The sequence below is a fragment of the Pseudomonas sp. PKS genome (assembly GCF_051913525.1).
Taxonomy (GTDB): domain Bacteria; phylum Pseudomonadota; class Gammaproteobacteria; order Pseudomonadales; family Pseudomonadaceae; genus Aquipseudomonas; species Aquipseudomonas guariconensis_D.
Genome location: NZ_JBEGDO010000011.1, coordinates 115344 through 156671 on the forward strand (window position 1 = coordinate 115344; position 41328 = coordinate 156671).

The 41328-nt window shown below is 64.0% G+C and carries 42 protein-coding genes (1 of these 42 cut by a window edge); 24 read left to right on the top strand and 18 right to left on the bottom strand.

The genetic code is table 11. The features are described 5' to 3' along the window. The 4 genes from ABOA88_RS13670 to ABOA88_RS13685 all read right to left on the bottom strand — a co-directional run. Window positions 1–1665: the 5' portion of a methyl-accepting chemotaxis protein gene (locus ABOA88_RS13670; RefSeq protein WP_328327413.1), read on the bottom strand. Its footprint begins 339 nt before the window's first position; only the first 1665 of its 2004 coding nucleotides appear in the window; it begins with the start codon at window positions 1663–1665; the stop codon falls past the left edge of the window. A gap of 71 nt (window positions 1666–1736) precedes the next feature. Then, window positions 1737–2291, bottom strand: coding sequence for a chemotaxis protein CheW (locus ABOA88_RS13675; RefSeq protein WP_196169348.1), 555 nt, complete (start codon window positions 2289–2291; stop codon window positions 1737–1739). Then, window positions 2288–2653: a twitching motility response regulator PilH gene (gene pilH / locus ABOA88_RS13680; RefSeq protein ID WP_196169349.1), complete on the bottom strand. Its 366-nt coding sequence runs from the start codon at window positions 2651–2653 to the stop codon at window positions 2288–2290. The genes ABOA88_RS13675 and pilH overlap by 4 nt, the downstream gene beginning before the upstream one ends. A 49-nt stretch (window positions 2654–2702) precedes the next feature. Next, the gene (locus tag ABOA88_RS13685; RefSeq protein WP_043207200.1) at window positions 2703–3104 is read right to left on the bottom strand and encodes a response regulator; all 402 of its coding nucleotides are present in this window, start codon (window positions 3102–3104) and stop codon (window positions 2703–2705) included. A 240-nt stretch (window positions 3105–3344) separates the two neighbouring features. On the opposite strand from ABOA88_RS13685, the gene gshB reads away from it, so the two are divergent. The 14 genes from gshB (at window position 3345) to ABOA88_RS13755 (ending at window position 17309) form a co-directional block, all read left to right on the top strand. Further along, window positions 3345–4298, top strand: coding sequence for a glutathione synthase (gshB, locus tag ABOA88_RS13690; RefSeq protein WP_196169350.1), 954 nt, complete (start codon window positions 3345–3347; stop codon window positions 4296–4298). 140 nt (window positions 4299–4438) lie between these two features. Further along, window positions 4439–5338: an energy transducer TonB gene (locus tag ABOA88_RS13695; RefSeq protein ID WP_196169351.1), complete on the top strand. Its 900-nt coding sequence runs from the start codon at window positions 4439–4441 to the stop codon at window positions 5336–5338. 119 nt (window positions 5339–5457) lie between these two features. Beyond that, window positions 5458–6027 carry a YqgE/AlgH family protein gene (locus ABOA88_RS13700; RefSeq protein ID WP_070571079.1) on the top strand — a complete coding sequence of 190 codons (570 nt, stop codon included), beginning with the start codon at window positions 5458–5460 and terminating at the stop codon, window positions 6025–6027. Continuing rightward, window positions 6027–6452: a Holliday junction resolvase RuvX gene (gene ruvX / locus ABOA88_RS13705; RefSeq protein WP_196169352.1), complete on the top strand. Its 426-nt coding sequence runs from the start codon at window positions 6027–6029 to the stop codon at window positions 6450–6452. Before ABOA88_RS13700 ends, ruvX begins: the two co-directional genes overlap by 1 nt. Window positions 6453–6503: 51 nt before the next feature. Next, window positions 6504–7022 (top strand): bifunctional pyr operon transcriptional regulator/uracil phosphoribosyltransferase PyrR, encoded by a 519-nt coding sequence (gene pyrR / locus ABOA88_RS13710; protein ID WP_043207188.1) that lies wholly within the window; start codon window positions 6504–6506, stop codon window positions 7020–7022. A 12-nt stretch (window positions 7023–7034) separates the two neighbouring features. Beyond that, window positions 7035–8039, top strand: a complete 1005-nt coding sequence (locus ABOA88_RS13715) for an aspartate carbamoyltransferase catalytic subunit (RefSeq protein WP_043207186.1) — start codon at window positions 7035–7037, stop codon at window positions 8037–8039. Further along, entirely contained in the window at window positions 8036–9307 is a 1272-nt protein-coding gene (locus ABOA88_RS13720; protein WP_367851603.1) for a dihydroorotase, read from the top strand. Before ABOA88_RS13715 ends, ABOA88_RS13720 begins: the two co-directional genes overlap by 4 nt. Window positions 9308–9500: 193 nt before the next feature. Continuing rightward, complete coding sequence (hslV, locus tag ABOA88_RS13725) at window positions 9501–10031, top strand: ATP-dependent protease subunit HslV (protein WP_196169354.1); 531 nt, start codon at window positions 9501–9503, stop codon at window positions 10029–10031. A gap of 76 nt (window positions 10032–10107) precedes the next feature. Further along, complete coding sequence (hslU, locus tag ABOA88_RS13730) at window positions 10108–11451, top strand: ATP-dependent protease ATPase subunit HslU (RefSeq protein WP_196169355.1); 1344 nt, start codon at window positions 10108–10110, stop codon at window positions 11449–11451. Window positions 11452–11612: 161 nt separating this feature from the next. Further along, window positions 11613–11990 (top strand): gamma-butyrobetaine hydroxylase-like domain-containing protein, encoded by a 378-nt coding sequence (locus ABOA88_RS13735; RefSeq protein ID WP_070571077.1) that lies wholly within the window; start codon window positions 11613–11615, stop codon window positions 11988–11990. 351 nt (window positions 11991–12341) lie between these two features. Then, window positions 12342–14021 (top strand): class II poly(R)-hydroxyalkanoic acid synthase, encoded by a 1680-nt coding sequence (gene phaC, locus ABOA88_RS13740; RefSeq protein WP_196169356.1) that lies wholly within the window; start codon window positions 12342–12344, stop codon window positions 14019–14021. A gap of 60 nt (window positions 14022–14081) precedes the next feature. Then, a complete protein-coding gene (phaZ, locus tag ABOA88_RS13745; RefSeq protein ID WP_043207169.1) occupies window positions 14082–14939 on the top strand; it encodes a poly(3-hydroxyalkanoate) depolymerase in 858 nt (285 codons plus the stop codon). 68 nt (window positions 14940–15007) lie between these two features. Further along, the gene (gene phaC, locus ABOA88_RS13750; RefSeq protein WP_196169357.1) at window positions 15008–16690 is read left to right on the top strand and encodes a class II poly(R)-hydroxyalkanoic acid synthase; all 1683 of its coding nucleotides are present in this window, start codon (window positions 15008–15010) and stop codon (window positions 16688–16690) included. A gap of 4 nt (window positions 16691–16694) precedes the next feature. Beyond that, window positions 16695–17309 (top strand): TetR/AcrR family transcriptional regulator, encoded by a 615-nt coding sequence (locus ABOA88_RS13755; protein ID WP_196169358.1) that lies wholly within the window; start codon window positions 16695–16697, stop codon window positions 17307–17309. Between the two features lie 84 nt (window positions 17310–17393). On the opposite strand, the gene ABOA88_RS13760 is transcribed toward ABOA88_RS13755, so the two are convergent. From ABOA88_RS13760 to ABOA88_RS13770, 3 genes are all read right to left on the bottom strand, one after another. After that, window positions 17394–18182 (bottom strand): phasin family protein, encoded by a 789-nt coding sequence (locus tag ABOA88_RS13760; RefSeq protein ID WP_196169359.1) that lies wholly within the window; start codon window positions 18180–18182, stop codon window positions 17394–17396. Window positions 18183–18192: 10 nt separating this feature from the next. Next, a complete protein-coding gene (locus ABOA88_RS13765; RefSeq protein ID WP_196169360.1) occupies window positions 18193–18615 on the bottom strand; it encodes a phasin family protein in 423 nt (140 codons plus the stop codon). A 181-nt stretch (window positions 18616–18796) separates the two neighbouring features. Next, on the bottom strand, window positions 18797–19072 hold the full coding sequence (locus tag ABOA88_RS13770; protein ID WP_196169361.1) for a polyhydroxyalkanoic acid system family protein: 276 nt from the start codon (window positions 19070–19072) through the stop codon (window positions 18797–18799). Between the two features lie 124 nt (window positions 19073–19196). Here ABOA88_RS13770 and ubiE point away from each other — a divergent pair, with 124 nt between their 5' ends. The 10 genes from ubiE (at window position 19197) to ABOA88_RS13820 (ending at window position 27011) form a co-directional block, all read left to right on the top strand. After that, the gene (gene ubiE / locus ABOA88_RS13775) at window positions 19197–19967 is read left to right on the top strand and encodes a bifunctional demethylmenaquinone methyltransferase/2-methoxy-6-polyprenyl-1,4-benzoquinol methylase UbiE (RefSeq protein ID WP_043207154.1); all 771 of its coding nucleotides are present in this window, start codon (window positions 19197–19199) and stop codon (window positions 19965–19967) included. Next, window positions 19967–20590 carry a ubiquinone biosynthesis accessory factor UbiJ gene (locus ABOA88_RS13780; protein ID WP_196169362.1) on the top strand — a complete coding sequence of 208 codons (624 nt, stop codon included), beginning with the start codon at window positions 19967–19969 and terminating at the stop codon, window positions 20588–20590. The genes ubiE and ABOA88_RS13780 overlap by 1 nt, the downstream gene beginning before the upstream one ends. After that, complete coding sequence (gene ubiB / locus ABOA88_RS13785) at window positions 20587–22197, top strand: ubiquinone biosynthesis regulatory protein kinase UbiB (RefSeq protein WP_196169363.1); 1611 nt, start codon at window positions 20587–20589, stop codon at window positions 22195–22197. The genes ABOA88_RS13780 and ubiB overlap by 4 nt, the downstream gene beginning before the upstream one ends. 73 nt (window positions 22198–22270) lie before the next feature. After that, window positions 22271–22663, top strand: coding sequence for a phosphoribosyl-AMP cyclohydrolase (gene hisI, locus ABOA88_RS13790; protein ID WP_196169364.1), 393 nt, complete (start codon window positions 22271–22273; stop codon window positions 22661–22663). Window position 22664: 1 nt separating this feature from the next. Continuing rightward, window positions 22665–23000, top strand: a complete 336-nt coding sequence (locus ABOA88_RS13795) for a phosphoribosyl-ATP diphosphatase (protein WP_043207145.1) — start codon at window positions 22665–22667, stop codon at window positions 22998–23000. Window positions 23001–23163: 163 nt separating this feature from the next. Continuing rightward, on the top strand, window positions 23164–23436 hold the full coding sequence (locus ABOA88_RS13800; protein ID WP_196162478.1) for a twin-arginine translocase TatA/TatE family subunit: 273 nt from the start codon (window positions 23164–23166) through the stop codon (window positions 23434–23436). A 3-nt stretch (window positions 23437–23439) separates the two neighbouring features. Continuing rightward, on the top strand, window positions 23440–23817 hold the full coding sequence (gene tatB / locus ABOA88_RS13805) for a Sec-independent protein translocase protein TatB (RefSeq protein WP_334280869.1): 378 nt from the start codon (window positions 23440–23442) through the stop codon (window positions 23815–23817). Continuing rightward, window positions 23814–24605 carry a twin-arginine translocase subunit TatC gene (gene tatC, locus ABOA88_RS13810; RefSeq protein ID WP_043207138.1) on the top strand — a complete coding sequence of 264 codons (792 nt, stop codon included), beginning with the start codon at window positions 23814–23816 and terminating at the stop codon, window positions 24603–24605. Before tatB ends, tatC begins: the two co-directional genes overlap by 4 nt. Continuing rightward, the gene (locus ABOA88_RS13815) at window positions 24602–25309 is read left to right on the top strand and encodes a 16S rRNA (uracil(1498)-N(3))-methyltransferase (protein WP_367851602.1); all 708 of its coding nucleotides are present in this window, start codon (window positions 24602–24604) and stop codon (window positions 25307–25309) included. The genes tatC and ABOA88_RS13815 overlap by 4 nt, the downstream gene beginning before the upstream one ends. A gap of 97 nt (window positions 25310–25406) precedes the next feature. Continuing rightward, window positions 25407–27011 carry a methyl-accepting chemotaxis protein gene (locus ABOA88_RS13820; RefSeq protein ID WP_196169368.1) on the top strand — a complete coding sequence of 535 codons (1605 nt, stop codon included), beginning with the start codon at window positions 25407–25409 and terminating at the stop codon, window positions 27009–27011. An 81-nt stretch (window positions 27012–27092) separates the two neighbouring features. Here the strand turns inward: ABOA88_RS13820 and ABOA88_RS13825 are convergent, their stop codons facing one another. The 11 genes from ABOA88_RS13825 to hutH form a co-directional block, all read right to left on the bottom strand. Further along, the gene (locus ABOA88_RS13825; RefSeq protein ID WP_196169381.1) at window positions 27093–27827 is read right to left on the bottom strand and encodes an amino acid ABC transporter ATP-binding protein; all 735 of its coding nucleotides are present in this window, start codon (window positions 27825–27827) and stop codon (window positions 27093–27095) included. Beyond that, entirely contained in the window at window positions 27820–28782 is a 963-nt protein-coding gene (locus tag ABOA88_RS13830; RefSeq protein ID WP_070571066.1) for an amino acid ABC transporter permease, read from the bottom strand. The genes ABOA88_RS13825 and ABOA88_RS13830 overlap by 8 nt, the downstream gene beginning before the upstream one ends. Before the next feature lie 109 nt (window positions 28783–28891). Further along, window positions 28892–29689 carry a transporter substrate-binding domain-containing protein gene (locus ABOA88_RS13835; RefSeq protein WP_196169382.1) on the bottom strand — a complete coding sequence of 266 codons (798 nt, stop codon included), beginning with the start codon at window positions 29687–29689 and terminating at the stop codon, window positions 28892–28894. Between the two features lie 248 nt (window positions 29690–29937). After that, a complete protein-coding gene (mdoH, locus tag ABOA88_RS13840; protein ID WP_196169369.1) occupies window positions 29938–32511 on the bottom strand; it encodes a glucans biosynthesis glucosyltransferase MdoH in 2574 nt (857 codons plus the stop codon). Continuing rightward, window positions 32504–34225 carry a glucan biosynthesis protein G gene (locus tag ABOA88_RS13845; RefSeq protein WP_274093532.1) on the bottom strand — a complete coding sequence of 574 codons (1722 nt, stop codon included), beginning with the start codon at window positions 34223–34225 and terminating at the stop codon, window positions 32504–32506. The genes mdoH and ABOA88_RS13845 overlap by 8 nt, the downstream gene beginning before the upstream one ends. A gap of 263 nt (window positions 34226–34488) precedes the next feature. After that, complete coding sequence (gene dtd / locus ABOA88_RS13850) at window positions 34489–34926, bottom strand: D-aminoacyl-tRNA deacylase (protein WP_367851601.1); 438 nt, start codon at window positions 34924–34926, stop codon at window positions 34489–34491. Beyond that, window positions 34923–35894, bottom strand: a complete 972-nt coding sequence (pip, locus tag ABOA88_RS13855) for a prolyl aminopeptidase (protein ID WP_196169371.1) — start codon at window positions 35892–35894, stop codon at window positions 34923–34925. Before pip ends, dtd begins: the two co-directional genes overlap by 4 nt. 179 nt (window positions 35895–36073) lie before the next feature. Next, complete coding sequence (gene hutG / locus ABOA88_RS13860; protein WP_196169372.1) at window positions 36074–36877, bottom strand: N-formylglutamate deformylase; 804 nt, start codon at window positions 36875–36877, stop codon at window positions 36074–36076. A gap of 10 nt (window positions 36878–36887) precedes the next feature. Further along, a complete protein-coding gene (gene hutI / locus ABOA88_RS13865) occupies window positions 36888–38093 on the bottom strand; it encodes an imidazolonepropionase (protein WP_196169373.1) in 1206 nt (401 codons plus the stop codon). A 15-nt stretch (window positions 38094–38108) separates the two neighbouring features. Further along, window positions 38109–39506 carry an amino acid permease gene (locus ABOA88_RS13870; RefSeq protein WP_196169374.1) on the bottom strand — a complete coding sequence of 466 codons (1398 nt, stop codon included), beginning with the start codon at window positions 39504–39506 and terminating at the stop codon, window positions 38109–38111. Window positions 39507–39650: 144 nt separating this feature from the next. Further along, window positions 39651–41183: a histidine ammonia-lyase gene (hutH, locus tag ABOA88_RS13875; RefSeq protein WP_070571060.1), complete on the bottom strand. Its 1533-nt coding sequence runs from the start codon at window positions 41181–41183 to the stop codon at window positions 39651–39653. Window positions 41184–41328 lie beyond the last annotated feature (145 nt).

Genomic DNA, 41328 nt, shown 5'->3' on the forward strand with positions numbered 1-41328 from the left:
GACCTGGATGGTCCGCACCAGCGCCTCGATCTGCCGGGTGGCCGACGAGGAGCGCTCGGCCAGGCGCTGTACCTCGTCGGCGACCACGGCAAAACCGCGCCCGGCCTCACCAGCGAGGGAGGCCTGGATCGCGGCATTGAGCGCAAGGATGTTGGTCTGGTCGGCAATGTCGTCGATCAGGCTGACGATATCGCCGATCTCCTGGGAAGACTCGCCAAGGCGTTTGATCCGCTTGGCGGTGTCCTGGATCTGCTCGCGGATGTTGTCCATGCCGTGGATGGTGTTGTGCACCACCTCGTTGCCCTTGTTGGCAATGGCCACCGAACGCTCGGCCACCTTGGCCGATTCGTAGGCGTGGGAGGACACCCGGTCGATCGACTCGACCATGTCGCCCACCGCCAGGGACGCCTCGCTGATTTGCTCGGCCTGGTGTTCGGAGGCCTTGGCCAGCTGGCGCGCGGTGTTCTGGGTGTCCTGCACGGCGGCGGCGACCTGCTCGGCACTGTGGTTGATGGTGGCCACCAGGTCGCGCAACTGGTCGACCGAATAGTTGATCGAATCGGCAATGGCGCCGGTGAAGTCCTCAGTGACCGACACCGTGACGGTGAGGTCGCCATCGGCCAGTTCCTCGATCTCGTCCAGCAGGCGCATGATCGCTTGCTGGTTGCGCTCGTTCTTCTCGGCAGTCTCGCGCAACTGGCGGTGGGTGGCGCGCACCATCACCAGGCCGATGAGGATGATCGAAGCCAGTGCCACCAATCCCAGCAGGTAACCGCCGATAGTGGCCAGGGTGCGGCCGCTGGCCAGGTTCTCGAAGCTGTTGGCCAGGTGCGAGGCTTCATCGAGCAAGGTTTGCGAAAGGCTGAAGATATTGCCGGCCGCCTCGCGCACACGCAGCAGTTCAGGCGACGTTTCGAGGATCTCATCCACGGAACCGGAGACGAACTGGAACAGTTCGGCGATCTCCGCGAGGCGGGCGCGGGCGTCGGCGTCCTCGACCTTGGTCACTTGAATCGCCGGGTTACCACCGAGCATGCCTTCGAGCACCTGGCCGAAACGGCTGGCGTCGCGGCCAAAGGCGTCGGCTGCCTGTACCGAGGAGTCATCGCCGGCCAGCACGGTATTGACCGAACCCAGAATGCGCTCGGCCAACAGCAACTGACGTTGTGCCACCGCCACCTGACTCGCCGGTGCCCCGCTCTGCAGGAGGATTTCCACCACTTTTTCGTATTCGACCTGCAACTGAGGCACGGTCTCGGCCAGCGTCGCCGCCACTTGGTGCAGCGACAGCACGGTCTGCTCGCTGGCCAGGATGGTGTCGGTATTCTTGCGCAGGTTGTCCCAGTCCTGGCGGACCGCGTCCATCTCGTCACGCACGGTCAGGGGCGCAGGCGGCAGCCCTGTGGCCTTGTCGCCCTCGCGCAGATAGCGCCAGCGCCGCTCGAAGTCATTGCGTGCATCGGACAGCAGCTTGAACGCCAGGGCCTTGCCGGCCGCCGCTTCGGTGGCGTTCTTGGCGATGCGCTGGGACAGCACGCGCAACTCGCCGGCATGGCCGATGTACTGTTTGTCGTAGTTGGACTGGGTATTGAGGTATGCGAAATTGGCGAACAGCAGGATGATCGCCAGGATGAGCACCAAAAACAGTGCGGTGATCTGCGCAATACTGCGGCTGCGCTGACTTTCGGCAACCGGAGCGACGGGAGTGGCGGGTTTGTTCACGGTCGAAGCATCCTCTACAACGCCACGTCGAGAAAGCCTGGCGCCTGGGCCAGGGCGAACGGGCTGAAGATCGCCCAGTTGCGTTCACGGGGGAAATGCCCCTGGACGAAGGGCGCCGCGGCACGCAGCAAGGGCTGCGGCGGCGACAGCTCCAGACTGCTCAGGGCAAAATGCTGAAGGCCCAGGACTTCGTCCACCAACAGGCCTGCGAACAGTTCTTCGTGGTCCAGCACCAGCACGCGGCGCTGCTTGCCCGCCACCGCAGGGCCTAGGCCGAAGAAGGCGCTCAGGTCCATTACCGGCAGCAGCCGGCCACGCAGGTTGGCCACACCGCAGACCCAGGGCTGCACGCCCGGGACCCGGCTGGCGCGCGGCTCGTGCAGGACCTCGGCGACTTCGCCCATGGGGGCCACGAACCACTGCCCGGCAATGCGAAACCCAATGCCGCTCCACTGCTGCAGGCGGGTGTCCTGCAGGGGCTGGTCGGCCACCAACAGGCGACAGCGCCGGTCGATGTCCAGCAACAGCTCGAAGGCGGTCAGCGACGCGCCATGGGGGCGGGTGGTCAAATCCCGAGCACTTCTTTGAGTTTGCTGATCAGGGCCGCCTCTTCCACAGGCTTGGTCAGAAAGTCGCGCGCGCCCTGGCGTGTGGCCCAGACCCGGTCGGTTTCCTGGTCCTTGGTGGTGACCACGATCACCGGAATGGCACGGGTCTCAGGGTCCTTGCTCAACTGACGGGTAGCCTGAAAACCATTCATGCCGGGCATGACGATGTCCATCAACACCGCGTCGGGTTTTTCCTGACGGGCCAGGGCCACGCCATCGGCGCCGTTGTCGGCCTTGAGCACCTGGTGGCCATGCTTCTCCAGCCAGGCAGTCAGTCTGTACATCTCTGTCGGCGAATCGTCGACGATCAAAACTCGGGCCATGCTGTTTCCCCATTTAAAGGAAAAGAAGACGCCGCCAGGCGCGGCGGTGTCAGGGTGCGTGTTGTTCTTGCACGACGAAACCGGGCACATGGGCCCTGATCGCATCGAGCAGTTCTTCCTTGCTGAATGGCTTGGTCAGGAACTGGTCGGAGCCGACCACCCGGCCGCGGGCCTTGTCGAACAGGCCGTCGCGCGAAGACAGCAGGATGACCGGGGTGTCCTTGAAGGTGCTGTTCTGCTTGATCACCGCGCAGGTCTGGTAGCCATCCAGGCGAGGCATCAGCACATCGACAAAGATGACCTGGGGCTTGTGGTCGACGATCTTGGCCAGGGCATCGAAACCATCACTGGCGGTGATCACCTCGCAGCCGGCCTCGCCGAGCAACATCTGTGCGGTGCGGCGGATCGTGCGCGAATCGTCGATCACCATCACCTTCAGGGGTTGTTCCATAGTTGCCTACCAGTGGGAATTAGCTGCAAGTTGCAAGCATCAAGCTGCAAGAAAAAGCGGGCCGACGCATGGCCGGCTTTTCTCAAGGCTTGTAGTTCAAGGCTTGCAGCTGCACTTTTAGCACACTCCGGATAGCCATTCCATCCGCCGAACCCCTTGACCATCGGCGCTCCCGGCGCCACCCTGAGCCACTTTTCTTTCGAATCACCGCGGCCCCGCGCCGCCAAGAGGAACCACCCCATGAGCGTTCGCCTCGGGATTGTCATGGACCCTATCGCGTCCATCTCCTACAAAAAGGACAGCTCGCTGGCCATGCTGCTGGCGGCCCAGGAACGTGGCTGGAGCCTGTTCTACATGGAGCAGCGCGACCTCTACCTGGGCGCTGGCCAGGCCCGGGCCCAGATGCGCCCTCTCAAGGTGTTCGCCGATCCGGCCCGCTGGTTCGAACTGGGCGAGGAGCAGGACAGCGCCCTGAGCGAGCTGGATGTGGTCCTGATGCGCAAGGATCCGCCCTTCGACATGGAGTTCGTCTACAGCACCTACCTGCTGGAGCAGGCCGAGCGCGAAGGCGTGCTGGTGGTCAACCGCCCGCAGAGCCTGCGTGACTGCAACGAGAAGCTGTTCGCTACCCAGTTCCCGCAGTGCATGGCGCCCACGCTGGTGAGCCGCCGCGTGGACATCCTGCGTGAGTTCGCCGACAGCCGTGGCGACGTGATCCTCAAGCCGCTGGACGGCATGGGCGGTGCCTCGGTGTTCCGTCACCGCAAGGACGACCCCAACCTATCGGTGATCCTCGAGACCCTCACCCAGCATGGCACCCAGCAGATCATGGCCCAGGAATACCTGCCGCAGATCAAGGACGGCGACAAGCGCATCCTTATGATCGACGGCGAGCCGGTGCCCTACTGCCTGGCGCGCATCCCGGCCAGCGGCGAGACCCGTGGCAACCTGGCCGCTGGCGGCCGTGGCGAAGCCCGCCCGCTGACCGAGCGCGATCGCTGGATCGCCGCCCAGGTTGGCCCGACCCTGCGCGAGAAGGGCCTGCTGTTCGTCGGCCTGGACGTGATCGGCGACTACCTGACCGAGATCAACGTCACCAGCCCGACCTGCATTCGCGAAATCGATGCCGCCTACGACACCCACATCGGTGCCCAACTGATGGACGCCATTGATCGCACGCTCAAGGCGCGCTGACCGAGGACACGTGGCAATGCCACGCAGTGGGGTATGATGCGCAGCTTCAAGCTGCAAGCTGCACGTACGGGCAGGCCTGCACCGGGCCGCTTTTACTTGAAGCTTGCAGCTTGTGATTCGAAGCTGCCCTTGGATTCCTGATGACGCTGCCCGCCGACATCCCCGCCGACCTGCTCCCACCCCGCGTCCGCCCGGTGGACCGGCTTGGCTTCACCCTGTTCCTGGCTGCCCTGGTGCACCTGGCGCTGATCCTCGGCGTGGGCTTCACCATCAGCAAGCCCAGCGAAATCCGCCACACCATGGACATCACCCTGGCCACCTTCAAGAGCGAGAAGCCGCCCGAGAAAGCCGATTTCCAGGCCCAGGACAACCAGCAAGGCAGCGGCACCCTGGAAAAGAAAGCCGTGCCCAAGACCACCGAGGTCGCACCCTTCCAGGACAGCAAGATCAACAAGATCACCCCACCGCCAGCCGCTCGCCAGCAAACCCCGCCCCCGCCGCAGAAGTCCGCGGTGGCCACCAAGGCGCCCAAGGTGCAGAAGGTCGAGCCCAAGCCCAAGGAGAGCAAGGCGCAGCCCAAGCCCCAGGCGGCGGTGCCGGACTTCGACAGTTCGCAGCTCTCCAGCCAGATCGCCAGCCTCGAGGCGGAGCTGTCCAACGAACAGCAACTGTATGCCAAACGCCCGCGCATCCATCGCCTCAACGCGGCCTCGACCATGCGCGACAAAGGCGCCTGGTACAAGGAAGAGTGGCGCAAGAAGGTGGAGCGCGTGGGTAACCTCAACTATCCCGAAGAGGCACGCCGCCAGCAGATCTACGGCAACTTGCGGATGATGGTCTCGATCAACCGCGACGGCTCGCTGTATGAAGTGTTGGTGCTCGAATCCTCTGGCCAGCCGGTGCTCGACCAGGCAGCCCAGCGCATCGTCCGTCTGGCCGCGCCGTTCGCGCCGTTCACAGGCGACCTGGCAGAGTTCGACCGTCTGGAGATCATCCGCACCTGGCGCTTCGCCCGCGGGGACCGGTTGTCCAGTAACTAGCCGCACGCCACACACCTCAAGCGGCAAGAAAACAGCGCGGGCACGCACGGTTCTGCTTTTTCTTGCCGCTTGAAGCTTGCAGCTTGAAGCCGAGCCCAGCTGACGCCACACTATCACTCATGAAAACCCTCAGCCCGAGCTACCTCAAGCATCAGTTCCTGATCGCCATGCCGCACATGGTCGATCCGAACTTTGCCCAGACCCTCACCTACATCGTCGAGCACAACGCCAACGGCGCCATGGGGCTAGTGATCAACCGCCCGCAGGAGCTGAACCTGGCCGACATCCTGGAGCAGCTGCGCCCGGATGAGGAGCCACCGGCCAGCACCCTGCAAGTGCCGATCTACCAGGGTGGCCCGGTGCAGACCGACCGCGGCTTCGTGTTGCACAGCAGCGACTGCAGCTATCAGGCCACGGTGGAGCTGCAGGGGCTGTCGCTCTCGACCTCCCAGGACGTGCTGTTCGCCATCGCCGAAGGCGTAGGGCCCAAGCAGAGCCTGATCACCCTCGGCTATGCCGGTTGGGAAGCCGGCCAATTGGAAGCGGAGCTTGCCGACAACGCCTGGCTCAACTGCCCCTTCGACCCCGAGATCATCTTCGGTCTGGCCAGCGAACAGCGCCTTGAGGCAGCCGCCGCCAGCCTGGGGATCAACCTCAGCCTGCTGACCAGCCAGGCGGGCCACGCCTGATGGCCGAGCTGCGCCTGCTGCTGGGCTTCGACTACGGCAGCAAACAGATCGGCGTGGCCGTCGGCCAAGTGGTCACCGGCCAGGCCCGCGAATTGTGCACGCTTAAAGCCCAGAACGGCGTCCCGGACTGGGCCCAGGTGGAAAAGCTCATCGCCGAATGGAAGCCCGACGCCATCGTCGTCGGCCTGCCGCTGAACATGGACGGCACGCCCAGCGAAATGAGCGCCCGGGCCGAGAAGTTCGCCCGCCGCCTGCATGGCCGCTACAACCTGCCCGTGCACACCCATGACGAGCGCCTGACCACCTTCGAAGCCAAGGGCGAGCAGATGGCCCGAGGCATGCGCCATGGCAGCTACCGCGACAACCCGGTCGATGCCATTGCCGCCGCCCTGCTCCTGCAAGGCTGGCTGGAGGCCAACACTTAAATCCGCTTTGCCGCCGGCCCAGCCCGGCGCCCCCCTTCCGAGGAGCACGCAATGAGCCTACCCAATCCCGCCGACCTGATCCGGCAGATGGCCGTCGACCTTCGCGCCCACCTGGCCCGTCGCACTATCACCGAGCCGCGTTTCATCGGCATCCGCACCGGCGGCGTATGGGTAGCCCAGGCCCTGCAACAGGAACTGGGCGACAGCAGCCCGCTGGGCACCCTGGACGTGTCCTTCTACCGCGACGACTTCAGCCAGAACGGCCTGCACCCGCAAGTGCGTCCGTCCGAGCTACCCTTCGAAATCGAAGGCCAGCACCTGGTTCTGGTGGACGACGTGCTGATGAGCGGTCGCACCATCCGCGCCGCGCTCAACGAACTGTTCGATTATGGCCGCCCGGCCAGCGTCACCCTGGTCTGCCTACTGGACCTGGACGCCGGCGAATTGCCGATCCGCCCGAACGTGCTGGGCGCCACCTTGCAACTGGCGCCCACTGAACGGGTAAAATTGACCGGACCCGCACCGCTCGTCCTCGAGCGCCAGGACCTCGCCACCGCTTCCGCCCTTTAAGAGTCCCTCGCGATGACGCCATTCGACGCCAAGCGCCCGCTGCAGCTCAATGACCAGGGCCAGCTGCGCCACTTTCTCTCGCTCGACGGTTTGCCCCGCGAACTGCTGACCGAGATCCTCGACACCGCCGACTCCTTCCTGGAAGTCGGCGCCCGGGCCGTGAAGAAAGTCCCGTTGCTGCGCGGCAAGACCGTCTGCAACGTGTTCTTCGAAAACTCCACCCGCACCCGCACCACCTTCGAACTGGCCGCCCAGCGCCTGTCGGCGGACGTGATCAGCCTGAACGTGTCGACCTCCTCGACCAGCAAGGGCGAAACCCTGTTCGACACCCTGCGCAACCTCGAAGCCATGGCCGCCGACATGTTCGTCGTGCGTCACTCTGACTCGGGCGCCGCACACTTCATCGCCGAGCATGTCTGCCCGGAAGTCGCCGTGATCAACGGCGGTGACGGCCGCCATGCGCACCCGACCCAGGGCATGCTCGACATGCTGACCATCCGTCGCCACAAAGGCAGCTTCGAGAACCTCTCGGTGGCCATCGTCGGCGACATCCTGCACTCGCGCGTGGCCCGCTCCGACATGCTTGCGCTCAAGGCCCTCGGTTGTCCCGACATCCGCGTGGTCGGCCCCAAGACCCTGATCCCAGTGGGCATCGAGCAGTACGGGGTGAAGGTCTACACCGACCTGGCCCAGGGCCTGAAAGACGTCGACGTGGTGATCATGCTACGCCTGCAGCGCGAACGCATGGCCGGCGGCCTGCTGCCCAGCGAGGGCGAGTTCTACCGCCTGTTCGGGCTGACCACCGCGCGCCTGGCCGGCGCCAAGCCCGATGCCATCGTCATGCACCCCGGTCCGATCAACCGCGGGGTGGAGATCGAATCGGCCGTGGCTGACGGCCAGCACTCGGTGATCCTCAACCAGGTCACCTACGGCATCGCCGTGCGCATGGCCGTGCTGTCCATGGCCATGAGCGGCCAGACCGCGCAACGTCAATTCGACCAGGAGAACGCCCAGTGACCATCAGCATTATCGGCGCCCGGGTCATCGATCCTGACAGCGGCCTGGACACCATCACTGACCTGCACCTCGATGGCGGTCGCATCGCGGCCATCGGTGCAGCGCCCGCCGGCTTCACTGCCAACCGCACGATCCAGGCCGACGGCCTGGTGGCAGCCCCGGGCCTGGTCGACCTCGGCGTCTCCCTGCGCGAGCCGGGATACAGCCGCAAGGGCAACATCGCCAGCGAGACCCGCGCTGCGGTCGCCGGTGGTGTCACCAGCCTGTGCTGCCCGCCGCAGACCAAACCGGTGCTGGACACCTCGGCAGTGGCCGAACTGATCCTCGACCGCGCCCGCGAAGCGGCCAACAGCAAGGTCTACCCGATCGGCGCCCTGACCAAGGGCCTGGAAGGCGAGCAACTGGCCGAGCTGGTCGCCTTGCGCGACACCGGCTGCGTGGCCTTCGGCAACGGCCTGAAGGAAATCCCCAACAACCGCACCCTGGCCCGCGCGCTGGAATATGCGGCCACCTTCGACCTGACCGTGGTTTTCCACTCCCAGGACCGTGACCTAGCCCAGGGCGGCCTGGCCCACGAAGGCCCGATGGCCAGCTTCCTCGGCCTGCCGGGCATCCCCGAGACCGCCGAGACCGTGGCCCTGGCGCGAAACCTGCTGCTGGTCGAACAGACCGGCGTGCGCGCACACTTCAGCCAGATCACCAGCGCCCGCGGTGCACGGCTGATCGCCCAGGCCCAGCAGCTTGGCCTGCCGGTCACCGCCGATGTGGCGCTGTACCAGCTGATCCTCACCGACGAGGCTCTGCGCGACTTCTCCAGCCTCTATCACGTGCAACCGCCGCTACGCACCGCCGCCGACCGCGATGGGCTGCGCGAGGCGGTCAAATCGGGAGTGATCCAGGCGATCTCCAGCCACCACCAGCCCCACGAGCGTGACGCCAAGCTGGCGCCGTTCGGTGCCACGGAGCCTGGGATCAGCAGCGTCGAGCTGCTGCTGCCCTTGGCCATGACCTTGGTCGAAGACGGCCTGCTCGACCTGCCGACCTTGCTGGCCCGCCTGAGCAGCGGTCCGGCGGCGGCGATGCGCCTGCCGGCCGGAGAACTCAAGGTCGGCGCAGCGGCGGACCTGGTGCTGTTCGACCCGAACGCCTCCACGGTCGCGGGCGAGCAATGGTACTCGCGCGGCGAGAACTGCCCGTTCATCGGCCACTGCCTGCCAGGCGCGGTGCGTTATACCTTGGTCGACGGGCACGTCTGCCACGAGGCCTGAGCGAACCCATTTCGCGGGTAAGCCCGCCCCCACAGGGATCCTAGCGCCTGTGGGAGCGGGTTTACCCGCGAATGGGGCAACACCGATGGCCCTGCCCGGCACGACCATTCATCCCCCCCGGTTGAAATCCTTCCCCCCACCCCCATATGAGTCTGCAACAGGCATTTTCGCCCCGCTGCGTGGAGACTCTCCCTTGACTACCATCGTTTCAGTCCGCCGCCACGGCAAAGTCGTCATGGGCGGCGACGGCCAGGTTTCCCTCGGCAACACCGTGATGAAGGGCAACGCGAAGAAAGTCCGTCGCCTGTACCACGGCCAGGTCATCGCCGGCTTCGCCGGTGCCACCGCCGATGCCTTCACCCTGTTCGAGCGCTTCGAAGGCCAGCTGGAAAAACACCAGGGCCATCTGGTTCGCGCCGCCGTCGAGCTGGCCAAGGAGTGGCGCACCGACCGTTCCCTGAGCCGCCTGGAAGCCATGCTCGCCGTGGCCAACAAGGATGCCTCCCTGATCATCACCGGCAACGGTGACGTGGTCGAGCCTGAAGACGGCTTGATCGCCATGGGTTCCGGTGGAGCCTACGCCCAGGCCGCCGCCCGCGCCCTGCTGAACAAGACCGACCTCTCGGCCCGCGAGATCGCCGAGGCCGCCCTGAACATCGCCGGTGACATCTGCGTGTTCACCAACCATAACCTGACCATCGAGGAGCAGGACCTGGCCGAGTGATCAGCTGTTTTGGCGCCCTGTCCCGGTGACAGGGCTTTTCCACGCTGACCCACTCTGATCAAGGACCATTTTCATCATGTCCATGACCCCCCGCGAGATCGTTCACGAACTCAACCGCCACATCATCGGCCAGGACGACGCCAAGCGCGCCGTGGCCATTGCCCTGCGCAACCGCTGGCGCCGCATGCAGCTGCCTGCCGAGCTGCGCGCCGAAGTCACCCCCAAGAACATCCTGATGATCGGCCCCACCGGCGTGGGCAAGACCGAAATCGCCCGTCGCCTGGCCAAGCTGGCCAACGCGCCATTCCTCAAGGTCGAAGCCACCAAGTTCACCGAAGTGGGCTATGTCGGCCGTGACGTTGAGTCGATCATCCGCGACCTGGCCGATGCCGCGCTGAAGATGCTCCGCGAGCAGGAGATCATTCGCGTGCGTCACCGCGCCGAGGACGCTGCCGAGGACCGGATCCTCGACGCCCTGCTACCCCAGGCGCGGGTCAGCAGCTTCGCCGAGGAAGCCTCGCAGTCGAGCAGCGACTCCAACACCCGCCAGCTGTTCCGCAAGCGCCTGCGCGAAGGCCAGCTGGACGACAAGGAAATCGAGATCGAAGTGGCCGAGTCCATGGGTGTCGAGATTGCCGCGCCGCCCGGCATGGAAGAAATGACCAACCAACTGCAAAGCCTGTTCGCCAACATGGGCAAGGGCAAGCGCAAGGCGCGCAAGCTCAAGGTCAAGGAAGCGCTGAAGATGGTCCGTGACGAGGAAGCCAGCCGCCTGGTCAACGAGGAAGAACTCAAGGCCAAGGCCCTGGAAGCGGTCGAGCAGCACGGCATCGTGTTCATCGACGAGATCGACAAAGTGGCCAAGCGTGGCAACGTCGGCGGCGCCGATGTCTCCCGCGAAGGCGTGCAGCGTGATCTGCTGCCGCTGATCGAAGGCTGCACCGTCAATACCAAGCTGGGCATGGTCAAGACCGACCACATCCTGTTCATCGCCTCCGGCGCGTTCCACCTGAGCAAGCCGAGCGACCTGGTACCTGAACTGCAAGGCCGACTGCCGATCCGTGTCGAGCTCAAGGCACTGACCCCGGAAGACTTCGAGCGCATCCTGCAAGAGCCGCACGCCTCGCTCACTGAGCAATACCGCGAGCTGCTCAAGACCGAAGGCCTGAACATCGAGTTCGCCGCCGACGGCATCAAGCGCTTGGCCGAGATTGCCTACCAGGTCAACGAAAAGACCGAGAACATCGGTGCCCGACGCCTGCACACCCTGCTCGAGCGCCTGCTCGAAGAGGTGTCGTTCAGTGCTGGCGACCTGGCCAGTACCCATGACGAGACGCCGATCAACATCGACGCGGACTACGTGAACAGCCACCTGGGTGAGCTGGCACAGAACGAAGACCTGTCGCGCTACATCCTGTAAGCGGCAAGCCGTAAGCTGCAAGCGACAAGCTGTATTGCGTCGCTTGCAGCACCGCGTTCCAATGATGTTTCCACGAAGGTTTGAATATCACTTCTTGCAGCTTGAAGCTTGAAGCTTGAAGCTTGAAGCTTGAAGCTTGTCGCCCAGAAGAGATTCAGCCCATGGCCCGCCTGCCCACCGCCATCAACCTGCACAAAGCCTCCAAGACCCTCAGCCTCACGTACGCCCCCGGCGAGGTCTATCACCTGCCCGCCGAATTCCTGCGGGTGCACTCCCCCTCCGCCGAGGTCCAGGGCCACGGCAATCCGATCCTGCAGTTCGGCAAGATCAACGTCGGCCTTACGGGCCTGGAACCTGCCGGGCAATACGCCCTGAAACTGATCTTCGATGACGGCCACGACAGCGGCCTGTTCACCTGGGAGTACCTTGAGCAGTTGTGCCTGCGCCAGGAGCAGCTGTGGGCCGAGTACCTCGATGAATTGCACAAAGCCGGGAAATCCCGCGACCCGGCCGAATCCGTCGTCAAACTCATGCTCTAGTGCAAGACTTCCACGCTTTAGAGCGCGTTTTCTAATCTCATCTGTTTGAATGCCCTACAGACTGCTCATGTACGAGCTGTCTTGCGCATTACATGAAAGTCGGGTAACCAATGGAGCTGGCAAGTTCCCTGCATCGCCGAAGGCGCGGTCAGGGTCGGGCCGGTATGTAGAGGTCGCGAGCGAAAGCAGGCTGTCTTCACACGCAGAAAACCCCGCAGCTCATCGCCTGACGCATCCGGTCGCAGCACCGCTGTTTCTTATCACTGGTCACCCGAGCAGTAGTACCGGGCAATCGTCTGTGTACCCGCCACAGCCAACCGGTACTCGTCTCAGGACAACGGAGCGTCGTAGATGAGTAACAAGAACAACGATGAGTTGCAGCGGCAGGCCTCGGAGAACACCCTGGGCCTGAACCCGGTCATCGGCATTCGTCGCAAGGATCTGCTGACATCGGCGCGCACCGTCTTGCGTCAGGCCGTTCGCCAGCCGCTGCACAGCGCCAAGCACGTGGCGCACTTTGGCCTCGAACTCAAGAACGTGCTGCTGGGCAAGTCCAGCCTGCAGCCCAGTGGCGATGACCGCCGTTTCAACGACCCGGCCTGGAGTCAGAACCCACTGTATCGCCGCTATCTGCAGACCTACCTGGCCTGGCGCAAGGAGCTGCAGGACTGGATCGGCAACAGCGACCTCTCGCCTCAGGATGTCAGCCGCGGGCAGTTCGTCATCAACCTCATGACCGAGGCCATGGCACCGACCAACACCCTGGCCAACCCGGCGGCGGTCAAGCGCTTCTTCGAGACCGGCGGCAAGAGCCTGCTCGATGGCCTGTCCAACCTGGCGAAGGATCTGGTCAACAACGGCGGCATGCCCAGCCAGGTGAACATGGATGCCTTCGAAGTGGGCAAGAACCTGGGCACCAGCGAAGGGGCCGTTGTGTATCGCAACGACGTGCTGGAGCTGATCCAGTACAGCCCCATCACCGAGCAGGTGCATGCCCGTCCGCTGCTGATCGTGCCGCCACAGATCAACAAGTTCTACGTCTTCGACCTGAGCCCGGAAAAAAGCCTGGCCCGTTATTGCCTGCGCTCGAACCAGCAGACCTTCATCATCAGTTGGCGCAACCCCACCAAGGCCCAGCGCGAATGGGGCCTGTCGACCTACATCGATGCACTCAAGGAAGCCGTGGACGCGGTGCTGTCCATCACCGGCAGCAAGGACCTGAACATGCTCGGCGCCTGCTCCGGCGGCATTACCTGCACCGCACTGGTCGGCCACTACGCGGCGCTGGGCGAAAACAAGGTCAACGCCCTGACCCTGCTGGTCAGCGTGCTGGACACCACCATGGACACCCAGGTCGCGCTGTTCGTCGACGAGCAGACCCTCGAAGCCGCCAAGCGCCACTCCTACCAGGCCGGCGTGCTCGAAGGCAGCGACATGGCCAAGGTGTTCGCCTGGATGCGCCCGAACGACCTGATCTGGAACTACTGGGTCAACAACTACCTGCTCGGCAACGAGCCGCCGATCTTCGACATCCTGTTCTGGAACAACGACACCACGCGCCTGCCCGCCGCCTTCCACGGCGACCTGATCGAGATGTTCAAGAACAACCCACTGACCCGCGCCGACGCCCTGGAAGTGTCCGGCACCGCCATCGACCTGAAGAAGGTCCACTGTGACATCTACAGCGTCGCTGGCACCGCCGACCACATCACCCCGTGGCAATCCTGCTACCGCTCGGCGCACCTGTTCGGCGGCAAGATCGAGTTCGTGCTGTCCAACAGCGGGCATATCCAGAGCATCCTCAACCCGCCCGGCAATCCCAAGGCGCGCTTCATGACCGGTGAAGACCGCCCGGACGATCCCGTGGCCTGGCAGGAAAACGCGATCAAGCACGCCGACTCCTGGTGGCTACACTGGCAAGCCTGGCTGGGTGAACGCGCAGGTGAGCTGAAAAAAGCACCGACCCGCCTGGGCAACCGCGCCTACACCGCAGGCGAAGCCGCACCGGGGACCTACGTCCACGAACGATAAGACCCGTCGCCATGGCCGCTCGACCGCACCATGGCGTCTTTTTGACCTAGAGTTCCGCGCATGCCGCAACCCTACATATTCAGGACAGTCGAGCTGGACAACCAGTCCATCCGCACCGCGGTCCGCCCCGGCAAGCCGCATCTGACGCCCTTGCTGATCTTCAATGGCATTGGCGCCAACCTGGAGCTGGTGTTTCCGTTCATCGAGGCGCTGGACCCGGACATCGAGGTCATCGCCTTCGATGTGCCGGGTGTCGGCGGCTCGTCCACGCCAAGCCGGCCCTACCGCTTCCCAGGCCTGGCCAAGCTGACTGCGCGCATGCTCGACTACCTCGACTATGGCCAGGTCAATGTCATCGGCGTGTCCTGGGGCGGTGCCCTGGCCCAGCAGTTCGCCCACGATTACCCCGAGCGCTGCAAGAAGCTGATCCTGGCCGCGACCGCCGCCGGGGCCTTCATGGTGCCGGGCAAGCCCAAGGTGCTGATGATGATGGCCAGCCCCCGGCGCTATGTGCAGCCCTCCCATGTGATCCGCATCGCGCCGCTGATCTATGGCGGTGGTTTTCGCCGCGACCCCGACCTGGCCCTGCACCACGCGGCCAAAGTGCGCTCCGGCGGCAAGACCGGTTACTACTGGCAACTGTTCGCCGGCCTAGGCTGGACCAGCATCCACTGGCTGCACAAGCTCCAGCAGCCGACCCTGGTACTGGCCGGCGACGATGACCCGTTGATTCCGCTGATCAACATGCGTCTGCTGGCCTGGCGTATTCCCAACGCACAGCTGCACATCATCGACGATGGGCATTTGTTCCTGATAACCCGGGCCGAAGCCGTGGCGCCGATCATCATGAAATTCCTTCAGCAAGAGCGCCAGCGCGCGGTCATGCATCCGCGCCCGGCCCCGGGCCCTGGCGGCTGACCCCGGCCCCACCGGTGGTGATGGTTACGCGAGACGAACGTGGATGAGGCCTTACGACGGAGTGTGGGATGAAAGACAAACCGGTAAAAGGGACGACACCGGTCCCCGCCACGAGCATCAATGTACAAAACGCGATCACCGGCCTGCGCGGGCGTGATCTGTTCTCCACACTGCGCAATGTCGGCCGTCTTGGCCTGCGCAACCCCTTGCACACCGCCCATCATCTGCTTGCCCTGGGCGGGCAACTGACCCGGGTGATGCTCGGCGACAGCCCGCACCAGCCCCACCCGCGCGACAACCGCTTCAGCGACCCGACCTGGAGCCAGAACCCCTTCTACCGTCGCGGGCTGCAAGCCTACCTGGCCTGGCAGAAACAGACTCGCCAATGGATCGAGGAAAGTGCGCTGGACGACGATGAGCGCGCCCGGGTGCACTTTCTGTTCAACCTGCTCAACGATGCTTTGGCACCGAGCAACTCGCTGCTCAACCCCCTGGCGGTCAAGGAAATCTTCAATACCGGCGGCCTGAGCCTGGTCCGCGGCGTGGCGCACCTGCTCGACGACCTGCGTCATAACGACGGCCTGCCGCGCCAGGTGGACGAACGCGCTTTCGAGGTAGGCGTGAATCTCGCCGCCACCCCTGGCGCCGTGGTGTTTCGCAATGAGCTGCTGGAGCTGATCCAGTACAAGCCGATGAGCGAAAAACAGTACGCCCGGCCGCTGATGATCATTCCGCCGCAGATCAACAAGTACTACATCTTCGACCTTGGGCCGACCAACAGCTTCGTGCAGTACATGCTTAAGAACGGCCTGCAGGTGTTCATGGTCAGTTGGCGCAACCCCGACCCACGCCATCGCGAATGGGGGTTGTCCAGCTATGTGGAGGCGCTGGAAGAAGCCCTCGTCGCCTGCCGCAGCATCAGCGGCAGCCGCGACCCCAACCTGATGGGCGCCTGCGCCGGTGGCCTGACGATGGCCGCCCTGCAGGGCCACTTGCAGGCCAAGGGCCAATTGCGCCGGGTACGCAGCGCCACCTACCTGGTCAGTCTGCTGGACAGCCAATTCGACAGCCCGGCGAGCCTGTTCGCCGACGAGCAGACCATCGAGGCGTCCAAGCGCCGCTCGTACCAGCGCGGTGTGCTCGATGGCGGCGAGGTGGCGCGGATCTTCGCCTGGATGCGGCCCAACGACCTGATCTGGAACTACTGGATCAACAATTACCTGCTGGGCAGGACACCACCGGCTTTCGACATCCTTTACTGGAACGCCGACAACACGCGCCTGCCCGCGGCGTTTCATGGCGAACTGCTGGACTTCTTCAAACTCAACCCGTTGACCTACCCGAACGGCATGCAGGTGTGCGGGACACCAATCGACCTGAGCCAGGTCACCCTGGACAGCTTCACCGTTGCCGGCAACAACGATCACATCACCCCGTGGGACGCGGTGTACCGCTCGGCCTTGCTGCTCGGTGGCAAACGCCGCTTCGTACTGGCCAACAGCGGCCACATCCAGAGCATCATCAACCCGCCTGGCAACCCCAAGGCGCATTTCTTGGAGAACCCCACGCTGTCGAGCGATCCACGAGCCTGGGTGCATGACGCCACACGCCACGAAGGCAGCTGGTGGCCCCAATGGCTGGAGTGGATTGGCCAACGCTCCGGGCGCCTGAAAGTACCCAAGACCGACCTGGGCAACGCCAGCTACCCACCGCTAGGCCCGGCACCGGGCAGCTATGTCAGGGCGCGCTGACACGATGAAGACCCGCGACCGTATCCTCGAATGCGCCTTGCACTTGTTCAACCGCCAAGGCGAACCCAACGTCTCGACCTTGGAGATCGCCAACGAACTGGGCATCAGCCCGGGCAACCTCTATTACCACTTTCATGGCAAGGAGCCGTTGGTGCTGGGGCTGTTCGAGCGCTTCGAGGAAGCGCTCATGCCGCTGCTGGACCCACCTCTGGGCGTGCGCCTGGATGCCGAGGATTATTGGTTGTTCCTGCACCTGATCGTCGAGCACATGGCCCAGTACCGGTTTCTGTTCCAGGACTTGTCGAACCTGACCGGACGCCTGCCGAAGCTGGCCCGCGGCATGCGCAGCCTGATCAATGCGCTCAAGCGTACCCTCGCGGCCCTGCTCGCGAGTCTAAAGAGCCAAGGCCTTGTGAGCAGCGAGACGCAGGCGCTGGGGCAACTGGTGGAGCAGATCACCCTGACCCTGATGTTTTCGCTCGATTACCAGCGGGTGCTCGGGCGCGAGGGGGACGTGGGCATCGTGGTGTATCAGGTGATGATGCTGGTGGCGCCGCATCTGGTAGGCCCTGCGCGGGGGGCTGCCGAACAGCTGGCGGGGAGATACCTGGAGGCCTGACGCATTCGCGGGTAAACCCGCTCCCACAGGGCTCTACGTTGAACCTGTGGGAGCGGGCTTACCCGCGAAAAGAGCGACGCGGTGTCAGGCTTGAGTGGCCGCGGTCACCGGTGCCGATGGTGTGCTGCTGGCCGGAGCAGCGGTGGGTGCCGGAGCGGCGGTCGCAGCAGGTGCGGCGCTGGCGGCGGGTGCAGCTGCCTTGGCAACCGCCGGCTTGGCCGGAGCTTTCTTCACTGCGGGCTTCTTCGCCGCAGCCGGTTTGGCCGCAGATTTGGCGGCTGGCTTGGCGGCAGTCGCCTTGGCAGCCGGCTTCGCCGCAGGTTTGGCCGCCGCCTTGGCCACAGGCTTCGCAGCCGCTGACTTGGCCGCCGGTTTCGCCGCAGCAGTCTTCGCCGCAGGCTTGGCAGCCGCTTTTGCCAGCGGCTTGGCGGCTGTCTTGCTGGCAGCAGCCTTGGACACTGGCGTCACCGAAGCTCCGGTGAGTTTCTCGATCTGCTTGGTGAGGCTATCGACCTGCTGGTGCAGGGCCTTGATCTCGTTGCGGCTCGGAACGCCCAGGCGCGAGATGGCGCTATTAAGACGCTTGTCGAACGCTTCTTCCAGTTCGCTCCACTTGCCCAGCGCGCGCTCTTTCACATCGGAGACACGAGAGGAGGTAGACGACTTGGCGCTCTCTTTCACGTCGTCGACATTCTTCTTGGCTTGTTTTTCAGCCTTCTCACCATCCTTGACCAGCGACTCGAAAAGCTTCGGGCCGTCCTGGTCGATCTTGGAATAGATACCCAGACCCGCCAGCCAGATCTTGCGGGAGTATTTCTCGATCCCGCCGATCCAGGAGCTGCCTTCTTTCTCGGTGTTCTTCTTGCCAGCCATCCTGCTCTCCTTATGGTTTGCGCGCGACACGCTCGAGCAACTCGGTCAGCTGTTCGAGTTTGATGGACAACGCTTCAACGTCATGTTTAGACGGTATGCCGAGGCGATTCAAGGCGCGGGCGACCCGTGCATCGAAAGCTTTCTCGATCTTGTCGAGTTGAATCTCGACCTTGCCCCGTACACGACTTACCTGCTCGGTCGCTTCGTCGATCTGGTTGTTGGCCGCGTCGAGCTGTTGATCGACGCGTTTCTTGCCACGCTTCTCGACGCCCTCGCCGGCCTTGACCAGCTCCTTGAGGTAATCAGAGCCCTCCTGACCGACGCGGGCATAGGCACCCAGGCCCGCCAGCCAGATCTTACGCGCGTAGCCGCGTACCTCGCCCAAGGTACTGCCCGGGGCGTCGTCTTTTTTCTTCAGGTTCACTTTGGCCATGCTCTGCACCTCACTCGCTTGAGGGAATGGAGGAACTGCCCATGGAATGCGGGCTTGAGCATAAGGTAGGGCGGAAAATTAGAATCCTCACCCTAAGAGCGCAGCGGCAAGCTGCAGGCAAAAGCAAAATCCCGCCGTGCGCGACTCTGCTTTTTCTTGCAGCTTGCGGCTCGGAGGGCCGTCAGGCCAGGGCCTTGTCCAGCGCTCGCTCGATCTCGCCCTTGATGGTGCCGCTCATCATCGACAGCATCATCCCCAGCTTGAGCTCAACGCGAATGGTGTCCTCGCCGATGTGCACGCTGCCGTTGGCACCGCTGCGCGACACCTCGACGCGGTCGCCCTGCCAGCTGGCCTTGAGGTCGTACTCGCGGGTCAATCGATCCACCAGCACCTCGGCTTTGGCGCGGGCGGCCTCGCGGCCGAGGGAGTGTTTGCGTTCAACGCTGATCTGGGTCATGCGGGCAATCCTGGATATCAACACAATGACGCCATTATGCCCGCGCCCATCCCACGGAGCACCCCGCCAAGACAAATCCGCCCGTTGCCCCTAGAATGGCCGTAATTTTTTCCGGTGAAGCGATATGAACGACCAGCGCAAAGGCGACCACGCCGAACCCACCACCCATTTCGGCTACCAGAACGTGCCCGAGAGCCAGAAGGCGAAGAAAGTCGCCGAGGTTTTCCACTCGGTGGCTGCCAAGTACGACCTGATGAACGATGTGCTTTCCGGTGGCATGCACCGCCTGTGGAAGCGCTTCACCATCGAGCTGTCGGGCGTGCGCAGCGGCAACCGGGTGCTGGACATCGCTGGTGGCACGGGCGATCTGGCCGCCAAGTTCTCGCGCCTGGTAGGTCCCACCGGCCAAGTGGTGCTCGCCGACATCAACGAGTCGATGCTCAAGGTCGGCCGTGACCGCCTGCTCGACCGCGGCGTGGCCGGCAACATCGAGTTCGTCCAGGCCGACGCCGAGAAGCTGCCCTTCCCGGACAACCACTTCGACTGCGTGACCATCGCCTTTGGCCTGCGTAACGTCACCCACAAGGACGAAGCCATCCGCTCGATGCTGCGCGTCCTCAAGCCCGGCGGTCGCCTGCTGGTGCTGGAGTTCTCCAAACCCACCAACAAGCTCATGTCCAAGGCCTACGACGCCTACTCGTTCGCCTTCATGCCACTGGCCGGCAAGCTGATCACCAATGACTCGGAAAGCTACCGCTACCTGGCCGAATCGATCCGCATGCACCCCGACCAGGAAACCCTCAAGGCCATGATGGTCGAGGCCGGTTTCGACCGCGTCACCTACCACAACATGACCAGCGGCATCGTCGCCGTGCACCGGGGAATCAAACCCTGATGCTCCTGGCCGGCCTGCTCGCCAGCGTCGAGCATGGGCTCAACCGGGTCCTGCGCATGGACAGCACGGCCTTGCCGCGCCTGGCTGCGCTCGAAGGCAAGGTGATCGAGATCGATTGCCGCCAGCCGGCCTTGCAGCTGTACATCCTGCCCGATGAACAAGGCCTGATGCTCGCCGCCCACTGGGAAGGCGAGGTCGATTGCAGCCTGCGCGCGCCGGCCGGCAGCCTCGCCCAACTGGCCTTTACCAAGGACAAAACCACCGTGCTGCACAGCCCTCAGGTCGAACTGCATGGCGACAGCGCCGTGCTGCTGGACCTGGTCGGCGTGCTCCAAGACCTGGAACTGGACTGGGAGTACGAGCTGTCACGCTGGCTGGGGCCGGTCGCCACTGCGCTTGTCGCCGGGCATATCCGCCTGCGCGCCCGCTGGACCCATCAGGGCCTCTCACGCTTCAGCCAGAACCTCTCCGAGTACCTGGCCGAAGAGTCCCGCACCCTGGTCGGCCGGCGCGAAGCCGAAGCGGCCTTCAGTGAGCTCGATGCCCTGAAGGTCGATGTTGAACGCCTCGAGGCGCGCCTACGCCGCCTCGCCCGATCCCTTGATACCAGCGATAACGCATGAAGCTGCTCGCCGTTCGCCGTCTGTTGCGCATCCAGCGCGTCGTGATCCGCTACCGCCTCGATGACTTGCTGTTCGACCTTCCCCTGCCCTGGTGGCTGATGAGTCTGCGCGCCTTGCTGCCCTGGCGCTGGTTCCCGCGCAAACCGTCAGAGCTCAGCCGCGGCGCACGCCTGCGCATGGCCCTTCAGGACCTGGGACCGATCTTCATCAAGTTCGGCCAACTGCTGTCCACCCGCCGCGACCTGCTGCCCACCGACATCGCCGATGAGCTGATGCTGCTGCAGGACCGCGTGCCGCCATTCGACCCCAAGCAGGCCGTGGCGCTGATCGAAGCACAGCTGGGCGCCAAGGTGGGCGAAGTGTTCAGCCGCTTCGACGTCGAGCCCCTGGCCTCGGCGTCGGTGGCCCAGGTGCACGCCGCACGCCTCAAGAGCGGTGAAGAGGTCGTGGTCAAAGTGGTGCGCCCTGGCCTCAAGCCGGTGATCGCCCAGGACCTGGCCTGGTTGTTCCTGATCGCCAAGGGCGCCGAACGGGTCTCGGCCGACGCCCGCCGCCTGCACCCGGTGGAAGTGGTCAGCGACTACGAAAAGACCATCTTCGACGAGCTCGACCTACTGCGTGAGGCGGCCAACGCCAGCCAGCTGCGTCGCAACTTCGAAGGCTCGGAACTGATGTACGTGCCCCAGGTGTATTGGGACTGGTGCCGCCCCAAGGTGCTGGTGATGGAGCGCATCTACGGCGTGCCGGTCACCGACCTGACGACCCTGGCCGACCAGCGCACCGACATGAAGCTGCTCGCCGAGCGTGGCGTCGAGATCTTCTTCACCCAGGTGTTCCGCGACAGTTTCTTCCACGCCGACATGCACCCGGGCAACATCTTCGTCAGCACGGTCAAACCCTGGAGCCCGCAGTACATTGCCATCGATTGCGGCATCGTCGGCAGCCTCACCTCGGAGGACCAGGATTACCTGGCGCGTAACCTGATCGCCTTCTTCAAGCGCGACTACCGCCGCGTCGCCCAGCTGCACATCGATTCGGGGTGGGTGCCGGCGCAGACCAAGGTCAACGAATTCGAGGCGGCGATCCGTACCGTGTGCGAGCCGATCTTCGAGAAACCGCTCAAGGACATCTCCTTCGGCCAGGTGCTGATGCGCCTGTTCCAAACTGCCCGGCGCTTCAACATGGAAGTCCAGCCGCAGTTGGTCCTGCTGCAGAAGACCTTGCTCAACATCGAAGGCCTGGGCCGCCAGCTTTACCCCGACCTGGACCTGTGGAGCACCGCCAAACCGTACCTGGAGCGCTGGATGCGTGATCGCATGAGCCCCAAGGCGGTGTTCGGCAACCTGCAAAGCCAGGTAGAGCAACTGCCGCACCTGGCCGACATGACCCGCGACCTGCTCGAGCGTCTGTCGCAACCGCACCTGAACGATCCGCAACTGCCGGAGCGCCGCCGCCAGGGCGACCGCTGGGCCCTGCGTCTGCTCGGTGCCGGCCTGCTCGGCGGCGGTGCCACCCTGGCGGCCGGGGCTGTCAGCCTCAGCGCGCCGGCGGCCTGGCCGGCCTGGCTGATGCTGGCGGCCGGGCTCTACCTGATCGTACGCCAATAGCCAGCCGCGCGGCTGGCTGGCACACTAGCGCAAGGGGCCCGACACAGGCGCGGGTCCGGATTTGGAGTCGACGATGAAAGACTGGCTGGACGAGATCAAGTGGAACAGCGATGGCCTAGTGCCGGCGATCGCCCAGGACCACAAGACCGGACGCGTATTGATGATGGCCTGGATGAACCGCGAATCCCTGGCCCTGACCGCTGCCGAACAACGTGCCATCTACTGGTCGCGCTCACGTGGCAAACTGTGGCGCAAGGGCGAGGAGTCCGGCCATGTGCAGAAGCTGCACGAAATGCGCCTGGACTGCGACGCCGACGTGATCATCCTGATGGTCGAGCAACTGGGCCATATCGCCTGCCACACCGGCCGCGAAAGCTGCTTCTATCGCGTCTTCGAAGACGGCCAGTGGAAAACCGTCGACCCGGTCCTCAAGGATCCGGATGCCATCTACAGCCCAGGACACTGACATGAGCGACACCCTCAATCGCCTTGCCGAAGTACTCGAGCAACGCAAGCAAGCGGCGCCCGACAGCTCCTACGTGGCCAGCCTGTACCACAAGGGTCTGAACAAGATCCTCGAGAAACTGGGCGAAGAGTCCGTCGAAACCATCATCGCCGCCAAGGATGCCGCCATCAGCAAGGATTACGGCGATGTCATCTACGAAACCGCCGACCTGTGGTTTCATAGCCTGGTAATGCTCAGCGCGCTGGGCCAACACCCACAGGCCGTGCTCGATGAACTGGAGCGCCGCTTCGGGCTCTCCGGGCATGACGAGAAGGCCGCACGCCAGCCTTCCAACTGATGTATTCCCGGGGGCGCAGCGCGTCCCTGTGGAGCGGGTTTACCCGCGAAGAATGCAACGCGGCTAGGGCACTGGCTTCGCCGGTGTTCACAGGCGAACCCGCTTCTACAGGGACCGCGCTGCCAGGAAAATTCGCTGTACCTGTTAATTTCAGGAGTACGAAATGGGTATTTTTGACTGGAAACACTGGATCGTCCTGCTGGTCGTCGTGATCCTGGTCTTCGGCACCAAGAAGCTGAAGAACCTGGGCAGCGACCTGGGCGAATCGATCAAGGGCTTCCGCAAGGCGATGAACGAGGAAGAAAACAAACCGGCCGAGCAGACCCCGCCGCCGGTCCAGCCCGCCGCCCCCGTGCAGAACACCGCCCAGCAGCCCCAGGGCCAGACCATCGAAGGCCAGGCCCAGCCGGTCCAAGAGCCGCAGCGGAAAGACTGACCCATGTTCGGCATCAGCTTCAGCGAGCTGCTGCTCGTCGGTCTGGTCGCCCTGCTGGTGCTAGGTCCCGAGCGCCTGCCCGGTGCCGCGCGTACCGCAGGCCTTTGGATCGGTCGACTCAAGCGCAGCTTCAACGCCATCAAGACGGAAGTCGAGCGCGAGATCGGTGCCGACGAAATCCGCCGCCAACTGCACAACGAGCACATCCTGCAGATGGAGGAACAAGCCAAGCGCATCCTCGATCCGAGCAGGTCAGCCACGCCATCCATCGGCAGCAGCGAAACACCGGCGCCACCGACCACCCCTGCCGCCCCCGGCAGCAGCGCCCCGGTATCCCCAGCCGCCCCCACTGAGCCGCCGCAGCCGCCACGAGCCCCATGAGCGATAGACCGGAACACGACCAGCCGATGCCGCTGGTCTCGCACCTGACCGAACTGCGTACCCGCCTGCTGCGCTGCGTAGCCGCCATCTTCCTGATCTTCGCCGGGCTGTTCTCCTTCGCCCAGCAGATCTACACCCTGGTCTCGGCGCCCCTGCGCTCACACTTGCCGGCCAACGCGACGATGATCGCCACCGACGTGGCCTCGCCGTTCCTGACGCCGTTCAAGCTGACGATGATCGTCTCGCTGTTCCTGGCCATCCCGTTCATCCTCCAGCAGATCTGGGGCTTCATTGCACCGGGGCTGTACCGCCATGAAAAGCGCATCGCCATTCCCCTGCTGGTCTCGAGCATCATCCTGTTCTATGCCGGCATGGCGTTCGCCTATTTCCTGGTGTTCCCGCTGATCTTCGGCTTCTTCGCCAGCGCCACGCCCGAGGGCGTGTCGATGATGACGGACATTTCCAGTTACCTGGACTTCGTCATGACCCTGTTCTTCGCCTTCGGCGTCGCCTTCGAGATCCCGGTGGCAGTGGTGCTGCTGGTGTGGATCGGCGTAGTCGACGTGCAGTACCTGAAGAAGATCCGCCCCTACGTCATCATCGGCTGCTTCGTGGTCGGCATGATCCTGACCCCACCGGACATCTTCTCCCAGACCCTGCTCGCCGTGCCCATGTGGATGCTGTTCGAGGTCGGCGTGCTGTGCGGCAGCCTGATCCGCAAGCGCAGCCAGGCCGAGGAAGCGGCCTCGGATGACCACAACGACCAACCGCCAGCGACCCAACCGTGAACCTGCTGTTACTTGAAGAGGCCGATTTCATCGCGGCCGATCGCGTGGTGCTGGCTGACCGGCGCTTCACCCACATGCAGGAGATCCACGGCGTCGAAGTGGGCGATACCCTGCGCGTCGGTCAGGTCAATGGCTTGATGGGCAGGGCCACGGTGCTGCGCCTGGCAGGTCATGAAGCCGAGCTGCAGGTGGCCTTCGACCAGCCGCCCCCGGCCAAGCTGCCGCTGACCCTGGTACTGGCCGTGCCACGCCCGAAAATGCTACGTCGCCTGTTCCAGACCGTCGCCACCCTGGGGGTGCCACGGCTGATCCTGGTCAACAGCTACAAGGTCGAGAAGAGCTTCTGGCAAACGCCCTTCCTGAACCCCGAGACGATCCGCGAGAACCTCATCCTGGGCCTGGAGCAGGCCCGTGACACCGTGCTGCCCGACGTGATCATCGAGAAGCGCTTCAAGCCGTTCGTCGAAGACCGTCTACCCGCCATCGCGGCCGGTACGCTTGGCTTGGTCGCTCATCCAGGGCCCTACCCAGCCTGTCCACGCGCCGTGGAGTCGCCTGTGACCCTGGCCATCGGCCCGGAAGGCGGGTGGATCCCCTATGAGGTCGACCTGCTGGGCAAGGCAGGCTTGGCACCGGTGCAGCTGGGCGATCGTATCCTGCGTGTGGAAACCGCCGTGACCGCATTGCTGTCGCGGATATTCTGACGAGCGGGTCGATCACCTCCCATCAAGTTTCCCCTTGGCACGCCGATGGCCTTGGAAGCATGACAAAAATGCTACCAAGCCGACGGGGGAGTGAAGCATGTATCGAGGGTTTGCCCATTTTCTGGGGAACATGAGCGTCAATCGCAAGTTGGGCCTTGGCTTCGGCCTAGTGTTGCTGCTGACCCTGGCGATCACTGCCACAGGTTGGACAGGCATCGACAACGTCACCAACCGCGGCGACAAGCTGGGCAACATTTCGCTGATCTACCAGACCACCCAAGACCTGCGTATCGCCCGCCTGAGCTATACCACCCGTCACGACCAAGCCTCGCTCACCGAGCTGGACAAGACCCTGAACAAGCTCGAGCAGCAAGTGCAGGCGATGCTCGGGCAGATCGAACAACCGGTCGACCACCAGCGCCTGGAACAGCAGCTGGAAGCTGTGCGCCAGTACCGCCAGGGCTTCGAGCAGCTCAAGCAGGCCGACCAGCGCCGCGCTACACAACCCGACAGCGCGCAAACCGCCAGCGAACAGGCCCTGCAGCACATGGCCGCACAAGGCACCGTGCTGCTCGAATCCAGCGCGGCCATGACGGTCTCGCAAACCAAGGTACGCGACGAAGGTACCCGCCAAGCCAAGCGTATGCTGGCTGCCGCCACCGCCCTCGCCCTGCTGCTGGGTCTGCTGGCTGCCTGGACCATCACCCGGCAGATCATCGTGCCGCTGCGCCAGATCCTCGCCGCCGCCGAGCGCGTGGCCAATGGCGACCTCAGTCAGGACGATCAATCGATCGAGCGCCGCGACGAGCTGGGCCAACTGCAAGCGAGCATGAAACGCATGAACCAAGGCCTGCGCACGCTGATCAGCGGTATCGGCGACGGCGTCACCCAGATCGCCAGCGCGGCCGAGGAGCTGTCGGCGGTGACCGAACAGACCAGCGCCGGGGTCAACAATCAAAAGGTCGAGACCGATCAGGTCGCCACCGCCATGAACCAGATGACCGCCACGGTGCATGAGGTCGCGCGCAGCGCCGAACAGGCGTCTGAGGCGGCGCTGATGGCCGACCAGCAGGCCCGTGAAGGCGATCGCGTAGTCGGTGAAGCCATTGCCCAGATCGAACGTCTGGCCAGCGAAGTGATCAACTCCAGCGAGGCCATGAACCAGCTCAAGGCCGAAAGCGACAAGATCGGCAGCGTGCTGGACGTCATCAAGTCGGTGGCCCAGCAGACCAACCTGTTGGCGCTCAACGCTGCCATCGAGGCCGCTCGCGCAGGTGAAGCCGGTCGTGGTTTTGCCGTGGTCGCAGACGAGGTGCGCAGCCTCGCCCAGCGCACTCAGCAATCGACCGAGGAGATCGAGGAACTGATCGCCAACCTGCAAAGCGGCACCCAGCGGGTGGCCGGGGTGATGGATGGCAGCCGCGCCCTGACCGACAGCAGCGTCGAACTGACCCGTCGCGCCGGAGGTTCCCTGGAAACCATCACCCGCACCGTCTCGTCGATCCAGGCGATGAACCAGCAGATCGCCACAGCAGCCGAGCAACAGAGCGCCACGGCTGAGGAAATCAACCGCAGCGTGATGAACGTACGCGACATTTCCGACCAGACATCAGCGGCCAGTGAGGAAACCGCGAGCTCCAGCGTCGAACTGGCGCGCCTGGGGACACACCTTCAGGGGCTGGTAGCACGCTTCCGGCTGTAAAGCAGCTGCAAGCGACAAGAAAAAAGCCGAACGGAGATCAGTTCTCGGTTCGGCTTTTTTCTTGCCTGTAGCTCCCCGCGCCTACAGCACCTGACGCAGGAAGGCCTGGGCGCGCAGGTCCTTGGGCGAGGCGAAGAACTGCTGGGGCGGGGAGTCTTCGAGGAGCTTGCCGTGGTCGAAGAACAGCACGCGGTCGGCCACTTCACGGGCAAAGCCCATTTCGTGGGTCACGCAGACCATGGTCATGCCTTCCTGGGCCAAGGTCTTCATGACATCCAGCACCTCGCCGACCATTTCCGGGTCCAGCGCCGAGGTGGGCTCATCGAACAGCATCACCTTCGGCTCCATCGCCAGGGCTCGGGCGATCGCCACCCGCTGCTGCTGGCCACCGGAAAGGCGTGAAGGGTACTCGTTGGCCTTCTGGGCAATGCCGACCTTCTCCAGCAGGGCCCGCGCCTTGGCTTCGCGCTCGGCCTTGCCACGCTTGCGCACCACCTTCTGGGCCAGGCACAGGTTCTCCAGCACCGTCATGTGCGGGAACAGGTTGAAATGCTGGAACACCATGCCGACTTCACGGCGGTAGGCGTTAATGTCGGTCTTCGGATCATCCAGCTGCAGACCGTCGATGGACACATGGCCATCGTCGAAATGCTCCAGGCCGTTCAGGCAACGCAGGAAGGTCGACTTGCCCGAGCCCGACGGGCCGAGCACCACCACCACTTCGCCCTTGGCCACGCGCGTGGTGACGTTGTCCACCGCCCGCACCACCTGCCCACGGGTGTCGAAGACTTTTACCAGATCACGGACTTCAATCACTTTGCGCAAGCCTCCGCTCGAGCCGGCTGGCCATGTGCGACAGCGGCAGGTTGATCAACAGGTACAGGCCTGCCACGCAGAACCAGATCTCGAAGGTCGAGAACGAGGTGGTGATGGCCTCGCGGCCGCTCTTGGTCAGTTCGGTGATGGCGATCACCGAGACCAGCGAGGTGTCCTTGACCAGGCTGATGAACTGCCCGGCCAGCGGAGGCAGCACGCGCTTGAACGCCTGGGGCAGGATCACGTGACGCATCGACTGGCTGGCGTTGAGGCCCAGCGAGCGTGCCGCTTCGTTCTGCCCCTTGGCGATCGACTGCACACCGGCGCGCACGATCTCGGCTACGTAGGCGCCAGTGAACAACGCCAGCGCCGCCACTCCGGCGAACTCCCGGGACAGGTTGAGCACAGTGCCGATGAAGAAGTAGAAGATGAAGATCTGCACCAGCAGCGGTGTGCCGCGCACCAGCTCGACATAGACGGTGGAGAGATCGCGCAGGGTCGGGTTGTTCGACAGCCGGCACAGGCCGGCGAACAGGCCGATCACCAAGCCCAGGGCGCCAGACACCACCGAGATCCACAGGGTGGTCCACAAGCCCCAGGTCAAGGGGCCGATGGCCCACTGGCGGGTCACGCCGATCTGGTCGCCCTCGGCGACGTCATCACCACGGCTCAGCAGCAGGCTGTCCTTGGCGACAGTGACGACCTGCTGACCGCCGCTTTCATCCTTGAGCGTGACGCGGGCGGTGTCGCCCGAGAGGGTGATGTCTTCGACAGAGCCGTTTTCGGCGGCGCGCTGCGCCTCTTCGGCCTGGTAGGCGAAATATTGGGGAACGCGGTTCCAGCGCCACTCGTAGGAAATCATCGAGGTGGCCAGGTAGAGGCTGAACGCCAGCCCCACCAGGACCAGCGCGGTCAACCCGTGCCAGGGCCACTGGGCTTTCTTGTGCTTGATCAATTGGGGTACTCCAGAAAGCGGCAAGCCGCAAGCTACACGCTGCAAGAACAGGCCAAGCGTAGGCGCTGTTTCATCTTGCAGCGTGCAGCTTGCGGCTTGTAGCTACTGCTTATTCCATGTCCTTCAGCCAGTCTTTGTTCTTGAACCACTTGTCGTGAATACGATCGTAGGTCCCGTCGTTCTTGATCTGGTGCAGGAAGTTGTTGATGAAGTTGATGCTGTCGTAGTCGCCCTTCTTCAGGCCGAAGGCCAGCGGCTCGTAGGTGAACGGCTCTTCGAGGAACAACAGCTTGCCGGCACCGGCCTTCTCGACCGCCACCACGTTGTACGGGGCGTCGTAGACGAAGGCGTCAGCCTTGCCGTTGACCACGTCCATCACGCCCTCTTGCTCGTTGTCGTAGCCGTGGTACTTGGCCTTGCCGATGAGTTTCTTGGAAACCATCTCGCCGGTGGTGCCGAGCTTGGAGGTGATGCGGTACTTCTCGTTGTTCAGGTCTTTGTAAGACTTGATCTCACCCGCGAGCTCCTTGCGGATCAGCAGGGTCTGACCGACGACGATAAAGGGTTCGCTGAAGTTCAGGCGCAGGTTGCGCTCCTGGGTCAGGGTCATGCCGCTGCCGATCATGTCGAACTTGTCGGTCAGCAGGGCCGGGATGATGCCGTCGTAGGCGGTGGAGACCGTTTCCAGCTTGACGCCCATGGACTTGGCCATGGCCTTGAGGATGTCCACCTCGAAGCCGATGATCTCGCCACGCTTGTTGGTCATCTCGAAGGGCATGTAGGTAGGGTCCATACCGACCCGCAAGGTGCCGCGCTTGACGGCGTCTTCGATGGCGCCCGCCTGGGCGGCGGTAACGGCGACCAGTGCGGTGACACCGACCAGCAGTCGCGACAGGTATTTCTTCATCATTACCAAGTCCCCTAGCAAAGTGTTGCGAATTTTATTGTTGGAAAGGTCGATAGACCGATACGCAATATCGAGAGGGATGCTAACGCATGCGCGGCCTGGGACCTAGAGCCGGGGGGGACATTGTTGGCCAAAATAGAGACACAGGCCCTGATCGCAGGCTTCGCCAGCCCCCACAGGTTCGGTGACGACTCCGGTGGACACTGGCCAAGCCTGGCAAAGGGCCGCAAAGCGGCCCTTGGGAGGAGTCAGGCGCCGACGAGCGAGGGTTGGGCCTGGTTTTCCGGGTGCAACGGCAGCAGCGGCGAGTGTGGATCGTTGGTGATGGAACTGCGCCATACCCCGATCCAGGCCTCGTTGTTCGATGCCCATACCTGCTCATGCAGACGCGAGAGCGCCACCGGGTCGCTCAGCAGCGCCAGGCGGGTATTGCCGTCCAGGCCCTTGGGCCCGACTTCCAGGGCCTTGGCCACACGCTCCAGGCGCAGTGCCTCAATCGGCGCGGCCTGACCATGGCGTGCAGTAGCCATGGCGCACGCCAGGGCGTTCTGCCGTGGGTCGACCACCGCACGGACGAAGCCGTCGTGCAGGGCATGCCAGCGGTTCTCGTGGGTGTACTGGTCGGTCGCCAGCAGCTCCTGCGGCGTCGCGTATTCCTCGGGGATAAGGAACAGCTTCTCGTCCTTGGCCGCCAGGCCCAGGCGCGTACGGCTGGAAATCACCGAGACCGGAATCGACAGCACCAGCGAGCCCACGATCGGCGCCAGCCACCACAGGAAGCTCGGGTTCAGCCAGGCCACCAAGGCCGCCCAGGCGATACCCAGCAAGGTCTGCGGGCCGTGGCGACGGACGGCCTCGCTCCACGGCGTGGAGTCGTCGTCACGCTGCGGCGAATTCCAGGTCGCCGCCCAGCCGAGGAACGCAGCCAGGACAAAGCGGGTGTGGAAGATCATCCGCACCGGCGCCAGCAGCATGGAGAACAGCATCTCGATCAGCATCGACACGGTGACCTTGATGCGCCCCCCGAACTCTGTGGCGCCCTTGGCCCAAATCAGGATGACACTGAGCAGTTTGGGCAGGAACAGCAGCACGACGGTGGTGGAGAACAGTGCGATGGCCTTCTCCGGATGCCATTGCGGCCACAGCGGGTAGAGCTGGAACGGCTCGATGAAGTACTGCGGCTCCATCAGCGTGTTGGTCGCCAGCAGCGCGGTCGAGAGCACCAGGAAGAAGAACCACAGTGGCGCCGACAGGTACGACATGACACCAGTCAGGAACACCGCGCGGTGTACCGGGTGCATGCCCTTGACCAGGAACAGGCGGAAGTTCATCAGGTTGCCGTGGCACCAGCGCCGGTCGCGCTTGAGTTCATCGAGCAGGTTCGGCGGCAGTTCTTCATAGCTGCCCGGCAGGTCGTAGGCGATCCACACACCCCAGCCGGCACGGCGCATCAGCGCGGCTTCGACGAAGTCGTGGGAGAGGATCGCACCGGCGAACGCACCCTTGCCCGGTAATGGCGCCAGGGCGCAATGCTCGATGAAGGGCTTCATGCGAATGATCGCGTTGTGGCCCCAGTAGTGCGATTCGCCCAGTTGCCAGAAGTGCAGGCCGGCGGTGAACAGCGGACCATAGACACGGGTGGCGAACTGCTGCAGGCGCGCATAGAGGGTGTCCATGCCCGACGCCTTGGGCGCGGTCTGGATGATGCCGGCGTCCGGGTTGGCCTCCATCAGGCGCACCAGGCTGGTCAGGCATTCACCGCTCATGACGCTGTCGGCGTCGAGCACGACCATGTACTTGTACTCGCCACCCCAACGACGGCAGAAGTCGTCCAGGTTGCCGCTCTTGCGCTTCACGCGGCGGCGGCGGCGGCGATAGAAGATACGGCCGAAGCCCTTGGCCTCACGGCAGACATCCAGCCAGGCCTGTTGCTCGGCCACGGCGATGTCGGTGTCGTTGGTGTCGCTGAGCACGAAGAAGTCGAACCGGTCCAGGTCACCTGTGGCAGCCACCGACTCGAAGGTCGCACGCAGGCCGGCGAAGACCCGTGGTACGTCTTCGTTGCAGATCGGCATGACCAGCGCGGTACGCGCCTGGGGCGCGATCGGCTCGTTGCCGGCGCTGCTGCCGGAGATGCGGTACTTGTCCCGGCCGGTGAGCAATTCGAGAAAGCCCATCAGCGCAGTCCAGAAGCCCGCCGACACCCAGCAGAACAGGATGCCGAAGAGGATCAGGATGCTCGTCTGCAAAGCATACGGCCAGACCTGAACGACCGATTCCCAGAGCGACTGGGCCATGATTTCGTCGAGCGAAACGAACGACCAGCCCTGATACGGCAGGATGCCCTTCATGTACCAGCCGGCAACGAGGGTCTGCCCGATCATCAAGGCCAGGAGAATATAGCGGCGCAGGGAGCCGACCCGGCGCCAGCGGGCCGGTGGCAACTCGCGCTTGGGCGGTTGCGGAGCATTGGTGCGCCCAGTGAGCCGACGCCACATGCGCACCAGGATGTTGGTGCGCCATGGCTCGGGGATTACGCGGGTACGCTTGATCGGCGGTGCGATCTTCAGGCACAGCCGGCCGCTGCCGTCGACGCCGAGCATTTCGGCATCTTCGAGCTCGGCGGCGCTGCCCACGGTCAGACGTGGGCCCACCGAGGCCTGCACGGCCTCGGCGGGGTTGGCGGCCGGTCGGGCCGCCAGGCGTTGGTGCAGCTCGCTGAACGATTGGCAGCTGGCGAGTTCCGCGCGCTGCTCATCGCTCAGGGGTAGGTGGGCCAGGTACTCGCCAAGCGATTCTGGCCGTGCGCTTGAGTTACTCATCGGCAGGCAACTGATAGCTCCAGGTCTCGGTCATCACTTTTTCGGTGGTGGCCGGTGCCCCGTTGGTGGATGCCGCATCGGCGGCAGGTTGTTCAGCCTTGGCGGCTTTCTCGGCCTTGGCGTGCTTGGCTGCGGCCTTGTCCTGCTTGCCTTCCTTGGCCGGTTTGGCCGGTTCCACCGGAACGTCGCGCACCAACGCGGCGCGCATCTCGGTGGATTTGCTCGGTTCCTTGACCTTCAGTCGCAGGGTCAGGCGCCAGCCCTTGGTTTCAGGGTTATAGCGCAGATTGTTCTCGACCACCTCGGCGTTGTCGCCAACGCTGACCTGGCTGCGCAGGGCGGTGTCTTCCGGCAGGGCGGCCAGGGCCGGGCCCTCGAAGTCGACCAGGAAGGCCACGCTGCCATCGGCTTCGCGGATCAGGTTGGACTGCTTCACATCACCAGTGGAGCGCATGGTCTTCTTCACCCAGCCCAGCTCTGGCGAGTGCAGTTGGGACTCGTTGATGGTCCAGCGCAGGCGGTACTCGAACTCCATCGGTTTGCCGGGCTCAGGCAGCTTCTCTGGGCTCCAGAAGGCCACGATGTTGTCGTTGGTCTCGTCGGCGGTCGGGATCTCGACCAGGTCGACGGTGCCTTTGCCCCAGTCGCCACGCGGCTCGACCCAGGCGCTTGGGCGCTTCTGGTAGTTGTCGTCGAGGTCTTCGTAGGCGCTGAACTCACGCTGGCGCTGCAGCAGGCCGAAACCACGCGGGTTCTCCACGCTGAAGCTGCTCACGGCCAAATGCTTGGGGTTGTTCAGCGGCCGCCACAGCCATTCGCCGTTGCCCGCGTGGATCGACAGACCCTCGGAGTCGTGCAGGGCCGGACGGTAATTGAGGACCTTGGACGGCTGGTTGGCGCCGAACAGGAACATGCTGGTCAGCGGGGCAACACCCAGGCGGCTGACATGGTCACGCAGGAAGACCTTGGACTTGACGTCCAGCAGGGTATCGCTGCCCGGACGCAGGGTCAGCTTGTAGGCGCCGGTGGAACGTGGCGAATCCAGCAGGGCGTAGATCACCAGGTGCTTGTCGGTCGGCTTTGGTTTTTCGACCCAGAACTCGGTGAAGCGCGGGAATTCCTCTCCCGACGGCAGCGCGGTGTCGATGGCCAGGCCACGGGCCGACAGGCCATACACGTGGCCCTTGCCGACGACGCGGAAATAGCTGGCGCCAAGCAGGGTCATGATCTCGTCCTGCTTGTCGGCCTTGTTGATCGGGTAGAGCACGCGGAAACCGGCATAGCCGAGGTTTTCGACGGTCTTGGGGTCGTGTGGGACGTCACCGAACTCGAAGCGGCTCGGGTCGTACTTGATTTCCTCGACCTTGGTGGCGGTGACCTGGTTGATCTTCACCGGTGTGTCGAAGTGCATGCCCTGGTGGTAGAAGGACAGCTTGAATGGCGTCTTGTCCTTGGCCCACTCGGCCTTTTCCTGGATGAAACGGATTTTCTGATAGTCCCCGAACTTCATGTCACGGAAGACCGCTGGCAGGTTGCTCTTCGGTGCTTCGTACTTCTGACCGGCGAGATCCTTTGCCTTGGCTGCAACATCGTCAAGATTGAATGCCCAAAGCTGGCCAGCGCTCATCAGGCCAACCAGCGCGACGCCTGCCGCCAGGGCCTTGCGAAGCCGATTTCCGGGGATTCTTTGTGCAATACAGGGACTAACAATCACGAGCAACCCTCGCCGAAAACAGATCATGAAACCAACGGCCAGCGACCAATGCCGGGTTGGCGAGCACTGTTCGGACCCCGTAAGGGCCTAATGATTCCCCAAACGGTTCCAGACAGTGCTCGAGTCAGAGTGAAACGAGCCTACGAACGTAGGCTCACGCAGCGCGCGATTATCCAGCAGGGCGCGTTACAACGCATCAGGCTGAAACAACTATTTATCGTCCAAACCCACTTGTTTTCCTTCAAACAAGGGGTTTTTTAACCTCATATTTGTAACATAAATGTTACAGGGCCATCATTGACCAAATGCACCTGCATGTCCGCCCCGAATCGGCCGCTGGCGACATCGCCATGAGCGGCGCGGGCCCGCTCAAGAAGATAGTCGAATATCTCGGCTCCGAGCGCTGGCGGCGCGGCGGTGGAGAAGCTGGGACGCATGCCATTGCGGGTGTCGGCAGCCAGGGTGAACTGGGACACCAGCAGCAGGCCGCCGCCGATGTCCTTGAGAGACAGGTTCATCTTGCCCTGGGGGTCGCTGAATACCCGGTATTTGAGCAGCTTGTGCAGAAGCTTGTCGGCGTGCTCACGGGTATCCCCCGGCTCGACGGCCACCAGCACCAGCAGGCCCTGGTCGATGGAGCCGACGATCTGGCCCTCTACCTCGACGCGCGCACCGCGTACGCGCTGCAACAGCCCCTTCATGCTTCTTCCAGGGGCAGGTCGAGCAGGCGCCGGGCCATCTGGTCGGCGGCGCGCACCAAGGCGTCAGTGATACCCGGCTCGGAGGCGGCGTGGCCTGCGTCACGGATCACCTTCAACTCGCTGTTGGGCCAGGCTTGGTGCAACGCCCAGGCGTTTTCCAGCGGGCAGATCACGTCATAGCGACCATGGACGATCACTGCCGGCAAATGGGCGATCTTCGGTAAGTCGCGGATCAACTGGTCCGGCTCGAGGAAGGCGTTGTTCATGAAGTAGTGGCACTCGATACGCGCGATGGACAGCGCGCGCTGCGGCTCGGAGAAGCGATCGACCACCAGGGGGTTGGGGCGCAGGGTCGCGGTGCGGCCTTCCCAGGTCGACCAGGCCTTGGCCGCGTGCATCTGGGCAATCTGGTCGTTGCCGGTCAGGCGCTTGTGGAAGGCCTTGACCAGGTCGTCCCGCTCCTCCGGCGGAATCGGTGCGATGTAGTCCTGCCAATAGTCGGGGAACAGGCGGCTGGCGCCTTCCTGGTAGAACCACTGGATCTCCTGCGGGCGGCACAGGAAGATGCCACGCAGGATCAGGCCATGGACCCGTTCGGGGTGGGTCTGGGCATAGGCCAGGGCCAGGGTGGAGCCCCAGGAGCCTCCGAACAGCACCCACTTGTCGATGCCCAGGTGCTCACGGATGCGCTCCAGGTCCTCGACCAGGTGCCAGGTGGTGTTGTTTTCCAGGCTCGCATGCGGAGTCGAACGGCCACAGCCGCGCTGGTCGAAAGTGATGATGCGGTACAGGGTGGGGTCGAAGTAGCAACGGCTCTGGGCATCGCAGCCCGCGCCGGGGCCACCGTGGATGAATACCACCGGCAGACCTTCTGGCGATCCGCTTTCGTCTACATACAGCACATGCGGTGCTTCCACGGCCAGATCGTGCCGGGCGTAGGGTTTGATCTGCGGGTACAGGGTCTGCATTGCGCACTCCGTGTGAGGATTTAATCTGCCGCCTGGCATCATAAACCTGAATTGCGCTTTGAGCATGTGTCACGGTGAAACAGGTGGATGTGTGCGGGGCTGTTCGGGGGTAAACCCGCGCCCACAGGTCTGGCGATGAACCTGCGGGAGCGGGTTCACCCGCGAACAGGACAGCGGACTTACCGCCCGTAGCGCTCCCTGCCCCAGGCCAGGACAGCCTCGAGCAACTGCTTGAGCACCACCTGGGTCGGCTGGGCCAGGTCCTCGCGGTACTTGAACGGCTCGACCTCTTCCATATAGGTGCTCTGCGCCAGCTCCAGTTGCACCGCGTGGATGTGGTTTGCCGGGTCGCCGTAATGACGGGTGATGTGCCCGCCCTTGAAACGCCCGTTGAGCACAGAGGTGTAGCCCTGGGCCTGGCTGCAGACACCCAGCAGGCGCTCGGCCAGGACCGGGTCACAGCTGGCGCCGTTGAAGGTGCCCAGGTTGAAGTCCGGCAGCTTGCCGTCGAACAGGTGCGGGATGACCGAGCGGATCGAGTGGGCATCCCACAACAGGGCATAGCCGTGAATCTCACGCAGGCGCGCGAGCTCCTGACGAATCGCGTCGTGGTAGGGACGCCAGATTTGCGCCAGGTAGCCTTTGCGTTCATCGGCAGAAGGTTCCTGGCCCGCCTTGAACAACGGCTCGCCCTCGAACAGCGTCGCCGGGTACAGACCGGTGGTGGCACCGGCGTACAACGGCTTGTCGTCATCCGGGCGGTTCAGGTCGATGACGAACCGCGAATACTGCGCGGCCACCACGCTGGCACCCAGGTCCCGGGCGAAATCGTACAGGCGTGGGATGTGCCAGTCGGTGTCCGGCAGGCTGCGCGCCTGATCGACCAAGCCGTCACGCACGGCCTCGGTCAGGCCAAGGCCTGCATGAGGCATGCTGATCAGCAGCGGCAGCTGGCCCTGGTGAAAACTCAATACCTTGTCCATGTGCCCTCGCTCAGTTGGATATCTCATGGCCCAGACGCACCACCCGCTTGGGCAGGTCGCCGCCGAGCCAGTAGCTCAGATCCGCCGGGCGCTCGATCTGCCAGGCGATGAAGTCCGCGACCTTGCCCACCTCCAGCGAACCGTGGCTTTCGCCCAGGCCCAAGGCCGTAGCCGCATGCACGGTCACGCCCGCCAGGGCCTCTTCAGGCGTCATGCGGAAGCACGTGCAGCCCATGTTCAGCATCAGGCGCAACGACAGCCCGGGCGAGGTGCCCGGGTTGAGGTCGCTGGCCAGGGCGATCTTCACGCCATGACGGCGCAGGGCATCCATCGGCGGCAGCTGGGTTTCGCGCAGGAAGTAGAACGCGCCCGGCAACAGCACGGCGACAGTGCCGGCCTCGGCCATGGCGATGGCGTCTTCCTCGGTCATGAACTCCAGGTGGTCGGCCGACAGCGCCTGGTAGCGCGCCGCCAGGCTCGAACCGTGCAGTGACGACAGCTGCTCGGCATGCAGCTTGACCGGCAGGCCCAGTTCACGCGCCTTGATGAAGACTTTTTCGACCTGGGCCGGCGAGAACGCCAGGTGTTCGCAGAAGGCATCGACGGCGTCCACCAAGCCCTCCTCGGCCAGGGCCGGGAGCATTTCGTCGCAGATATGCGCAATGTAGTCATCCGCCCTGCCGGCGTATTCCGGCGGCAGGGCGTGGGCGGCAAGGCAGGTGCTGCGCACGGTCAGTGGCAGCTCCTCACCCAAGCGCCGGGCGACCCTGAGCATCTTGCGCTCGTTGGCCAGGTCCAGGCCGTAGCCGGACTTGATCTCCAAGGTGGTCACGCCATCGCGCATCAACGCCTTGACCCGCTGACGGGCACTGGCCAGCAGTTCGTCTTCGCTGGCCGCTCGGGTCGCCCGCACGGTGCTGGCGATGCCACCGCCGTTGGCAGCGATCTCGGCATAGCTGACGCCCTGCAGGCGCTGCTCGAACTCACCGCTGCGATTACCGCCGAACACCGCGTGGGTGTGGCAGTCGATCAGGCCCGGGGTGACCCAGGCGCCGCCCAGGTCCACCGTGCGCTCGGCATCGACCGCGGGTACCTCGCCACGCGGGCCGATCCATTCGATCAACCCGGCGTTGGTGACGATCGCGGCATCCTCGATGATCGAGTACAGGCCCTGGACCATGGTCGCCACGTGGCAGTGCTGCCAGAGGGTTCTCATAAGCGTTCTCCGTGACTAGCGGTGCAGCTCGGCCGGCTCGCGAACCCGTTGGCCCTGCCCTGCCCGTGGCTTGCACCAAAGCAGGTAGGAGGCCACCAGGAACACCACCCAGATCACGCCGACGATCAACGCGGCCTGAGTGTCCGGGAAGTAGCCGAGCACACCAAAGATGAACAACATGAAGGCAATGGCCATTGCCGGCCCATAAGGCCAGAACGGCACCGGGAATTTCAGCTCGGCGATCTGCTCACGCGTCATGCTGCGGCGCATGGCCACCTGGCTCATCAGGATCATCAGCCATACCCACACGGTGGCGAAGGTGGCGATCGAGGCGATCAGCAGGAACACGTTCTCGGGGATCACATAGTTGAGCACCACGCCGATCAGCAGCGCAGCGCCCATCACCAGCACGGTCATCCATGGCACGCCGTGCTTGGACAGCTTGCCGAAGCTGCGAGGTGCATGGCCTTGCTGGGCCAGGCCGTACATCATGCGGCCAGCACCGAAGATGTCGCTGTTGATGGCCGAAACGGCTGCCGAAATCACCACGATGTTCAGCACTGCGGCCGCCGAGCCGATGCCCAGGTTGCTGAAGATCTGCACGAACGGGCTGCCTTGGCTACCGATCTGCGGCCAGGGGTAAAGGCACATCAGCACGAACAGGGTCAGCACGTAGAACAGCAGGATGCGCAGCGGCACGGCGTTGATCGCCTTGGGAATGACACGCTGAGGATCTTTCGCCTCACCGGCAGTGACGCCGATGATCTCGATACCGCCAAAGGCGAACATCACCACCGCAAAGCAGGCGATCAGGCCGCTGATGCCGTTGGGCATGAAGCCGCCGTGGCTGAACAGGTTGCTCACACCGACAGTGGCGCCCGTGGTGGCCTGGCCCATGCCGAAGATCATGATGCCGAAGCCTGCCAGGATCATCGCCACAATGGCGCCAACCTTGAGCAGCGACAGCCAGAACTCCATCTCACCGAAGACCTTGACGTTGCACAGATTCAGGCCGCCGATGATGAAGACGATGCCCAGCACCCAGATCCACCGGGCCACTTCCGGGAACCAGAAGCCCATGTAGATACCGAACGCGGTGACATCGGCAATGGCGACGATGACCATCTCGAAGGCGTAGGTCCAGCCGAGGATGAAGCCCGCCATGGGGCCGAGGTAGGTACTGGCGTAGTGACCGAAGGAGCCGGCCACCGGATTGTGCACGGCCATCTCGCCGAGGGCACGCATGACCATGAAGACCGCCGCGCCACCGATCAGGTAGGCCAGCAGTACTGCGGGGCCGGCCATCTGGATGGCCGATGCCGAACCGTAGAACAGCCCGGTACCGATCGCGGAACCGAGCGCCATGAAACGAATGTGCCGAGCCGTTAGCCCGCGCTTGAGACCTTCTTGCATTTCGCACCCTTATTATTGTTCTGCCGGTGATGGCTATAAGGGCCGCTTCGCCTCCCATCGCAGGCTTCGCCAGCGCCTACAGGCCATTGCGATCCTGTGGGCGCTGGCGAAGCCTGAGATGGGCCGCGAGCGGCCCCGAGGGTATTACAGGCTGGGCAGTACGCCAGCTGGCAGCAGGCCGGTCAGGCAACCTTTGGCCAGCAGCTCGGCAGCGGCTTCGATGTCAGGCGCGAAGAAGCGGTCACGGTCGTAGTGCGGGACTTCACGGCGCAGGGCCAGACGGGCCTGCTCCAGCTTGGCGGAGGTCTTCAGGCCTTCACGCAGGTCCAGGCCCTGGCAGGCGCCCAGCCATTCGATGGCGAGGACGCCACGGGTGTTTTCGGCCATTTCCCACAGACGCTTGCCGGCGGCCGGTGCCATGGAGACATGGTCTTCCTGGTTGGCGGAGGTCGGCAGGCTGTCGACGCTGTGCGGGTGCGACAGGGCCTTGTTCTCGCTGGCCAGGGCCGCAGCGGTGACCTGAGCGATCATGAAGCCGGAGTTGACGCCGCCGTTTTCCACCAGGAACGGCGGCAACTGGGACATGTGCTTGTCCATCATCAGCGAGATGCGGCGCTCGCTCAGCGAGCCGATCTCCGCAATGGCCAGAGCGATGTTGTCGGCGGCCATGGCCACTGGCTCTGCGTGGAAGTTCCCACCGGAGATGACGTCACCCTGGGCAGCGAAGACCAGCGGGTTGTCCGACACCGCGTTGGACTCGATCGCCAGCACTTCGGCGGCCTGGCGCAGCTGAGTCAGGCAGGCGCCCATGACCTGCGGTTGGCAACGCAGGGAGTATGGATCCTGGACCTTGCCGCAGTTTTCGTGGGAGCGGGACACTTCGCTGGAGTCGCCCAGCAGGTCACGGAAGCAGGCAGCGGTGTCGATCTGGCCGCGCTGGCCACGGACTTCGTGGATACGTGCGTCGAACGGCGAACGCGAGCCCAGGGCCGCTTCGACGGTCAGGCTGCCACAGGCGATGGCTGCGGCGTACAGGTCTTCGGCATGGAACAGACCGCGCAAGGCATAGGCGGTGGACGCCTGGGTGCCGTTGAGCAGGGCCAGGCCCTCTTTGGCGGCCAGGGTCAGCGGCTCGAGGCCGGCGACCGCCAGGGCCTCGGTGGCAGGCAACCACTGACCTTTGTAACGGGCCTTGCCCTCGCCCAGCAGGACCAGCGACATGTGCGCCAGCGGTGCCAAGTCGCCGGAGGCGCCGACCGAGCCCTTGAGCGGGATGTGTGGATAGACTTCGGCGTTGACCAGGGCGATCAGCGCATTGATGACCTTGCGACGGATGCCGGAGAAGCCGCGGCTGAGGCTGTTGATCTTCAGGACCATGATCAGACGCACCAGGTCGTCGTCCAACGGCGCGCCGATACCGGCGGCGTGGGACAGCACCAGCGAGCGCTGCAGGTTTTCCAGGTCATGGCTGGCGATGCGGGTCGAAGCCAGCAGGCCGAAACCGGTGTTGATGCCGTAGGCGGTGCGGTCTTCGGCAATGATCTGCTCGACGCAGGCAACGCTGGCGTCGATGGCCTGGTCGGCGCTGGCATCCAGTTGCAGGCGCACAGGCGCTGCGTGAATGGCACGTAGTTGGGCCAGGGTCAGGGTACCGGGCTTGAGAGTCAGTTCGGTCACTTCGCTACTCCAATTCGCTTGGGGCCCGCAGGCCCCTTCTTGTTGTTCAGTATCAACGTTGTTCGGCAATTACCAAAGGAACGTCGATCAGCCCGTGATCATCGGCAGGTCCAGGCCCTGCTCCTTGGCGCAGTCGATGGCGATC

Excerpts from the sequence above, each read along its gene's own strand:
- pilH (WP_196169349.1), bottom strand. The coding sequence starts at position 2,653 with ATGGCCCGAGTTTTGATCGTCGACGATTCGCCGACAGAGATGTACAGA.
- ABOA88_RS13685 (WP_043207200.1), bottom strand. The coding sequence starts at position 3,104 with ATGGAACAACCCCTGAAGGTGATGGTGATCGACGATTCGCGCACGATC.
- gshB (WP_196169350.1), top strand. The coding sequence starts at position 3,345 with ATGAGCGTTCGCCTCGGGATTGTCATGGACCCTATCGCGTCCATCTCC.
- ABOA88_RS13695 (WP_196169351.1), top strand. The coding sequence starts at position 4,439 with ATGACGCTGCCCGCCGACATCCCCGCCGACCTGCTCCCACCCCGCGTC.
- ABOA88_RS13700 (WP_070571079.1), top strand. The coding sequence starts at position 5,458 with ATGAAAACCCTCAGCCCGAGCTACCTCAAGCATCAGTTCCTGATCGCC.
- ruvX (WP_196169352.1), top strand. The coding sequence starts at position 6,027 with ATGGCCGAGCTGCGCCTGCTGCTGGGCTTCGACTACGGCAGCAAACAG.
- pyrR (WP_043207188.1), top strand. The coding sequence starts at position 6,504 with ATGAGCCTACCCAATCCCGCCGACCTGATCCGGCAGATGGCCGTCGAC.
- ABOA88_RS13715 (WP_043207186.1), top strand. The coding sequence starts at position 7,035 with ATGACGCCATTCGACGCCAAGCGCCCGCTGCAGCTCAATGACCAGGGC.
- hslU (WP_196169355.1), top strand. The coding sequence starts at position 10,108 with ATGTCCATGACCCCCCGCGAGATCGTTCACGAACTCAACCGCCACATC.
- ABOA88_RS13735 (WP_070571077.1), top strand. The coding sequence starts at position 11,613 with ATGGCCCGCCTGCCCACCGCCATCAACCTGCACAAAGCCTCCAAGACC.
- phaC (WP_196169356.1), top strand. The coding sequence starts at position 12,342 with ATGAGTAACAAGAACAACGATGAGTTGCAGCGGCAGGCCTCGGAGAAC.
- phaZ (WP_043207169.1), top strand. The coding sequence starts at position 14,082 with ATGCCGCAACCCTACATATTCAGGACAGTCGAGCTGGACAACCAGTCC.
- phaC (WP_196169357.1), top strand. The coding sequence starts at position 15,008 with ATGAAAGACAAACCGGTAAAAGGGACGACACCGGTCCCCGCCACGAGC.
- ABOA88_RS13755 (WP_196169358.1), top strand. The coding sequence starts at position 16,695 with ATGAAGACCCGCGACCGTATCCTCGAATGCGCCTTGCACTTGTTCAAC.
- ABOA88_RS13760 (WP_196169359.1), bottom strand. The coding sequence starts at position 18,182 with ATGGCTGGCAAGAAGAACACCGAGAAAGAAGGCAGCTCCTGGATCGGC.
- ABOA88_RS13765 (WP_196169360.1), bottom strand. The coding sequence starts at position 18,615 with ATGGCCAAAGTGAACCTGAAGAAAAAAGACGACGCCCCGGGCAGTACC.
- ABOA88_RS13770 (WP_196169361.1), bottom strand. The coding sequence starts at position 19,072 with ATGACCCAGATCAGCGTTGAACGCAAACACTCCCTCGGCCGCGAGGCC.
- ubiE (WP_043207154.1), top strand. The coding sequence starts at position 19,197 with ATGAACGACCAGCGCAAAGGCGACCACGCCGAACCCACCACCCATTTC.
- ABOA88_RS13780 (WP_196169362.1), top strand. The coding sequence starts at position 19,967 with ATGCTCCTGGCCGGCCTGCTCGCCAGCGTCGAGCATGGGCTCAACCGG.
- ubiB (WP_196169363.1), top strand. The coding sequence starts at position 20,587 with ATGAAGCTGCTCGCCGTTCGCCGTCTGTTGCGCATCCAGCGCGTCGTG.
- hisI (WP_196169364.1), top strand. The coding sequence starts at position 22,271 with ATGAAAGACTGGCTGGACGAGATCAAGTGGAACAGCGATGGCCTAGTG.
- ABOA88_RS13795 (WP_043207145.1), top strand. The coding sequence starts at position 22,665 with ATGAGCGACACCCTCAATCGCCTTGCCGAAGTACTCGAGCAACGCAAG.
- ABOA88_RS13800 (WP_196162478.1), top strand. The coding sequence starts at position 23,164 with ATGGGTATTTTTGACTGGAAACACTGGATCGTCCTGCTGGTCGTCGTG.
- tatB (WP_334280869.1), top strand. The coding sequence starts at position 23,440 with ATGTTCGGCATCAGCTTCAGCGAGCTGCTGCTCGTCGGTCTGGTCGCC.
- tatC (WP_043207138.1), top strand. The coding sequence starts at position 23,814 with ATGAGCGATAGACCGGAACACGACCAGCCGATGCCGCTGGTCTCGCAC.
- ABOA88_RS13820 (WP_196169368.1), top strand. The coding sequence starts at position 25,407 with ATGTATCGAGGGTTTGCCCATTTTCTGGGGAACATGAGCGTCAATCGC.
- ABOA88_RS13835 (WP_196169382.1), bottom strand. The coding sequence starts at position 29,689 with ATGAAGAAATACCTGTCGCGACTGCTGGTCGGTGTCACCGCACTGGTC.
- mdoH (WP_196169369.1), bottom strand. The coding sequence starts at position 32,511 with ATGAGTAACTCAAGCGCACGGCCAGAATCGCTTGGCGAGTACCTGGCC.
- dtd (WP_367851601.1), bottom strand. The coding sequence starts at position 34,926 with ATGAAGGGGCTGTTGCAGCGCGTACGCGGTGCGCGCGTCGAGGTAGAG.
- pip (WP_196169371.1), bottom strand. The coding sequence starts at position 35,894 with ATGCAGACCCTGTACCCGCAGATCAAACCCTACGCCCGGCACGATCTG.
- hutG (WP_196169372.1), bottom strand. The coding sequence starts at position 36,877 with ATGGACAAGGTATTGAGTTTTCACCAGGGCCAGCTGCCGCTGCTGATC.
- hutI (WP_196169373.1), bottom strand. The coding sequence starts at position 38,093 with ATGAGAACCCTCTGGCAGCACTGCCACGTGGCGACCATGGTCCAGGGC.
- ABOA88_RS13870 (WP_196169374.1), bottom strand. The coding sequence starts at position 39,506 with ATGCAAGAAGGTCTCAAGCGCGGGCTAACGGCTCGGCACATTCGTTTC.